This window comes from Streptomyces anulatus (assembly GCF_014650675.1).
GTDB classification, from domain to species: Bacteria; Actinomycetota; Actinomycetes; order Streptomycetales; family Streptomycetaceae; genus Streptomyces; species Streptomyces anulatus.
Genome location: NZ_BMVK01000007.1, coordinates 401,360 through 456,834, shown reverse-complemented (window position 1 = coordinate 456,834; position 55,475 = coordinate 401,360). Strand labels below are relative to the sequence as shown.

The following is a 55,475-nucleotide window of genomic DNA, read 5'->3' as shown; positions in this document are numbered from 1 at the left end:
ATGTCGGGGGAGGCCACCACGGACAGACGCACGGCCGATTCCTCGCAGGACCGGGAGAACGACAGCAGACCGACCTTGGCCGCCACGGCCGTTCCCGTCGCCACGGTGAGGACGAGCAGGGTCGCGATGGCGACGGTACGGCGCCGGCGCCGCGGGCTCGGGTGGTCCCGGCGTCCTTCCGCCGCGTGGCTGTCGGGCAAGCTATGACGTCCCATGTCGGTGGTGCCCCTCGTTGAGGATGAAACAAGGAAAAGGGGGACCGCACCATCAGCGATGGTGGTCGTCCCCCGGCCTGTCGCGCATGATCTTCGTACCTTTATTCGAGACCCTAGTGCGGCGGTCGGTGGGATGAGACGTGATTGCAGAACAAAAGGCAGGTGTACAGGTGGAGGCCGGGCGCGTGGCTGATTCTTTTCCTCAAGAGGCCGTGTCACGAAGGATCTTACGGTCCGAGGTGGTGCTGGTCCTGGCGCTCTCGCTGGGCGCCAGCGCGGTGTCCTCCCTGATTAGTTTTGTCGGATCACTGACGAAACCAGGGGGTTTGAAGGACCAGGCGGCGACGCTCAACGGCTCGTACGCTCCGGGCCGTCCATGGCTTGATCTGTCATGGCAAATGTTCGGAATCGCAACGGCTCTGGTGCCGGTCGCGCTGGTCGCGCACCTGCTGATCCGGGAAGGAGCGGGGCTGCGGGCCATCGGGTTCGACCGCACGAAACCCTGGTTCGACCTCGGCCGGGGAACCCTGGTCGCGGCCGGCATCGGAAGCGCCGGCCTCGCCTTCTACCTGGTGGCCCGCGCCTCCGGATTCAACCTGACGGTCGTACCCGAGTCCCTGCCCGAGGTCTGGTGGAAGTTCCCCGTACTGATCCTCTCGGCGATCCAGAACTCCGTGGTGGAGGAGGTCATCGTCGTCGGGTATCTGCTGCGCAGACTCGGGCAGTTGGGCTGGACGCCGATGGCCGCGCTGGTGGCGAGCTCCGTGCTGCGCGGGTCGTACCACCTGTATCAGGGGATCGGCGGTTTCATCGGCAACGTGGTGATGGGCGTCGTCTTCGTGCTGCTCTACCGGCGCTGGGGCCGGGTGGGCCCGCTGGTCGTCGCGCACGCGCTCCTGGACATCGGGGCGTTCGTCGGATACGCCCTGCTCGCGGGCCGGGTCGACTGGCTGCCGACGCCCTGAGCGCGGTGCCGTCACGGCCGTGAAAGGGGTGCGCCGGAGGTTCGGCGCACCCCGAAGGGCCGTCAGAGAGCGGTGAGCAGTTCGCCGTCGATCACCGTGACCGCCGTGCCGGTCAGCAGGGTGCGCTCGCCGCGCAGTGCGGTGCGGATCAGTCCCGAGCGGGCGGACGCCTGCAGCCCGGTGAGGTCGTCGCGGCCGAGGCGGGCCGACCAGAAGGGGGCCAGCGCGGTGTGGGCGCTGCCGGTGACCGGGTCCTCGTCGATGCCGACGCCCGGGAAGAAGCCGCGCGAGACGTAGTCGTAGCCCCGGGCGGGGTCCTCTGCGACGGCGGTGGCGATCACCCCGCGCCGGGAGTGGGCCACCAGCGCGGCGAAGTCCGGGGCGAGCGCCCGTACGGCCGCCTCGTCGCGCAGCTCGACGAGCAGGTCGCCGATGTGCTCACCGGTGTCGTGCACGGAGACGGGGTCCGCCCCGAGGGCGTCGGCGAGGCCGTACGGCACCGGCTCCTCGGTGAGCGGGGAGGTGGGGAAGTCGAGGGTGAGCGTGCCGTCCCGCCCGGCGGTCGCGCTCAGGATCCCGCAGCGCGCGGCGAAGCGCACCCGTCCCGTGGCCAGGCCCGTGGTGTGCAGGACATGGGCGGTGGCGAGCGTCGCGTGCCCGCACATGTCCACCTCGGTGGCCGGGGTGAACCAGCGCAGCGCCCAGTCGGCCGTGCCGCCCGGCGGCAGCGGGTGGGCGAAGGCCGTCTCGGAGAGGTTGACCTCGGCGGCGATCTCCTGAAGCCGTTCGGCGGCCGGGAACGTACCGCTGTCCAGCAGGAGCACGCCGGCGGGGTTTCCGGAGAAGGGGCGGTCGGTGAACGCGTCGACGATGCGAATCCTCATGGGGCGACCGTAGATCGCCGGGACGGCGACGGGACAAGGCCAATTCCGGATGTCTGGCCCCTGCGCGGCGCTCCGGAGCGGCCGTGTCCGGCGGGGGCTCACCGCCCACCGATGACTTCCCGGGCCCGACGGAGTCACCAGGGGGTGAACGTACGCGTCCAGCCGGGAGCGTACGCACCCAGTCACGGGAGAGTGGCATGCGCACCCTTGCGATCACCCAGAACATCACCGTGGACGGCTCGATCGAAATGATCACGGACTGGTTCGATCCACAGGGTCACGCGGGCGCGGACATGAGCGACGTCCTGGAGGAGAGCCACCGGCAGGACGAACGTTCCGACGCGCTGCTCCTCGGGCGGCGGACGTTCGAGGACTTCCGGGGCTACTGGCCGCTGCGGACCGATGACACCACGGGCATCACCGCCTACCTCGACCGCGTGGCCAAGTACGTCGTCTCCGGCACGCTCACCGACCCCGGCTGGCAGAACTCGACGGTACTGAAGGGCGATCCCGTCGAGGAGGTCCGCCGGCTCAAGGCCGAGGAGAGCGGCAAGGACATCGTCCTCACCGGCAGCATCACCCTGGCCCACGCACTGATCGCGGCCGGACTGGTCGACGAGTACCGCCTCTTCGTCTACCCGGCCGTCCAGGGCCGCGGCCGACGCCTCTTCCCCGAGGGTTACGAGGTGCCCCGGCTGCGGCTCCTGGAATCGAGGGCGTTCCGCAGCGGGATCACCCTGCAGCGGTACGCCCCGGCCTGACCCCGCCGGGGTTGTGCGTCACGCCTGCGTGGGTCGGGCCTGCGCAGGTCGGGCGTACGTCATTCCGATCCATGTCGTTCCGTGGGCCGCGGCTCCTCCCTCGGGACCGGAAGCAGCCGTCCCAGCCGCGCGAGCGGGGACGCGGCCATCAGGACCGGCGACAGCATCATGCCCGCGGCCGTCACCAGGAGGCCGGTGCGCAGACCCCACTCCTGCGCGAGGAGGCCGCCGAGCAGCGAGCCGAGCGGGGTGAACCCCATGCCCACGAAGGTGATCGTCGCGGCGGCACGCCCCTGCATCCCGTCCGGTGTGACGGCCTGCCGCACCGACATGACCGTGACGTTCACCAGCTGGCTGAAGGTCCCGAACACGAAGTTGACGGCAAGGAGCGCGAGGATCGTCGCGGTCGTGGAGCCGTGCAGGGCCGGTACGCACAACAGCGCCCCGTTGCCGAGCACGGCCGCGGACACGAGCACCACGCCGTGGCCCAACCGGCCCGGCAGCCGTGCCGCCAGGACCGAGCCCAGGAGCGCGCCCGGACCGGTCGCCGCGAGGGCGAGGCCGACGGTGGCGCCCGTCAGCTGCAGTTCGCGCGGGAGGAAGAGCAGATAGACGGTCATCGTGGCCGCGAAGGAGAGCTGGAAGGCGGCGGAGGCGAGGCACACGGCCCGCAGCCAGGCGTTTCCGGCGACGAAGCGAAGGCCTTCCCGGATCCGGCCCCGGACCGGGGCGGCGAGCTCCCGGCGCTCCGGAACCGGTGCGACGCGCTCGGGTACGGGTTCGGGGCGGCCGGGTACGGATTCGGGGCGGCGGATCCGCCTCAGGGACACGAACGACACCGCGAAGAACAACGCCCCGGCGGCCGCGGCGACCGGCGCCGACAGGAGCGACACCAACGCGCCGCCGAGCGCGGGGCCGCCGATCTGCGCCGCGGACCGGCTGCCCTCCAGCGCGCTGTTGCCCCGCACGAGTTGATCGCGCCGGACCATCCGTACGAGGGACGCCTGGTACGCCACGTCGAAGAGGACCGACAGGGCTCCGACGGTGAACGCGACCACGAACAGCGCGGGCAGGCCGAGCAGTCCGAGGAGTCCGGCCACGGCCGCCGCGCCCAGGGCCACGGCGCGGGCGGCGTCGGTGAGCACCATCACCGTGCGGGCCCGCCACCGGTCCACCCACGCACCCGCGAGGAGCGAGAGCAGCAGGATCGGCGCCTGCCCCACGGCGCGGAGGGCGCCCAACGGGCCCGCGCCCGCGTCGAGCGTCAGGACGGCGAAGAGCGGCAGCACGACGAGCGTCGTGTGTTCGCCGAGCTGGGAGGCCGTCTGACCCGCCCAGAGCCTGCGGAAGTCGGCGTCCCGCCACAGCGAGGGGGACGGGGAGGGGGGAGAGGAGGAAGGGGGCCGCACAGGAGCCTCTGGGGTCGCCGGGCACGAGACCCGCGGCCCGGCGCACGAAGGCGCACCCGGGCATCGGGTGGGAGAAGGGCTCGCTGTGCCGCGACCTCTGGGGCAGCACGCGATGACGGGCCGGTATGGCTACGACGTCAGCGCGCGCTCGGACGACCGGGCATGTCTCTCTCCGCTCCTGGTGGATCCTTCGTCGTCCGGAACGCTAGCGCCCGGCGTGCGGGGGCGAAAGACCATTAGCGGGAGGGGAGGCCGAAGGCGATGACGTGAGGGGGAGGGTGCGACCGGCTGTACCCGGCTGCGACCGGGCGCTACGTCTCGGCGGCCATGACGCGATGCACCGGAAATCGGCTCACCGCCCGTACCGTTCCCGCCGGTCCGGGCGACGGGAAACGGTACGGGCGGTGGAGTCGCATCACGCGACGGCGGTGCCCTCCAGCTCGACCAGCAGGCCGGGGACCGCCAGTCGCGTCACCCCGAGCAGGGTGCTGGCCGGCGCCACCCCGGCCGCGCCCAACCGGCCCGCCAGCGCGCCGTAGTGCTGGAAGAGCAGATCGACGTCGGTCGTGTAGACGTTGAGGCGGACGAGGTTCGCGAGTGACATGCCCGCCCCGCTCAGCACGGCCTCCAGGTTGTCGATGCTCAGGGTCAACTGCGCCGCCATGTCCCCGTCGTGCCGGGGCTTGCCGTCGTCGCTCGTCGCGGTCTGGCCCGAGACGTACAGCGTCCGGGTCTGCCCGGAAACGAGTTCACCCTGGTTGAACCCCAAGTCCACCGACCACGTCACCGGGTTGACGGCCGTTCGTTCCAGTGCCACTTCAGCTCCATTCGATTCATGGGAGTACGGAGGTCCGTCGGCTCGGCGCTCGCCGGTCTCGACGTCGTACGGGGAGCCTGCCAACGAATGACGACACCCTTGGTCATGTATTTCGCTACCGTTCCCGTATGCGCGCCGACCGATTGGTCTCGTTGGTACTGCTGTTGCGTCAACGCGGCCGGCTGACCGCCGACACGCTGGCCCGCGAGCTGGAGGTGTCCACCCGCACCGTGCTGCGCGACATCGAGGCACTGTCCGCGGCCGGAGTCCCGGTCTACGCCGAACGCGGCCGGCACGGCGGGTTCGCCCTGCTGCCCGGTTTCCGGACCGAGCTGACCGGGCTGAACCACGACGAGACCCTCGCCCTGCTCGCCGCCGGATCAGGGCGCGGGGAGCAGGTGTTCGGCCTCGGACCGGCGCTCGCCTCGGCCATGCGGAAGGTGGTCGACGCGCTGCCCGAAAGCCATCAGGCCGCCGCGAGCGACGCGGCCCAGCGGTTTCTCGTCGACCCGGAGACCGACCTGCTCTCACGCCGGCCGGTCGTCGATCAGGTACCGGGCACCACCATGATCGAGGTCCGCCGGGCCGTGCTCTCCGGCCGCAAGCTGCGCATCCACTACGCCGCCACGGACCAGGCGCCGCAGTGGCGCACGGTGGACCCGATCGGCCTGGTGACCGTACGGGACCGGGGCTACCTGCTGGCCACGAGATCCGGGGCGGACCGCACCTACCGGCTGTCGCGGGTGCTGGCAGCCGAGGAGCTGCCCGAACCGGCCCAGCGGCCGAACCGGGTCGACCTGGACCGGATCTGGCGGGACCGTTCCGCTCGATTCCTCTCCGGCGGCGACCATGTCACCGCGCTGGTGCGGGTGGACCCGGTGCGGCGGGAGGAACTGCTGGGCACCGTGCTGGCCGTCCGCGCGGAAGATCCCGACACGGACGGCTGGCCACGGCTGGAGGTCACCTTCCAGGACGCACGGCACGCCGAATGGGCGCTGTGGCGGCTCGGCACGGACGCGGAGGCCCTGGCCCCGCAGTCCTTGCGCAGTGCCCTGCGCGAGCGCGCCGCCACGCTCGCGGCCCGCTACGGGGCCTAGGTCGTGTCCGCAAAGTCTCGTCTGGCCCGCGACGCCTGGCACGCACTCTCGCGGCGTTGCCGAAATGCCCGAGTAGCTCCGCTACTAGGACACTCCGGCGCCTTGCGAGAGCACGCACCAGACGCCGCGGGCCCCGCCCGGCGGGCGGACGACGATACTTTGCGGACACTCCCTAGGACCTCTCGTTCGGTTCATGTCCGGCCCGCGGACCCCGGCCCCGGTGCGGTTCGCCGACCGAACGAACGAAGTCGACCGTGCGCGAGCGCAGGCCTTCTCGGCGCGACCGGAGGATCTCCTCGACCGGACGGTCGAAGGCTTCGCGGGCCGGCTTGCTGTGCACCTTCACCGCGCAGTCGAGATCGGTGCACAGGAGAAGACCGACCGCGTTCAGGCGTTCGCGTTTGTCACGTGACGGGCGTTGAGCGGTGAACAGCGAGACCTCGTTGAAGCGGCGGGCGAACCGGCACAGGTCGCACATCATCGCGCGCGAACCGTGCGCCGAGTCGTTCGGGGCCTGCCGCAGCAGCACCCCCCGTGCCCGGCCGTCAGCCTCGGTGACGAGATAGGCGCGCTTCGGGGAGCTCGGGTCTCTCCATCCGAGGTAGTCGATCCGGTGCCATCGGACCTCGTCGAACCGGGCCGGCAGGCGAACCCTCTTCGCGGCCGGGTCCAGGTTCACGATCGCGCCGCGCACCTCTTCCCTGGTCATGGGGCGCATGGCTGCTCCTTGCGAGTCGCGCACGGGTGCGATCTGTTGGGGGACGGGGGGTGTGGGAGGGCTGGGCGTCGAGGCGTGGGCGTCCTGTGGCACGGCATCGCGCGTGACGGCCGGGTCACGGCGCGAGCCGCGTGCGTTGGGCGATGCCGGGGTCCCGCAGGGGTTTGAGCGCCAGGCGAACCAGGGCCAGTGGGTTGTCGTCACCGGCGATGCGATTGGCGCTGAGCTCACCGCAGGACACGCACCGGTGGATGATCATCCACTCGCCGTCGGGCCTGACCGACATGCACAGCGCTTCCATCCGGGCGCGGCAGTCCGCAGCCCGGTCGCCCGGCACCCGTCGGTCGACGTGCAGGCTGACCAGGCAGGTGGGGCAGTGATTGCGGTGCGTGGTGCCGGGCGCGTCCACGGACACCTCCAGCCGGCAGCCCGCGCACCGGAAAGCGTGTCCCCGGTGCCCTCCCTGGCTGTGCAGGACGTCCTTGTACCGCTGCGGCCGCCGTGCGCCCCGGGCACGGCGACGGGTGTTCTTCGCTCGTCTCGGCATGGCCGGTCCTCTTCCTTCCTGATCAGAGGTCGCCGAACGCTTCGAGCGGAAAGGGGGGTTGGGCCAGTGGCCGTACGGCCAACCGCATCAGGACGAGCTGGTTGTCGTCCGCGCGGGTGGGGCTGGAGGTCAGCCCGTCGCAGCGCGCACAACGGTGAATGACCATCCAGTCGCCCGTACGCGGAACGGCGACCGCGATCGGCGACATCCGGCCCCGGCAGTCACCGGAGCCGCCGTCGGCGGGGTCGGGAACGTGCGGGGACTGCAGACACGAGGGGCAGTGGTGGCGCTGTGTGCCGTCGTCGGCGACGGCGGACGCGGTCCGGCCGCACCACGCGCAGGAGAAGGCGCTGTGCAGGGCGGTGCTCGGAGTGCTGGAGAGAGTTCTGCTGGTGGTGGACACCCGGGGTGCTCCTTGCTGGGAAGTCTGTGATGACAGCAAGAGCAGGCCGAGCGGCCTCGACGAAGACGCCCACCCCGTACGACGCGACATACGCGCGAGGGCGGAGGAATGGGCTGATTCAGTGCACCGGAGAGTCACGTCCGGACGCCGTCCGAGAAGGAGGCAGGAGGAAGACGGACTACTGGCTAGACGGTGCAGCGAGGCGCGCGCGGCGCGGGCCGGAACATAAAAATCTCTCTTTTCCGGGGCACGGAAGCCCAGAGCAGACCGAGGAACGCCGTCAGCGTAACCACGGCCCGACCGAGGGGGCCAGTGGTTTTCTCGGGCGCCGCTCCACCCCTCGTGAACAGCGCAGTCGTGTCTCCGGCGCTCGAGTGTCGCCGACGATCGCCTTGTCGCTCGATAGGTTCCGATATATCGTTGACGCATCGCGACAGATCAACGATGGAAGAGGGAAGGGGCGTAGAGATGCGTTCACACGGACATGGATACGAGCACGGGCCGGGGCACTGCGGTCCCGGTCAGCACGGTCGAGGCGAGGGTGACGGTCGTCGGGCTGCTTTCGGGCCCTTCGGGCCGCCTTTCGGCGGCGGCCCGTTCGGCGGCGGACGCGGCCGGGGCGGCGGCGGTCGGGGGCGGGCGCGCCGCGGTGACGTGCGGGCGTCGATCCTGGCGCTGCTGAAGGACCGCCCGATGCACGGTTACGAGATGATCCAGGAGATCGGCGAGCGCAGCGGCGGGGCCTGGCGGCCCAGCCCGGGCTCCGTCTATCCGACGCTCCAGCTGCTGGAGGACGAGGGCCTGATCGTCAGTGCCAGCGAGGGCGGCAAGAAGCTGTTCACGCTCACCGACTCCGGGCGGAGTGAGGCCGAGACCGGCCCCGAGGCTCCGTGGGAAGAGGCCGGGCGCGGTGTGGACTGGGAGGGCGTCAATGAGATCCGGCAGGCCGGATTCGGTCTGATGGAGGCGTTCGGGCAGGTCTGGAAGACCGGCTCCGCCGAACAGCGGAAGAAGGCGCTGACGGTCATCAACGACGCGCGCAAGAAGCTCTACCTGATCCTCGCCGACGAGCACTGAGCGTGCCCGGCAAGGTCGCGCCCGAAGCGGCCCTGCGTGAACGCGGGCCGTGCTCGCGGGGCCCCGCGGGACGATTCCGCGGGGTCCCGCGCGTGCCGCGCGGGCATCGTCAGGAGGTGACGAGCCCGCCGAGCTTGCGCAGCGACTCCTGGAGCGCCGCCGTCGCGGAGTCCTTGAGCTTGCCGCCCATCAGCGAGACCGCCGCGCCGGTGAACTCCCCGTCGATGCGCATCGTCGTGGCGTCGCCCTCCGGGGTCAGGGAGTACCGCATGGCCAGGTTGACCCCCATCGGGCCCTTGCCCCTGGTCGCCAGCAGGCGGCCCTCCTCCAGTCCGTCGACCGTCCAGGTCACCTCGGCCGGGAAGCCCATGAGCTTCATGTTCTCCTCGTAGGTGGCCGCGAGTTCCAGTTCGGCCGGGCCACCCTTGGGGAAGCTGGTGTGGGTGGCGTTCCACTCCCCGTACGACGAGAAGTCCGTCAGGCGGCCCCAGACCTTCTCGGCGGGCGCCTCGATGCGTGCCTCGGCGCTGACTTCAGCCATGCGACCACCCCTGGTTCGTCCGGTTTCGGTGTCGCGGAAGGTAGCGGTGGGCGCGGCAACATTCAATACTGATGAACCGTCAGATCTGTTGGGGCTGTCTGTTCCGCCAGATCACCGCGGCGTCGAACCTGTCCGACGCGCGGGGGTGGGGGCCCTCGTCGTGGCAGTGGAAAGCCGTCCAGAAGAGATCGGCGGGCAGGGCGTCGTCGGGTGCGTACACGCGGTAGACGTACTGCAGCCCGTCCTGGGCGAGCAGCGCGACCATCCAGAACACCCGTTCCTCTCCTCCCGCCCCCCCGCCGCGTGTGTATGGCGTGAGAGACGTGCGCTCGGGGCCCGCGGTTGCCGTGGGGGCGTGAAAAGCAAGGCGGCGCGCGCTCCCGGCCGTCATGGTTGTGCCGTGCGGTGCGATCTCATCCGCAAGGATGATGGATCGCTCCGGTGTCCCCAACTTCGGTGGGATGCTCAATGGGTCGTTCCGGGGATGTCTTTCGGTCGCGGGACTGATGAGGTAGAGGTGTGCAAAACCGGACGCCGCGCATGCCTGACCAGCCCGCACCGAACCACGCCGGGAACGATGCCCGCTTCACCGTGGAACTGGCATCGGTGCTGACGGGTGCGCGCAGGCGCGCGCTGCGCGACGGGGACCGGCAGATCGACACCGCCCACCTCCTGCACTCGCTGATCGAGACGGACCCCGAAGTCCGCGAGGCCTTCGACGGCGGGCCCCAACTGGCCAAGGTGCTCGGCTATCTCGTCCAGCGCAGCATCGGCTACGGGCTCCGCTGGCAGGGTTCGGTCGAGGACACCGGCGCCGTCCCGGTGGTGCGCGCCCCGGCGGTCGACGGCTGGTCGCCCTCGGCCCTCGCCGCGATGGAGGACGCGCTGTACCGCGCGGCGTCGCGCGGCGAAGTGCGCGCCGCCGGCCTCGATCTGCTCGCCGCGCTGGCCGCCGACACCGAGTGCCGTGCGGTGGAGGTGCTCTCCCGTGGGGGCGTGGACGCGCGGTGGCTGGCGGACCGGGTGGTCGTGCTCACGGCCGATGCCGCGCGACACGGGTGAGCCGCTCCGTGACGGGTGATGCGTAGGTTCCCTCACCCGGTCGCGGCCGGAGCGCCGTCTCGACAGGCGTCACGGGGATGACGGTGCTGTCGACTGCTGCCATGATGTGCCGATGCAAGCGTCTTCGGGATTTCAGGGCAGAAGTGCCGGACTGGGCCTCGCACTGGTCTCGGCCTTTGCGTTCGGCGGTTCGGGAGTGGCGGCCAAGCCGCTGATCGAGGCGGGTCTCGACCCGCTGCACGTGGTCTGGCTGCGCGTCGCGGGCGCCGCCGTCATCATGCTCCCGGTTGCCTGGCGCCATCGGAATCTCGTTCGGGAACGCCCCGCGCTGCTGGCCGGGTTCGGCCTGTTCGCGGTGGCCGGCGTCCAGGCCTTCTACTTCGCCTCCATCTCCCGAATCCCCGTCGGCGTGGCGCTCCTGGTGGAATACCTGGCGCCCGCGCTGGTCCTCGGCTGGGTCCGCTTCGTGCAGCGCAGGCCCGTCACCCGGGCCGCCGCGGTCGGCGTGGTGCTGGCGGTGGGCGGTCTGGCGTGTGTCGTCGAGGTCTGGTCCGGGCTCAAGTTCGACCTGCTCGGCCTGCTGCTCGCCCTCGGGGCGGCCTGCTGCCAGGTCGGCTACTTCGTCCTCTCCGACCACGGCGGGCAGGACGGCCGGGACGGCGGGGGCAAGCACGCCGAGCCCCCGCACCCCGTCGGTGTCATCGCGTACGGACTGATCGTCGGCGCGGCCGTCCTCACCGTCGTCGCCCGCCCCTGGGGCATGGACTGGTCGCTGCTCGGCGGCAGTGCGGGCATGAACGGCAACGAGGTCCCCGCCTGGCTGCTGCTCGGCTGGATCGTGCTGCTCGCCACCGTGCTCGCGTACGTCACCGGGGTCGTCTCGGTCCGGCTGCTCTCGCCGCAGGTGGCCGGAGTCGTCGCCTGCCTCGAAGCGGTCATCGCGACCGGTCTGGCCTGGGTGCTGCTCGGCGAGCACCTCTCCGCACCGCAGCTCATCGGTGGATTCGTGGTCCTGACCGGTGCGTTCATCGCCCAGTCCGCCGCGCCGAAGCCCCCGTCGGGTCCCGTCGCCTCCGGCGTCGGCACCGGCGCGGCGGCCGGGGTCGTCGAGGGCGAGTTGTCCGGCGACCGGGCCCCGCATTAGTGTGCCGACCATGCATCTGACTGTGCTGCCGCCCCCTGCCGCCTAGCGCGGGCGGCCACTCCTGACGAAGACCGGGCTCGGGCAGTCCCCGAGCGGTTCGTCGCTGCCCGCATGCGGATCCGAGCGGCCCACCACCCTGTCCTCCTCCGGAGAAGTCATATGTCCATCCCTGTTGCTTCCGTGCTGCCCGTCGGGCGGAGCATGCTGTATCTCGTCGTCGCCGGAATCGCCTGGGGCACCGCCGGCGCGGCCGCGTCCCTGATCTTCCGGGTCAGCGATCTTGGCCCCCTCGCCCTGTCCTTCTGGCGCTGCGTGGGCGGTCTCCTGCTGCTCGCCGGGGCGCTCGCGCTGCGCCCCCGCCGGGCTCCCCGGGAGCCCGAACCCCGGCGTCGCCGACTGCTCCGGATCCTCGGAACCGGCATCGGTCTCACGGTGTTCCAGAGTGCCTACTTCGCGGCGGTCGAGGTCACCGGCCTCGCCGTCGGCACCGTCGTCACCCTCGGCGCCGGTCCCGTCCTGATCGCCGTCGGGGCCCGCCTGCTGCTGGGCGAACGCCTCGGCCGGGGCGGCCTGGCCGCCGTGACCGGCGCGCTGACCGGGCTCGCCGTGCTGGTACTCGGCGGTGAGGGCGGCGACGTCGTGCCGGCCGGGGTGCTGCTCGCGCTGCTCTCCGCCGCCGGGTACGCGGCCATCACGCTGCTCACCCGCCTGCTCGGGCGGGACGGTGGCGGCGGTGACGCGCTGACCACCAGCGCCTGGGCCTTCGGCATCGGAGCGGTGGGCCTGCTGCCCATGGCCATGGCCGAGGGGCTGGTGCCGCACACCGCCGAGACCGGGCAGGTGCTGTGGCTGCTGGTCTATGTCGCGGCGGTCCCCACGGCGCTCGCCTACGCGCTGTACTTCGCCGGGGCGGCCGCCGTCCGATCGGCCACCGTCTCCGTGATCATGCTCCTGGAGCCGGTGAGCGCGGCCGTCATCGCGGTGACCGTCCTGCGGGAGCGGCTGACGGCGGCCACGGTCCTCGGCACGCTGCTCCTGCTGACCGCCGTGGCCGGACTGGCCCTGGCGGAGGCGCGCGGTGCGGCGGCGGCCCGCCGGAGGGAGGCCCTGGCGGTGTGACCGCCGCTGCCCGGCGGGGCGGTGCCGGTCGCGGCGGCCATGGCCGCCGCGACCTCCGTCAGAGCGCGGACAGATAGTCCGGTACGCCGATGGCCGGGTCCATGTCGTCCGCGGGGACCGGCGCCGCGTAACCCCGGGTGAGCGGCACGATGCCGGTCCAGTGGGGGAGGGTGCTGTCCTCGGGCTCGTCGTTGGGACCGCCGGTGCGGACCTTCGCGGACACTTCGTTCAGGTCCAGCCGGATCACCGCCGTCGCGGCGAGCTCCTTGGCGTCGGCCGGCCGGGAGTCGTGGGAGCGGCCGGGCACGACCTGTTCCACGATCGCGTCCAGGGCGAGCCGTCGCTCCTCGGGGTCGGTCACTGTCACGGCCGTGCCGTGCACCACCACCGAGCGGTAGTTCATCGAGTGGTGGAAGGCGGACCTGGCCAGCACGAGGGCGTCGACATGGGTGACCGTCAGGCAGACCGGCATCCCCGGGTCGGCGCTCCTCGCCGAGCGCAGCGGTCGCGAGCCCGTCGAACCGTGGACGTACAGCCGCTCTCCTATCCGGCCGAAGAGGGTCGGCAGGACGACCGGTGCGCCGTCGCGCACGAAGCCCAGGTGGCAGAGGTAGGCCTCGTCGAGGATGGAGTGGACCAGCTCGCGGTCGTAGGAGGCGCGCTCCTTGGACCGGGTGGGCACCGTGCGGTCGGTAGGAAGGTAGGGGGCGGCGACGCCGGAGCCCGTGTCGTCGGGCGGTGCGGTGTGCTGCATTGCTTACTCCATTGCACTAGTGCATACTATCGTTTGTGCTAGGAGAGTATCGGATCAGTGGGCGGCGCGCATCGGAGATTGCCGCCAGTGTGGAGCGCGGGGTCAGCTCCGGAGACCTCTCGCCGGGTCATGTGCTGCCCCCCATGCGGGAGTTGGCGGCGCGCCTGGAGGTCAATCCCAATACCGTGGCCGCCGCCTACCGGACACTGCGCGAGCGCGGTGTGATCGAGACGGCCGGACGCCGGGGCAGTCGGGTGCGTCCGGCCCCGGTCGGCGCGTCGCGCGGTTCGCTGCGGATCGAAGCGCCCCCGGGCGTACGGGACCTCGGCGAGGGCAATCCCGATCCGGAACTGCTGCCCGACCTCGGGCCCGCGCTCGCCGCGGCCGCCGCCGCCGACGCGGAGAGCCGCGGTCTGTACGGGCAGGACGCGGTGGTCGCGGAGTTCACCGCGTACGCCCGCGCCGCGCTGGACGCCGACGGGGTGCCCGCCGGGCCGGTCGCCGTGACGTCCGGAGCCCTGGACGCGATCGAGCGGGTTCTCGCCGCGCACCTCCGGCCGGGCGACGCGGTGGCGGTGGAGGACCCCGGCTGGGGCAGCGTGCTCGACCTCGTCACGGCGCTCGGGCTGCGCGCCGTACCGGTCGGCGTGGACGACTCCGGTCCGGTGGCCGCCGATGTGGAGCGGGCGCTGCGGGCCGGGGCGCGGGCCCTCGTCGTCACCGACCGGGCGCAGAACCCGACCGGCGCGTCCCTGGACGCGCCGCGCGCCCGGGAGCTGCGCGCGGTCCTCGGGCGCCACCCGGACGTACTGCTGATCGAGGACGACCACGGGCACGCCATCGTCGACCTGCCGCTGCATCCGCTGGCCGGGGTGACGGCCCACTGGGCGTTCATCCGCTCGGCGGCCAAGGCGTACGGCCCTGATCTGCGGGTCGCCACGCTCACCGGGGACGCCGTCACCGTCGACCGGGTGGCGGGACGGCAGCGGCTCGGGCCCGGCTGGGTCAGCCGGCTGCTCCAGCGCGCCCTGCTCCACCTGTGGACCTCCGACGCCATCGACACCCGTGCGGTGTCCCGCTCCTACGGCGACCGCAGGGACGCGCTCATCCACGCCCTCGCGGAGCGCGGCGTGGTGGCCCGAGGTCGCAGCGGGATGAATGTGTGGGTGCCCGTGAGTGACGAGACCGGAGCGGTCGCCCGGCTGCTCCACGCGGGGTGGGCCGCGGCCCCGGGAGCCCGCTTCCGGCTGGACACGCCCCAGGGGGTGCGGCTCACCGTCTCCCCGCTGACCTCGGCGGACATCGGGCCCCTGGCGGACGCGGTGGCCGCCGCCGCGGGGCCCGCACGGCCGGTCAGCTACGGCTGAGGCCGGCCGCGTCCGCGCCCGGCCGGGCGGCTCGGTCCGCCGAGGGCTCCGGCGCGGCGGCGGCCGGACGTCCCGAGGGCTCCGATGGCGCGGCAGGGCGCGCCCGGCTCTGGGTGAGGGCCGCCCCGACGAGGACGATCAGAGCCCCGACCGGGGTGTTCCAGCTCAGCTGCTCGCCGAGCAGCGCGACGCCCGCCGCTGTCGCGATCACCGGGATGAAGTAAGTGACCATCTGGGCCGTTGTCGGACCGACCTCCTGGACCAGGCCGTACTGGAGCAGCAGCGCGAGGCCCGTGCCCAGCGTTCCGAGGGCGAGCACCGAGAGGGTCGGGAGCAGCGGGAAGGATGTGGGGGCCGAGGTGAACAGCGGTGTCACCACGGCCAGTTGCACCGTACCGAGGAAGAGCTGGCTGCCCGTCAGCGCCAGCGTCGACGATCCGGTTCCGGCCAGGGTGCGGCGGACGTAGATCCAGCCGACCGGGTAGCAGAACGAGGCGAGCAGCGCCATGCCCGTACCCGGCAGGTCCAGGCCGGAGAAGCCCTGCCAGGCGCCCAGCACCGTGAGGACGCCGAGGAAGCCGACGCCGAGACCGGCCACCCGGCGGCGGGTCGGGCGGTCCTCCGACAGGGCGACCACCGAGAGGGCCATGCCCCACAGCGGCGAGGTCGCGTTGCAGATCCCGGCGAGCGTCGAGGGGATCGTCAGCTCCGCGTAGGAGAAGAGCGAGAACGGCAGCGCGTTGAGAAGGAACGCCGCCACCGCCAGGTGCCCCCAGGTCCGGGCGGAGCGCGGCAGCCGCTCCCGGCGCATCGCCATGGCGGCGGCCAGCACCGCCGTACCGGCCAGCAGCCGGCCGAAGGTGACCTGGAACGGGGCGTAGCCCTCGGTCCCGACCTTGATCAGCAGAAAGCTGAACCCCCAGATGAGCGAGAGCCCCGCGAACCGGATCCGCCAGTCGAGGGCGGGGCGCCGGGCGACAGGCGCGGTCGGGGCGGGCGGGGGAGGTGCTGATGCCGGGGCCGTGGCCCTCGGCTCGCAGGGAGCGCTCATGAGGTCCACCCTGACGAAGACGACGTCTTAGAACAAGTGAATCTTTCTGTACTCGATCGCGTAGCATCGCTTACATGTTGAACCTGGAGCGGCTGCGCACGCTGGATGCCCTCGCCCGGCACGGCTCGGTGAGCGGGGCGGCCGACGGGCTGCACGTCACGACGTCGGCGGTCTCGCAGCAGATGGCGAAGCTGGAGCGAGAGGTGGGGCAGCGGCTGCTCGCCAGATACGGCCGCGGCGTCCGCCTCACCGATGCCGGCCGGCTGCTCGCGGACCACGCCGCGCGCATCCTGTCACAGGTGGAGCTGGCCCAGTCCGACATCGAGGCGCAGCGGGGCGAGGTCGTCGGCGAGGTGCGGATCTGCGCCTTCCCGACCGCGGCCCGCGGGCTGTTTCCCACGATGCTCACCTCCCTGCGCGCGGACCACCCCGAACTCACCGTCCGTACGCAGGAGCTGGAGCCCGAGCAGGGGCTGCGCTCGGTGCTCCGCGGCGACGTCGACCTGGCCGTCGTGCTCGACTGGAGCAACAAGCGCCTGCCCGTGCCCGGCGGGCTGGCCAAGGCCGAACTCCTCGACGACGCACCGGACATCGCCATGCCGGCCGGACATCCGCTGGCGGACCGTGACGAGGTGGAGCTGGAGGACTTCGCGGACGACGAGTGGGTGTCCTGGCCCGAGGGCGAATTCTGTTACGAGTGGCTGATGTTCACCCTGCGCTCCCGGGGCATCGAGCCGCGCATCGCCCATCTGGCCGGCGAGCACCATACGCAACTCGCGCTGATCGCAGCCGGTTTCGGCGTCTGCGTGGCACCGCGACTGGGACGTGGCCCGGTCCCCGAAGGGGTGCGACTGGTGCCGGTGCGGCAGACCGTGCGGCGGCACGTCCACGCGGTCTGGCGCACGGACGCGGACCGCCGCCCGTCGGTCCGCGCCGCGGTGAAGGCGTTGCGGGCGGCGGCCGCGGGTGCGGGCGTGGCGGCGGGCGGCGCATAGGACTGGAGGCCGGGGGCGGGGCCGGTTCCGGCGTCGGGGGCCGAGGCGGGGGATCAGGCGAGTTCGGCGAGCTTGCGGAAGTCCCAGGAGGTGATCGTCTCCGGGGTGAGCCGCAGCCAGGCGTGCCGTCCGTCGTGCGGCATCTCCGTCATGCCGAAGTACTTCACGGGGAACAGCTCCTCCGCCTCCACGAGTTCGGGGCAGGGCTCGCCCGTGCGGGGCGCCTCGCCGACGAACTCCGCCCGGCCGGTGAGCTCCACGCCGCGCAGCTCCCCGTACCCCTCGCCGTCGTCCACCACCACGGCGATCCTGGCGTCCCGGCGCAGTTGGGACCAGCGCAGACTGCGCGTGATGGAGTACAGCCAGAGGGAGTCGCCGTCCCAGACGAACCACAGAGCGCCGATGTGCGGAGCGCCGTCGGCGCCGAGCGTCGCCACCCGGCAGGTGCGCTGTTCGCCGAGATAGGCGTCCCGCTCCCCGGGCGTCATCATGATCCGGCGGCCTCGTCGCTGGGTATCGGTCATGGCCGCCCTCTCCTGGGTTCTGACTGGGTGTCAGAAATCATGGACGCTCTTCCTTCATGACGCAATGGCCGCTACTCTCGCGCGCCCGGCCCGACCGAGGAGGTCCGCCCGCCACCGGACGGCGGACACCACCGGACGGCGGACACCAGGAGAGGGAGGAGCGCCCGTGCCGTCGAGGAGATCACAGGAGCAGCTCACCGAACTGCTCGACCCCGCCACCACCGTCCTGCTGACCGTCGAGTGCCAGCAGGGCGTCGTGGGACCGGACAGCGCGCTGCCCGAACTCGCCGCCGCCGCCCGCTCGTCGGGCGCGCTCGCCAACGTCGCCCGCCTCGTCGCCGCCGCCCACGAGCGTGGCGTCCAGGTGATGCACGCCGTCGCCGAGAGCCGGCCCGACGGGCGCGGCGGCAACCGCAACGCCCGGCTCTTCCGCGCCGCCGCCCGGCTGCCCGTCCAGCAGCACACCGGCAGCACCGCCGTCCGGATCGCGCCCCCCATCGAGGTGGCCGACGAGGACCTCGTCGTCCGTCGTCTGCACGGCCTCTCGCCCCTGGCCGGCACCGACGTCGATCCGCTGCTGCGCAACCTCGGCTGCCGGGTGCTCGTCGTCACCGGCGTATCGGCCAACATCGCCGTCCCCAACGCCGTCTTCGACGCCGTCAACCTCGGCTACACGGCCGTCGTGCCGGCCGACGCCATCGCGGGGGTGCCCGCCGATTACACCCCCGCCATGGTCCGCAACACGCTCGCCCTGGTCGCCACCGTCACCACCACGGACGCCGTTCTCGGCAGCTGGAAGCGACCGCGCGGTCGGGCGGCGGGGCAGGGAGCGGCTACGCCAGCCTGATCGAGTCGCCCTCGACGGTGATCTCCCGGGCGGGCAGCGGCCGGGTGGCGGGCCCACCGGTCGGGCTGCCCGTGGCGGCGTCGAACGTGGAGTTGTGGCAGGGACACGTGATCGTGCCGCCCGAGACGTCCTTGACCGCGCAGCCCTGATGGGTGCACGTGGACGAGAACGCCTTGAACTCGCCCGGCTGCGGCTGGGTCACCACGACCTTCTGCGCGGCGAAGACCACCCCGCCGCCCTCCGGGATGTCCGAGGTCGCGGCGATCACCTCTCCGCCCTTGCCTCCGCTGCCGGGCTGCTCGACCGTGTCCGAGCCTCCCGAACCGTCCGATCCTCCGCCGCACGCGGTGAGGGCGGCAGCCGCTCCGGCCGCTCCCACCGCGGCGACGACCGTGCGGCGTCCGAGCAGGCTCCGGTGCTCCTGCGTTGCGCTCATCGCGGCATTCCCTTCGTCGGCGTTCCCGTCCCGGTCACTTCGGTCAGAGGTACGTGCCCCGGGGCCGGTGTGTTCACGCCGCGATACGGGACGTGACGCACGCCGCCGCATGTCCGCCGCCGACCGGTTCAGTGCGCCGGACCCTCCAGACCGTTCACCCGGTACTGCATGACCCGGTAGTTCTGGGCGTCGTACCACTGGCTGACCGCGATATGGAGGTCGTCGACGCCGGAGCCCGGGATGATGAAGCCGCCGTACGGACTCGCCACGGCGTTACCGGTCTCCCGGCCGGGCACCGTGGGGACGATCATGGTCTGCTCCGCCGTCGTGAACAGGTTCGAGGTCGGCGTCGCGAAGATCTGGGCGCGGATGTCGAGCGGGCTCATGTTGAGCCAGGTGAGCGCGTATCCGCCGCCCATGGCCCGGAAGCAGATCTCGCCCCAGCGCCGCGGCGACGTCACGGTCGTCGGGGGATTGCCCCAGGCCCACGCCCCGCCCGCGTACCCCCATGGCTCGTAGGCGGCCGGATCCCCAGGAGCGTCCTGGCGAACCCGGTGGAGCAGCAGACCGGAGGTCACGTCCCGGTCGAAGGCGGTGGACAGCACATACAGGTAGCCGTCGTCCGCGACCGCGTACGTCTTCTGCTGGAACTGGCCGCCGTGCAGACCGCCCGGCCACTGACACAGGTACTGCCAGGTCTCGCCGTTGTCGTCGGAGCGCCAGAAGTCGGTGTGATGGGTCTCGTAGATCACCCCGCGCATCAGGTGCATGTACATCGTCGGCCCCACCGTGAACACGTCGGAGGGGATGGCGGTGGTGCCGCCCGTATGCCCCTCCGGGACGAGGCCGACGGCGCGTGATCCCCCTACCGCGCCGTCGACCACGAGCGACCCGGGCGAGGCGTTCGACGAGCGCAGTCCGACGGGAGACCGCCAGTCGGGCCCGCCGTCGCCGCCCCCGTCGAAGGTGTCACCGCACACGAACAGCATCGAACCGTCGGGGCACCGCACCGGGATGCCGAGGTCCGTCCAGGGCGCCGCGAACCGCCCGGTCAGGGCGGGGCCGCTGAGGTCGCGCACCTTCGATTCGGTGACGCGGGACGTCGCCGCCGCCCCGGGAGCGCCTGCGAGGATTCCCGCCGCGGCGAGGCCCCCGGCCGCCGCGGAGCGCAACAGCGACCGACGGCTCGGTGGATTCGGACGGCCGGAGCCGGCGGTCCGCCCGTCGGGCCGGACGGACCGGAACCGGTGGGGTTCGTGCATGACGGTCTCCCGGGGTCGGTGGAAGGCGATGCCTCCAGGTGTCAGGCCTTACGGAGACGGGCGACGATCCCGTCCAGGTCCCGCTGGAACAGATCGGGGCGGACGAAGTGACCGCCGGGCACCTCGTGCCACTCGTGACCGATGCCCGCCGCACCGAGGCGTTCGCGGAACTCCCGCTGACCCGCCAGGACTTGCGTCTCGTTGACCGTGTCGAACCAGTTGACCGGGTCGGGGCTGGTGCCGGCGGCCAGGAACACGCGCTTGTTCCGGTAGCTCTCGACGCGCTGCACCGGGTTGTCGGCGCTGACCCGGGCCTCGTCCCACAGCGGCGCGCCGTAGACGGTGGCCCCGCCCAACTCCACAGCGGCCGACGAGAGGTTGGCCCAGTGGGTGACGAGCCCGGCGTCGCGGCGCAGGCTGGCCGGCCCCGAGTGGGAGCTGACCGAGGCGAAGTGCCCGTAGTACTTGGCCGCGTACTTCAACGCGCCGAAGCCCCCCATCGAGAACCCGGAGACCGCCCGGCCGTCGTACTCGGCGTACGTACGGAAGTTGGCGTCGACCCAGGGGAGCAACTGGGCGATGTGGAAGGTCTCCCAGTTGCGGGGGCCGACGTTGGAGCCGACCGGGTTGGAGTACCACCCCGCCGCGCCGCCGTCGGGCATCACGACGATGAGCGGCTTCCCGGCGGTCCAGGCGCGGATGCCCATCCGGTCGAACGTGATGAAGTCCTGGCCGGTGCCGCCTCCGTGGAACAGGTACAGGACCGGGTACCTGCGCCCACTGGTGTGGTAGCCGTCCGGCAGCAGGACGTTGACGCCGGGGTCCCAGCCGATCGCGTCGGTCGCGAAGCGGAAGTAGCGCATCCGGGGATCGCGCTCGTCGCGGTCCACGATGCGCAGACCGAAGCCGTCGCCCACGGCATGGGCCGCGGATGCCGACGCCAGCACGCCTGCCGCGCCGAGTGCCGTCGTCGCGGTCAGTCCGGCGGCGGCTTTCATGACGCCTCTGCGGGTGGGCCGTTGCGTGCTCAACGTGACCTCCTGGTAAGGGGGAACGGGGTCGGGGTCGCGGGGCGGTCGTGCCCGCCCCGCGACATCGGGCGGAGTCAGGCGGAGTAGCCCTTCGGCGGGATCAGGGTGGCCAGCTGGTCGAAGGAGATCCAGTAGATCTGGTTGCCGCCGAAGGACGCGGGGTCCGCGATGAGGACGGTCCGGTCGACCGCGTCGTAGCCGAAGACGGTGAAGTAGTGGTAGATCGTCTGGTCCGGCGGGTAGCCGGGCGGCTGGTTGCCCGGCGGGGCGACGATGTTGGCGACCAGCGGATAGTTGCGGTCGATGTCGTACACGATGTCGTGCCACAGGAGGTCCCGCTGCCCCTGGGTGGGCGGGTCGTTCGGCATCTCCTTTGTCTCGTACCAGCCGCCGCCCAGACGCGCGTTGAGCACGCCGGTGACCTGTCCGATGTGATCGGTGCCCGCCTCGGTCGTGCCGAGCTGCGCGGCCAGCTCGCCCTGGCTCGGCGCGGCGGTCCGGGCGGAGAGCGCGATGCGCGTCGCGGCGGGACCGCACCAGTAGCCGGTCTCCTGGACCTGGTAGGCGATCTCCAGCCAGCGGGCGTCGCCCGAGCGCCCGGCGGGGACCCGCAGCCGGGTCCCCGGCTCGTCGTAACCGGAGGCGAGGGCCGTTCCGGCCGTCGAGTCGTGGGCCCGCACGTCGACGACCGGGACGGCGGGGGCGGGCGACGCCTGAGCGGTGCCGGGGAGGAGGAGTGCTCCGAGGACGAGTGCTGCGACCGTGCTGGGGACAAGTCTCGCGCGCATGGGGGCTCCTGTGGGGGACGGGGCCGTACGGGAACATCGGCGCGGGGACGGTGTGGGGCCGTCCGGCCGGGTGCGGTGCGGTGACAGGAGTCAGAGTGGAGTCCCGGCCGAGCCGGGCACAAGCGGTGTAAGTCCAGGCTTACGGGTGCGGTTCGCCGTCCGGCCCGAGCCCGGCACGGCGGTCCTCCGCGGCCAGCAGCGCACGTCCCTCGGCGGTGGCGACGTGAAAGGCGCGGCCGGCCGTGCGGACGGTGGTGGTCAGGCCCGCCGCGCGCAGGACGTTCATGTGCTGGCTGACGGCCGGGTGGGTCACCTGGAGCATCCGGGCCGCCTCCACGGTGGAGCAGCCGGCGCGGGTGGCCCGCAGCAGGTCCGCACGGGTCTGCCCGAGAAGGCGGCCGAGGGGACCCCGGCCCGTCTCCGGTCCCGCCGCCCCGGTGGGCCCGGCCCAGTCGGCCGTGTGGTGGATGGGATGGACCAGGACGGGCGGCAGCTCGCCGTCCGCCAGGGTGGTCGGGGTGGGCCAGCAGAAGAACGACGGCTGGAGCACCAGCCCCCGCCCGTCCAGCCGCAGGTGCTGGTCGACCGGATAGGTGACCTCCAGTACGGGCGGCCGCCAGCGGACGTCGGGCCCGAGCCCGGCCAGCAGCGCCTCGGTGCCGCCGTCCATCAGGTGCCGTGTCCGCAGCGCCCGGTCCGCCTCCAGGTCCGCGCGGACGTGCCGCCAGTGCGGTACGAGCGCTTCCGCCTGGTAGGCGTGGAGCGCCTCGCCCAGCCGGGCGAGCGCGTCCGCGTCGCCCTCGGCCAGCGATGCCGCCCAGCCGGGCAGCCGCGTCGACCCGGCCAGCCGGGTCAGCTCCGCACGCAGCCTCGGCCGCGGTGTTCCGAGCAGGGTGTCGACGGCGGCCCGGAGCGTGGTGCGGTCACCGGAGGTGGGGGTGAGGAAGTCGGGGGAGTATCCGTGCGGCGGCAGCAGCGGGGAGAGCAGGCGGCGGCTCTCCGGGAGCCGGGGCCGCACCCAGCGGCGCCAGGCCCCGAAAACCCTTTGCCCGTCGGTCCGTTGAAGAGTCTGCACACTGTTGGTGATCTCCCACAGGAAGTCCGGCCCCGGGGCCACCCTGACCCGCGTCAGGTCCTCGGGCGTGAAGTGGATCCGCAGCATGGACGCTCCATCGGAAGGCGGGGCCGGCCACCGCACCCGCGGGCCGCCGTGCGAACACCGGCGGGGAACAGGCCACTACCCGCCACCGCGACGGGATATGCCGCGCCGACGGTTCGGCCGTGGCCGCCGCGCGCGACGCGGTTCGGCGCCGCCGGGGCCGGGAGCGCCCCGGTCCGCGGATCCACAGGATCACCCGCGTCACGATGGGTGCCGTTCCTCCGGGGAGAGGCTCAGCTGTCGCCGGGCGCGCCGATGAAGTAGGCGCCGGTCTCCGCCATCCGCTCGACCGCATAGGCCGGGTCGAGCAGTGTCTCGGGCATGTGGATGCCCGGTGCGACGGCTTCGCCGCGCAGCCCGAGCAATCGCTCGACACCGAGGGCGATGCCGGTCGCGGTCATGGGACGCTGCCCGGCCGGGTGGACCAGATAGCGGCTCCTCCTGATCGGCGCACCCCCTGGGCCCGCTCCTTCGAGGTCGATCCGGACCTCGAGACTCGCGGGTCCGCCGCGACGCCGGCCCGCGGATTCGCCGACGGCGAAGTCGAAGCGGACGTCGGGCGCGTCCGTCGCGAGGGCGAGGCTCGTCACGTCGAGGACGGCGATGCTCCGGCCGGGCAGACCGGTGCCGTCGGTACGGCGCACATCCGCCTGTGCGTCGGGGTCGGTGACCCAGGTGAAGACGCCGTCCCGGCGTACGAGCCCCGCCGAGGTGGCGGTGGACCACCGCTGCAGATCCGCTACTCCCGCAGGCCCGCCGGTGTCCTGTTCGTCCAGTACGGCACTGATCCGGATGGCGTCGATCCGGTCGAACCGCCGCGCCGAGTGCAGTGCCGCGAGGACGACGGCACCGGCGCAGTAGTGGCTGGCCACCAGGATCGGCGCGGCGTTCGCCCGCTGGGCGCCCGCGACGACCTCCGGCGCGATGTCCACCAGGCCGCTGGAGATGCTGAGGTACGGCAGCCCGCGACGCTGCGCGAAGCGCAGCCCGTGCAGCCGGTCGTCCCAGAGCGCGGCGACCACTGCGGAGTAGCGGCGGTCGGCCGGGAGGCCGAGATCGCCGCGCCGCAGATCGATGGTCGCGGCCGTCGCGGCGCCGAGCCCGTCGGCCACCCGCCGCGCGCGGTCGATGTCACGGCCCGCGATCGTCAGCGGCAGTGCCGGGTGCCATCGGCGCAGGAGGGCGGCGGCCCCCGCGCCCGCCTGGCCCGTACCACCCAGGATCAGTACCGATTCCGTCTGTCCCACTGCGCGTTCCCCTCACGTCAACGAAGCTACATTTTGTAGCCTACGTTTTGTAGCTTAGGTTGGAGGGGGAACGCAAGGGAGGACCATGGCCACCACACCGACCCGCCTGTCCAAGCCGGCCAGGCGGGAGCAGTTGCTCGACACCGCCGTGGCGATCGTGCGCGCTCAGGGCGCCGATGGTCTGACGCTGGTCACCCTCGCGGAGCGGGCCGGGGTGAGCAGGCCGATCGCGTACGACCATTTCGGCACGCGCCCCGGCCTGCTGCTCGCGCTCCACCGGCGACTCGACGAACGCCACCGGGACGCGATCACGCGGGCGTTGCGGGACGCGGCACCCGGCGCCGGTGAGGTCGCCCGCGTCATCAGCGCCGCCTACTTCGCCTGCGCCACCGACATGCCGGAGCTCAACGCCGTCTCCGCCGCGCTGAAGGGGAACCCGGAAATGGAGGCGATCCAGCACGAGTTGACCGACAGCTACGCGGAGCTGATGGCCACCGCGCTGCTGCCGTACTCCGGCCTCGCGCCCCGAGCCCTCCGGCTGCGGTGCGTCGGCGTGCTGGGCGCGGCCGAGGCGATCGCCGCCGAGCTGAACCGGGGGCGGGCAACCGACGGCGAAGCGGTCACCGCGTTGACCGGCCTGATCGTGGGCGGACTCGATGCCGGGTCGGAACGTGACGAAGGGCCTGCCTCCTCGCCCGGGGGCGGCGGTGCATAGTCGCGGAACAGGACCTTGGCACGGTGGCTCGGACACTCGGCGCCGACGATCACCCGGTTACTATGCTCACTTCATGCCGGAGGCCGGGAGCAAGGGGCGCGCCGCCGTCGACGGACTGCTCGGGGGGCGGGGAGCGGGGAGATCGGGAGGTCGACCGGAACTCCCCGGACACCACCGGGTCCGCCGGTGGATGATTCCCGTTGCCGCACCCCTCCAGCGTTGACCGTGCATCGCAAGGATGAAGAGATGGGTGGCCTGGGAAAATGCTGAATGAGGTCACCGCGACCCGCTATGTCACGCCCCTGCGCGAGGGCGGCTCGCTCCCCGGGATCGTCGAGGCCGACGACCTGGGCACGTACGTCATGAAGTTCACCGGGGCGGGGCAGGGCCGCAAGACGCTCGTCGCGGAGATCATCTGCGGGGAACTCGGCCGTCGGCTGGGGCTGCGGGTGCCCGAGCTGGTGACCATCGAGCTCGACCCCGTCATCGGGCTCGCCGAGCCCGACGAGGAGGTGCAGGAGCTGCTCCGCGCGAGCGGCGGACTGAACCTCGGGATGGACTATCTGCCGGGTTCGTTCGGGTTCGATCCGCTCGCCTACGAGGTCGGGGCGGCCGAGGCCGGGCGGATCGTCTGGTTCGACGCGCTGATCAACAACGTCGACCGCTCCTGGCGCAACCCCAACCTGCTCGTCTGGCACGGCGACCTCTGGCTCATCGACCACGGCGCGACCATGATCTGGCACCACAACTGGCCCGGCGCCCAGGCCTCCGCCGCCAAGCCGTACAACGCCTCGGACCATGTCCTGGCGCCCTTCGGGCCGGACGTCGCGGCCGCGGCCGCCGAGCTCGCCCCGCTGGTCACCGAGGAACTGCTCACCGAGGTGGCCGCCGACGTGCCGGACGTCTGGCTGGCCGACGAGCCCGGCTTCTCCTCCACCGACGAGGTGCGCCGGGCCTACATCGCACCGCTGCTCGCGCGGGCCGCCGACATCCACGAGCGGATCACGCTGGACGCGCCGGCCTCGACCCGGCCCTCCCAGGCCCCGGGCTGGCTCACCGGGCGCCTGCCACCCCGGCCGAAGCCCGGCGACGACCGCGCCGCGGCGGCCGCCCGTACCGGTGAGGAGGCCGGCCGATGACGCGGCGCGACGTCTTCGAGTACGCGCTCCTGCGCATCGTGCCCCGGGTCGAGCGTGGGGAGTGCTTCAATGCCGGGGTGCTGGTCTACTGCCGGGCCCACTCGTTCGTCGCCGCCCGTACGCACCTCGACGAGGCGAAGCTGCTCGCGCTGGACCCGCGGGCCGACGTCGTCGGGGTGCGGGCCGCCCTGCGCGCCGTCGAGGGGGTCTGCGGCGGGGGCGAGGGCGCCGGTCAGGCGGCGGGCGACGACGCCGGGCGGCGGTTCCGCTGGCTGATCGCCCCGCGCTCCACGGTCGTCCAGCCCGGCGCCGTGCACAGCGGCCTGACCACCGACCCGGCCGGCGAGGTGGAACGGCTGCTCGACCTCCTCGTGCGCTGATCCACGCCCCGGCGGGACCACGACGGCACAGCGGCGGGCGCTCCCGCCGGTGTGACGTGCGGCCCGCCGGGGCGTGCGCCGTTGACACCGGGTGCCAGGGCTTCTAGCGTCTCGTCTGCTGAAGGTACTAAGCGGTTGCTCAGCGATCGGGAGTCTTTCTGTCAGGGAAACGCCCCGACGTCCGCTGAGCCGCGATCCAAGGGCGAGGAGAACCAAGCATGTCCACCACCGAGCAGCGTGTCGCCATCGTGACGGGAGCGGCGCGGGGCATCGGCGCCGCCACCGCCGTACGTCTCGCGGCCGAGGGCCGTTCCGTCGCCGTACTCGATCTCGACGAGGCGGCCTGCAAGGACACGGTCGAGAAGATCACCGCCGCCGGGGGCACCGCGCTCGCCGTCGGCTGCGACGTGTCGGACGCCGGCCAGGTGGAAGCCGCCGTCGCGCGGGTCGCCGCCGAGCTGGGCGCGCCGACGATCCTCGTGAACAACGCGGGCGTGCTCCGCGACAACCTGCTGTTCAAGATGAGCGAGTCCGACTGGGACCTCGTGATGAACGTGCACCTCAAGGGCGCTTTCCTGATGGCGAAGGCCGTCCAGGCCCACATGGTCGAGGCCAAGTTCGGCCGGATCGTCTCGCTCTCCTCCTCCTCGGCCCTCGGCAACCGGGGCCAGGCCAACTACTCCGCGGTCAAGGCGGGGCTCCAGGGCCTCACGAAGACGCTCGCCAAGGAGCTGGGCAAGTTCGGCGTCACCGCCAACGCCGTCGCGCCCGGCTTCATCGTCACGGAGATGACCGCGCAGACGGCCGCCCGCGTCGGCATGGGCTTCGAGGAGTTCCAGGCGGCGGCCGCCACCCAGATCCCGGTCCAGCGCGTCGGCCGTCCCGAGGACGTCGCGAACGCCATCGCCTTCTTCGCGGGCGACGACGCGGGCTTCGTCTCCGGCCAGGTCATGTACGTGGCCGGCGGACCCCTCAACTGATCCGAAGGGCAGCGGAACATCATGACGGTGCAGGACAGCGGAAAGGTCGCCCTCATCACGGGCGCGAGCCGGGGCATCGGCTACGGGATCGCCGAGGCGCTCGTCGCCCGCGGTGACCGGGTGGCCATCACCGGACGGGGCGAGGACGCCCTGAAGGAAGCCGTCGAGCGGCTCGGCTCCGACCGGGTGATCGGCATTGCGGGCAAGGCGCACGACGAGGCGCACCAGGCCGTGGCGGTCGAGCGCACGATGGAGGCCTTCGGCCGCGTCGACTACCTGGTGAACAACGCCGGGACGAACCCGGTCTTCGGCCCCATGGCGGAGCTCGACCTGAACGTCGCCCGCAAGGTCTACGAGACCAATGTGATCTCGGCCCTGGGCTTCGCCCAGCAGACCTGGAAAGCGTGGCAGAAGGAGAACGGCGGGGCGATCGTGAACATCGCCTCGGTCGCCGGGGTCTCCGCCTCGCCGTTCATCGGCGCGTACGGCATGAGCAAGGCGGCGATGGTCAATCTGACCCTCCAGCTGGCGCACGAGTTCGCCCCGGTCGTCCGGGTCAACGCCATCGCCCCGGCCGTGGTCAAGACCAGGTTCGCCGAGGCCCTCTACGAAGGCCGCGAAGCGGAGGCTGCCGCCGCCTACCCGCTGGGCAGGCTCGGCGTGCCCGAGGACATCGGGGGCGCGGCGGCCTTCCTCACCTCCGCGCAGTCCGACTGGATCACCGGACAGACCCTCGTGGTCGACGGAGGAATTTTCCTCAACGCCGGCGTGGGCTGAGGCGGCCTGGGCCGGTTTGGCCCTGATTGAGTCAAGTGCCCCGCCGGGCCAGCGGATTGACCCGGTGGGGCGCTGCGGTATGGTCTGCCGACCCATGGCTGATCGAGGAGCGTGCACGTGTTCTACCGGGCCAGTCTGCAGGCTGCTGCAGCCCTAGCTTCCCTTTCTCTGCTGGCCGGCTGCGGTCTCTTCTCCGACAGCGGATCGGAAGCGGAGCGGAAGATAGTCGTCGGGACGACCAGCTCCCCGTCCACACTCGATCCGGCGGCGGCCTGGGACAACTCCTGGGAGCTGATGCGGAACGTCTACCAGACCCTGGTGAGCTTCCCCACCGGCACCACGACCCCGGAGCCGGACGCGGCGGACTCCTGCAAGTTCACCGACGCCACGAGCATGGCGTACCGGTGCACGCTCAAGAAGAACCTCACGTTCTCCAACGGCGAGAAGCTCGACGCCGAGGCCGTGAAGTACTCCATCGACCGCATCGTGGACATTCACTTCAAGGGCGGCCCGGCCGGGATGCTCGGCTCCCTGGACCGGATCGAGACCAAGGGCGACGACACGGTCGTCTTCCACCTGAACAAGTCCGACGCCACGTTCCCGTTCATCCTGGCCACGCCCGCCATGTCGCTCGTCGCCCCCGGCGACTACCCCAAGGACAGGATCCGCGACGACGGCAAGGTCACCGGCTCCGGTCCCTACCTCCTGGAGTCCTACGACGACCGGGTCACCGCCGAGCTGAAGAAGAACCCGGACTACAAGGGCTTCGCCAACCGGAAGAACGACGCGGTCACCATCCGCTACTTCGAGAAGTCCGCCGACATGGTGACGGCGCTGAAGGCCAAGGAGATCGACGCCACCTACCGGGGTCTGACCGCCGAGGAGGTCGTCAGCCTGGAGGACAACAAGGACGACAACGCCGGTCTCCAGATCGTCGAGAGCACCGGCGCGGACATCCGCTTCCTGGTCTTCAACCCGAAGGACCCGGCCGCCGCGAACCCCGCCGTCCGCAAGGCCATCGCCCACGTCGTCGACCGCGACGCCCTGGTCGCCAAGGTCTACCGGGGGACCGCCGAGCCGCTCTACTCCATGGTCCCCAAGGGCATCGCCGGACACACCACGAGCTTCTTCGACACCTTCGGCGACCCGGATGTGAAGAAGGCGAAGAACATCCTCACCCGGGCCGGTATCACCAAGCCGGTGAAGATGAAGTTCTGGTACACCACCGACCGGTACGGCTCCTCCACGGAGCCCGAGTTCGAGGAGCTCAAGCGGCAGCTCGAGGACTCCGGACTGTTCGAGATCACGCTGCAGGGCGAGCCCTGGAAGACCTTCCAGGAAGGCTTCAACAAGGGCGAGTACCCGGTCTTCGGCCGCGGCTGGTTCCCGGACTTCCCGGACCCCGACAACTTCATCGCCCCCTTCGTGGGCAAGGAGAGCGTCACCGGCACCCCGTACCTCAACGAGGAGATCACCCAGCAGCTGATCCCGGCCTCGCGGCAGGAGAGCGACCGGGGCGCGGTCAGCAAGCAGTTCGAGCGGGCCCAGGAGATCCTCGTCGAGGACGTCCGGCTGCTGCCGCTGTGGCAGGGCAAGCTGTACGTCGCGGCGGGCGAGGACATCGGCGGCGGCGAGCGCGCACTCGACCCGCAGACCGTGATGCAGCTGTGGGAGCTGTACCGCAAGGCCAGCTGGTAGACGCTGTACGGAAGGGCTCCCGGGGTCGGTTGTCAGTGGCGCCGGGTAGGTTCTGGGATCAAGAACCTGTTGCTCACCGGAGGTTGTGGACGTGACCGATATCGACCTGCTGCCCGAGTCCTGGCGCGCTGTCCTCGGCGAAGAACTCCAGAAGCCGTACGTCAAGGAACTGGCGGACTTCGTCGAGGAGGAGCGGGCCAAGGGCCCGGTGTACCCGCCGCGCGAGCAGGTCTTCGCCGCCCTGGACGCCACACCGTACGAGAAGGTGAAGGTCCTCGTCCTCGGCCAGGACCCGTATCACGGCGAGGGCCAGGGACACGGGCTCTGCTTCTCGGTGCGGCCCGGCGTCAAAACGCCCCCGTCCCTGCGCAACATCTACAAGGAGATGGAGCAGGAGCTCGGCCTGCCGATCCCGGACAACGGCTATCTGATGCCGTGGGCCGAACAGGGCGTCCTCCTGCTCAACGCCGTGCTCACCGTCCGGGGCGGCGAGGCCAACTCCCACAAGAACAAGGGCTGGGAGAAGATCACCGACGCGGTGATCCGCGCCGTCGCCGACCGGCCCGACCCGGCGGTCTTCGTGCTCTGGGGCAACTACGCGCAGAAGAAGCTGCCCCTGATCGACGAGGAGCGCCACACGGTCGTGAAGGGCGCGCACCCCTCGCCGCTCTCCGCCAAGAAGTTCTTCGGCTCCCACCCCTTCACCCAGATCAACGAGGCCGTGGCCGCCCAGGGGCACCAGCCGATCGACTGGCGGATCCCCACCCTCGGCTGACGGGCCCCGACGCCCGTGTCTGACCGGTTATGGGGAAGCCCGGCGTTAGCGTCGGACCGACGGCAACCGGCTGGACGGGCGACGAGGAGACCGCAGTGGTGGAGCAGCAGGAGGCGTCCGACGACGCCGTCATGACCAGGATCGGCCAGGCGATCATGCTGCTCCACGGAGGTGACCGGGAGGAGGCCCGCAACCGCTTCGGCGCGCTCTGGTCGGAGCTCGGGGCGGACGGCGACGCCCTGCACCGCTGCACCCTCGCGCACTACATGGCCGACACCCAGGACGACCCCGGCGACGAGCTGGCCTGGGACCTGCGCGCCCTGACGGCCGCCGAAGGGCTGAGAGCAGCCGAGGGGTCGGGCGGTGGCGAGGGGTCCGGCGGCGCCCGGGCGGCGGAACACCGGGACACCCCGGCCGTCCGGGCGTTCTACCCCTCGCTGCACCTCAACCTCGCGGCGGACTATCTCAAGCTCCAGCGCCCCGAATCCGCCCGTATCCACCTCCAGCGGGCCCGCGCCGCGGCCGTATCGCTCGCGGACGACGGGTACGGCGGTGGAGTCCGCGCCGCCATCGACCGCCTGGAGCTCCGCATGCGGGAGGAGTGACCCCGCGGGGCGGGCCGGCGCAGGAGCGTCAGCGGCCGTACGTCCCCGAGCAGATGCGGGACTCCGGACTGCCCGCGGGCCAGCCGCCGTACCCCCGGCCGAGCGCGCAGACGTCCGTCCCGCCGACGCCGACGCCGACACGCGGCAGTGCGGGCACGGTGACGGAGGGGACGCCCGTGACCCGGCGAGGCGTCCGGGGCCCCGGAGGGTCCGCACGCTCCCGCGGACGGGAGGCCCCCGCCGGTCCGGTGCGGGGAGCCTCCGGAGGGGAGGCGACGGCCGGGGGTGCGGGGGAGGACGGCAGGGCCGCCGACGGGCTCGGATCCGGCACGGCCTCCAACACCTCACGGGCGGGTGACTGCACGATCTGCGGGGCCACGTCCTGGGCCGGCCCCGTGGCGCCCGGACGAGGGGAGGGCAGGGCTCGGGGCTCCACCGATACGCAGCCGGAGATGGCCGTGACCGTCAGCCCGACCAGGAGGTTCGCGGTGATTCTGGTTCTCTGCACCCGGACAACTCTGCGGTGCGGCCCGGTCTTCGGGGACCCGGTGGGCGGGGAATGGCCCGCACGAGTGACCCGGTCAGCACGGCGCCCGGCCCGTGCACGCCAGGGGCGTGACCGTCAGTCGCCGGTGGCGCCGTCCACGCGCTCGCGCACCAGGTCGGCGTGGCCGTTGTGCCGTGCGTACTCCTCGATCATGTGCAGGTAGATCCAGCGCAGACTGAACGCCTCGCCCGCCGATCCGACGCCCTGGGAGAAGTCGTCCAGACGATACGCGGCGGCGTTCTTCCGGGCCGCCGCTATCTCCGCCCGCCAGACGGCATCCGCCTCGGCCCAGGTGTCCGACTCCGTCACACGGAAGTCGCCGTCGGGGTCCTCGTCGGTGCTGTAGAGCTCCGGCAGCTCCTCGCCCGCCAGCACCTCACGGAACCAGCCGCGCTCCACCTCGGCCATGTGCCGCAGGAGCCCGAGCAACGTGAAAGCGGACGGCGGCACCGAGGCCTCGCGCAGCTGGGCGTCCGTCAGCCCCGCGCACTTCATGGCCAAGGTCTCGCGGTGGTAGTCGAGCCAGCCCTCCAGCATGGGGCGTTCGGCGGCGTCGAAAGCGGGTTCGGAGCGTTCCGGAAAAGTCATGCGGGCCATAGTGGCCGATGATCATGGCCCTGGCCAGGGGGTTCGCGGACGGACCGGCAGGAGGGCGCAGGACGGCGGCGACGTATGCTGCCGGGGCGCGCACAGCCGCGCACAGCGGCGCGGCACGGCGACAGGGAGACCTCGTGAAGATCGGTTGCATCGGGCTCGGCGATATCGCGCAGAAGGCGTACCTGCCGGTGCTCACCGCCGTACCGGGGGTCGAACTGCATCTGCAGACCCGGACCCCCGCCACGCTCCACGCGGTCGGCGACACCCACCGCGTTCCGGCCGACGGCCGCCACACCACCCTCGACTCCCTCCTCGCGGCGGGGCTGGACGCGGCGTTCGTGCACGCCCCGACCGCCGTCCACCCGCAGATCGTGGAACGCCTCCTCGAAGCAGGCGTCGCCACCTATGTCGACAAGCCGATCGCGTACGAGTACGCCGACTCCGAGCGGCTGGTGAACCTCGCCGAGGAACGCGGCGTCAGCCTCGCCGTCGGCTTCAACCGCCGCTTCGCCCCGGGCTACTCGCAGTGCGCGGAGCACCCGCGCGAGCTGATCCTCATGCAGAAGAACCGGGTCGGGCTGCCCGAGGACCCCCGGACGATGGTCCTCGACGACTTCATCCACGTCGTCGACACCCTGCGTTTCCTGGTCCCGGGCACCGTCGACCACACCACCGTGCGGGCCCGGATCGTGGACGGTCTGATGCACCACGTGGTGCTCCAGCTTTCCGGCGACGGGTTCACCGCGATCGGCATGATGAACCGGCTGAACGGGTCGACCGAGGAGATCCTGGAAGTCTCCGGCCAGGACACCAAGCGACAGGTCCTCAACCTCGCGGACGTCATCGACCACAAGGGCCAGCCCAGTGTCCGACGGCGCGGCGACTGGGTCCCCGTGGCCCGGCAGCGCGGTATCGAGAGCTGTGTGCACGCCTTCCTCGACGCCGTACGCCGGGGCGAGACGCTCAGCGCCCGGGACGCCCTGGCGACCCATGAGCTGTGCGAGCGGGTGGTCCGGGAGGCCCTGGAGCAGGCCTCCTGAGCGCCCGCAGCCCCTCGACGGCGCACAGCACGGCCAGGGCCGCCAGCGCCCCGTACACCGGCCAGTCGCCGAGCCGGCCGTAGAGCGTGCTCCCGCGCGCCAGCGGCAGGTCGAACACCTCCGCCGCGCTCGCGTCCGTACCGAGCGGGCTGCCCACCCGCTCCCCCCGGGGCCCGTACGCCGCACTGATCCCGGTGAGCGTCGCATGGACCATCGGGCGGCCGTTCTCGGCGGCCCGCAGCGCCCCCAGCGAGGCGTGCTGGGCCGGGGCCCAGCTGTCCTGGAACGTCGAGGTGGCGGACTGCGCGACGATCACCTGCGCGCCGTCGCGCACCAGCCTGCGGCTCATGTCGGGGAACGCCGACTCGAAGCAGACCAGCGGACCGATCCGCAGTCCCCGCGCCCCGTCCGGCAGGGTCATCACCACCTGGCGGTCGCCGCGCAGCCGGTCCTCGCCCGCCGCCTTGCCCACGGACGTCGCCCACCCCAGCAGGGAGCGGGCCGGTACGTACTCGCCGAACGGGACCAGGCGCATCTTGTCGTAGCGGTCCCCGGTCGGCCCGTCGGGGCCCACCAGCACCGCCGACTTGAAGATCCCCGACCGGCCCGAGCCGTCCGTCTGCCGGGCGTCCACATTGACCAGCAGATCCGCGCCGACCCGGCGGGACAGCTCCGCCAGCCGCCGCGCGGTCTCCGGGCGCTCCCACGCACCCGCACCGATACTGCTCTCGCCCCACACCACCAGGTCCACGCCCCGGCCCTCCAGCGAACGGGTCAGCTCCTCGCCCCGGTCGAAGCGGCGCGCGACACTTCCCGGTCCCTCCACGACGCCCGGCTGCACGACGGCGATCCTGACCGTGCCGGTGTCCGTGGGCCGGGGCGCCCAGGCCCACATCGCCGCGACGGACAGGGCGCACACCACCAGCAGGACGCCGGCGGTCGTACGGGCCGCGCGGTCGGCGACCAGCAACGCCGCACCGGTGTTCACCGCGAGCACCAGCAGACTCACCAGCCACACCCCGCCCACCGAGGCGACCCGCAGGGCGGGGGCGACCTCCCACTGACTCGCGCCGAGCAGCCCCCAGGGTCCGCCCAGCCCTTCCCAGGACCGGACCAGCTCGATCATCAGCCACCCGGAGGGCACGACGACCACGGCGGCGACGGCACGCGACGCGGAAGGAGACCCGCCGAGCAGCCGGGACACCAGCAGCCCCCAGGGAGCCCAGAGCAGCCCCAGCAGGGCGGCCAGCAGCACGATGAAGACGTGGAGGCTCGGCACCAGCCAGTGGTGCACCGCGATGATGAACCCGATGCCGCCGATCCAGCCGTCCAGCGCGGCCCTGCGGGGCGAGTGCGCCGTGCGGATCAGCAACAGCCAGGGGACCAGTGCCACATAGGCGAACCACCAGAGTCCGGGCGCGGGAAAGGCGAGCGCGGGCAGCGCCCCGGCGAGCAGGGCCGCCGCGCCCCGGGCCCAGGGGGACGAGAGCGTGCCCGTGCCGGCCGAGCCCCGGCCGCCGGCCGCCTGCCCGTCACCGGAGCCGCTTTCCCCGCTGCCGCCTTCGCCGGACGTGCCTTCACCGGCGGCGCCTTCAGCAGATGTGCCCTCGCCCGATGCGGCTTCATCCGAAGCGCCTTCGTCGGACGCACCGGCCGGGTTCCGGCCGATCGGGAGACGCCCGCCCCGGATTCGCATGCCGTGCCCTCCTCGGTCGTGCGCGGGCGGGCGGTCGCCGTCACCGCGTCAACCCCTGGATACCCAGTGTGGAGGAGGTGATCCCCGCCGGACACAGGACGCGGGCCGAGCGGGGCACGGCGGACGGACCCGGCGCCCTTCGGGCGGCGGCGACGCCAGGGCGGCGACGGGCCCTACGCGCCCGGCGTCCGGCGCCACTTCTCGTGGACGGTGACCGTGCGGATCAGCCAGCCCGAATCGGCGCGGCGCAGCTCGAAGGCGTAACGGCCGCCGGTCACGAAGTCGGGCGTGGGGCCCCCTGCCTGCCCGGACTCCGCCCGGCCCGGCACGTCCGAGCCGTTCCCCGCCTTCCGGGCCAGGCACATCGGATTGAGGTAGTCGGCCAGCACCTCGGCCCGGTCGCCCGTATAGCCGCCCAGGTCCTCCAGGTCGATCCGGCGGTTGACGATCAGGTGCTGGCGCACCGGGAAGAGGCGCATCGTCTCCTCGAGCCACCGGGCGATCTCGTCGGCCGGGCCCTCCACGCCTCCCGCGTCCCGGTAGTCCGCGCGGCCGTCCGGGGTGAACAGGGCGCCGTAGTCCGACCAGGCCCCGTCGTCGACGGCCACCGCGTACCCGGTGATCACCGCATCGATGGCAAGCCGGTCCATCACGGTCGCGAGCGCCACACGCTGTGTCATCGGTCAAGTCTCGGTCAAGCCGCCCGCCAGGCCAAGGGGCCCGCACCGACGGAAGCCCGGGGCGACCCGGCAGAGCACGGGAGAACCGCTGGGCAGGACGGGGAGAACCGGCTCACCGGGAAACGGGGAACCGGCCCACCGAGGAGCGGAGAACCGGCCCACCGGGAGACGGGAAAGCGGCTCAGCAGGGCACGACGGCGACCGGACCCAGTGCGTGCGTGACCGCCGTCTGCGCCACCGGGGACAGCCCGAGCCCGAGCGACTCGCCGCCCTTGCGACGGCCGACCACCGTGAGGGCCGCCGTCGCCGACGCGGTCACCAGGGTGCGCGAGGCCGAACCGTTGACCGGTTCCCGGACGATCTCCACCTGCGGGTACTTCTCGTGCCACCCCGAGGTCAGCTCGGCCAGCGTCCGCGCGGCCGAGCCCGCCGCCTCCTGCCGGTCCAGGACGGGGCCGCCCGCGAGCATCGAGGAGAACATCGTCCAGCCGTGCACGATCCGCAGCCGGGCGCCCGGCCGGGAAGCCGCCGTGGCGAAGGCGAACTCCAGGACCGCCTCGCTGCTCTCGTCGGCGGCCACCCCCGCCACGATGTCGGTGAAGGCCCCCGCGTCCCCCGCCCGGTCGTCGTCCCCCTCCGGGCGGTCCTCCTGCACGACGACGACGGGACAGCTCGCCATCGACGCGGTGGCGAGGCTGTTGGAGCCGACCATCAGCGAGCGGAAGCCGCCGAGCCCGCGCGATCCGACCACGATCATCGACGCGTCCCGGCCGAGCGAGACCAGGGCCGCAGACGGGAAGTCCAGCGGGGCCAGCGTCGAGGGCCGCAGCTCCGGAGCGATGGCCGCGCTCCGGCGTACGGACTCGGCCAGGAGGGCCTCCGCCTCGCGCCGTCCGGTCTCCTCGTCGACCTGCCGGGTGAGCGGGCGGACGTGGACGATCAGCAGGGGCAGCCCCCGCCGCACGGCTTCGTGGGTGGCCCAGTCGAGCGCCTGCCGACTGTGCGTGGAGCCGTCGACGGCGGCGATCACGGGAAGATCGTTGGTGGTCATGCCTCCGAGCGTACGTCGCCGGGCGGACGGCTCTCACCTGCGGTGGCGGATGGCGCTCGCGCGCGGTGGCGGACGGCCTCTCAGTCGTGGTTGTGGGTGGAGGAGGTGTCCTCCGGGGGCGTGCTGCGCCCGCCGTCGCTGCCACTGGCCACGACGGCGATCAGAGCCGCCAGGACCGCCACCGCGGCGAGCCGGCCGCCCACCCGAAGAGCCCACCCGGTGCGGGCCCCGGCGGTCGCTCCGGGCCGGGCGGGCAGCTTCTCGGAGCGGCGGGCCGGCCGCATCAGACGCAGGAGCAGCAGCGCGGCGATCGGGAGCTGGAGCAGCCAGACACTCGTGCGGAACCAGCCGTCGTACCAGACGTTGGTCCCGTACAGCAGGGTGTGCCAGACGCTGAGGACGTAGACGACGATCACGCAGCGGTGCAGTACCCGCCAGGTCTTGGGGCCGATGCGGTGGCGTACGTAGAAGAGCAGGCCGAGGGGGATCGCGAGGTACAGGGCCGCCTGGCCGATGGGCATGGCGATCCGGCCGGTTCCCGAGTCGTAGCCGCCCGGGACGAGGGCCTCCACGAAGGCGGTGGCGACCGCGGAGTTCCAGGACGCGGTGTCGTGCCGGACCAGCTCGGCCCCGAACAGCAGGGCGTGGGCCACGATCAGGGCGATGGTGTTGAGGCTCGTGGTGCGGTGCAGCCGTTCCAGCCGGGGGCCCGACAGCGGCAGGCGGCCGGGCCGGGGGCCGGACAGCATCAGTCCGAGGATGACGGTTCCCCAGGCCCAGAGCAGAGCGGACCAGCCGAACGCCTGGCTGAGGAAGTACATCCAGAAGCCGCCCGCGTCGGCCATGAACGGCATCACGGTGACCGTGGACGAGGTCTTGTTGCGGATGCGTATGTAGAGCAGGACGAAGATCGCCGCGGTGATGACGAGCGCCACCAGGCCGTCGGGCCACGAGGCCCGCAGGTCGGAGCGGAGCGTCGGCCGTTTCGGCTCTCCCGGCTGCCGGGGGGCGGGGACCTGACCGTCGTCCGGTGCGGCGCCGCCGACGGCCGTGGTCACGGACGCCGGTCCGGGTTCGGTGGCCGGCGCGGCGCTTCCGGGCGTCTCGGCGGCCGCTGCCGGTTCGGGGGTGGGGAGTGGGTTCGTCATGCGGCCTCTTCGGGGCGGGGGCATCGGCTGGCGGGGGCGGATGCGGCGGCCCCGGGCCACGAGGCTTACGCAGACGCGTTGTTGGAGCAGTCGGACGCGGGGAGGGGAAAGTTCCCGACAGTTGCCTGTGACATGGATCACATCGCCCTTTCGGTGGGGCAAACGAGGTGAACTCCCGTTGTTTCGGCATCTGGTGCTCTTCTCCCCACCGTGGGTACGACTGGCACGATGGCTGCCATGGGGGCCGGAACCGCACTCCGACTCGGACGCACCGCGCTGTTCGCGGTGGTGTGCGTCGCCGTGTCCGGACTCGGCCACGCGCTGATGTCCGGCGCTGCCCTGCCCCTGCTCGTCCAGGCCGCCGCGTTGCTGCCCGTGTGCGGTGCGGGGTGGTGGCTCGCCGCGCGGGAGCGGAGCGCCCCGGTGACCGTGACGGCCCATGTCCTGGGCCAGTTGGGGCTGCACGCCTTCTTCGCCCTCGCCGGATCCTGGCTGCCGTCCGGCTTCGGCGCGCACCACTCGGGCGGCGGGCGAGAGGCGTCGGGCGCGATGAACCACTCCGCGCACGAGGTCCCCATCGGTGGCCCGTCGGACCTGATGGGGCTTCTGGCCGCTTTCGACGGGACGGTGTTCACCCTCGGCATGGCCGCCGCCCACGCGGTGGCCGGGCTGATCTGCGGGTGGTGGCTGTGGCGCGGCGAGGTCGCCCTCGCCCGGCTGGGCCGCTGCCTGGTGCTGTTCGTCCGCGCCCCGCTGCGGACGGCCTGGAGTCTGTGGTCCGCGACGCCGCCCGCACCCGCGCCGCCCGTCCGGCGGCGCGTCCGCAGCCGTCCCCGTCGCCGCCCCCGGGACCTCCTCGCCCTGCACGCCATCTCCCGGCGCGGGCCACCGCTCTCCCTCCGCTTCCTCTGACCTCCATCCGCCCTCCGGCCTCTGTGCGCCGGAGGCGGTACGGGTGTGCGCCCCGCGCACACCCGTGACAGGCATGCCGGTGCTCCGGGCCGCCCCGAACGGGGCCCGGGACCGGTCACCGGAGCCGGGCGACCGCTGCCGAGGCTCCGCAAGGACGCGAAGGACTGTTGTGACACTTCCTGCTCCCGCGCTACCCACCGCCGGGCCACCCACCACCGCACCACCCGCCGCCGCGCCGCTCGTCCGGGCGCCCGCCCCCCGGCCACCGGCCATCCGGGTCTCCGCCACCCGTCCGGCCCACCCCCGCCTCCCGGCCGCCCGGCAGAACGACGGGCAGATCACCGACTGGGCGCTGGCCGCGGGCGGCGGGGACCGGGAGGCCGCCGACCGCTTCGTCCGGGCGACCTACGAGGACGTCCGCAGATTCGTCGCCTATCTCAGCTCCGACGCCCCGGGGGCCGACGACCTGGCTCAGGAGACCTACCTCCGGGCGATGAGCGGGCTGGCCCGGTTCGCGGGGCGTTCCTGCGCCCGGACCTGGCTGATGTCGATCGCGCGACGCGTCGTCATCGACCGGCACCGGGCCGCCGCCGTACGCCCCAGGACCGCCGACACCGCGGACTGGCAGACCGCCGCGGAACGCGCCCAGCCCCGTCAACTGCCCGGATTCGAGGAGTCCGTCGCGGTGCTGGACGCCCTGAGCCGACTGGACCCGGCGCGCCGCCAGGCCTTCGTCCTCACCCAACTGCTGGGCGCGTCCTACGAGGAGGCGGCGGCCGCCGCAGGCTGCCCGATCGGCACCGTGCGCTCCCGCGTGGCCCGCGCCCGCCGCGAACTGGCCGGGCAGTGGCGCGCGGAACCGGCCGAAGCGCACCGGGGACCGCTCCCCGCGTCGGCCTGATCCATCGGCCTGGTCCACTCGAAAGGTTCTAGCCGGCGCCCGCCCGGGATCCCTCGCGGTCCCGGGCCGGGCGCCGGCGGAGCAGGAACACCGGCAGCAGCAGGCACTGGAGGCAGACCGCCGCCCAGAACGCCCGCGCCGAGCCCGCCGACTCCGCCGCCCCGTACAACTGCCCGCCCACCACCCCGCTGGCGAACGCCCCGATGCCCGCCGCCAGCCGCTGACGCCCGAACACACTCGCCGGGGCGGCCGACGAACGGGCCAGCGCCTCCAGGTCGTTCTTGAGGAAGAGCACGATCTCCCCGAGACACAGCAACGCCCCGCCCACCGCGATCCCCACGTGCCCCCCGGCCCCGATCGCCGCCATGCCCGCAGCCATCGCGCCGAACCCCCACCGCAGCGCGGCCGGGTAGCTCAGTGCGGCGACGCGTTCCGCCAGCAGCGGCTGCGCGACGACGAGGAGGGCCGCGTACCCCGTCAGGACGGCCCCGTAGAAGGCCGCCGACGTACGGGGGACCGCGTACAGCGCCAGATAGTGCTGGAAGAACATGAACGCGTACACGCTCAGCACGGTCACCACGAACGGTGAGGGCCCGGGGCGCGGTGCGCCGGCCTCCGGGGCCCGGCCGGCGGCGGGCGCGGCGGAGGACCCGTCGGAGGGCCGGTCCGCCGCGCCCGCCGGCAGCAGCGCGTGCCCGGCCCCCACGAGCGCGAACAGCACGGTGACACAGGAGAACAGCACCCCGGGGGAGCCCATGACCAGCGGCGCGGCGGCCGGAGGGCCCAGCGCCATCCCCGCGTTGAACGCCGAACCGCTCGCCGACAGCAGCCGGGGTCGCCGCGCCTCGGACGCCCCCTCCACCAAGTACGCCTTGTTCGCCGGGAGATACAGCGCCGCACCCGCCGACACCAGCAGCAGCGCCCCGACCGCGAGGACCGGACTGGTCAGTCCCGGGACGAACGCGGCGAAGCCCGCCGTACGCAGCCCCAGCGCCAGCAGCATCGCGCGCCGCAGCCCGATCCGCCCGGTCACCGGCCCCGCGACCACGCCTCCGGCGAACTGGATCAGCGAGGCGACGGCCAGCACGAAGCCGACCGTGCCGAGACCGAGGCCGAGCCGCTGGTGCAGCAGCACCGACATGTAGGGCAGCACGGCGAAGCTGCCCAGCGTGATCAGGAACGAGCCCCCCAGCAGGAACCGCTGCGGGCCGGTGAGCGGCGTGCGCTCCCTCCGCCCGGGGGCCCGGCCCGTCCGCCCGGGGTCCGCGCCGGCCCCCGGAGCCCCGTCCGTCCGGCGGAGGCTCACCTCCCCGGGCTCACGCCGGGCCGGCGACGACGACCGGGCGGACCCGGACGGCCGCGCTCCACGCCCGGTGCTGGGCCAGCTCCGCCGTTCGCGCCTCGGCCAGCACCATGCCCGTACAGCCCCGCTGATCGCCGACGTGGATCACGCTCTCGCCGGGCTCGCGGACCGGGAACCACTCCACCGCCCCGGGGAACGACCCGAGTTCGTCGAGGCCCTGCCAGCCCTTCAGCACCCCGGGCCGCTCCGCGTACACCAGGACGAAGCCGTACGCGGGCCCTCCTGCGTCGAGCGGGGTGTCCAGCAGCGCCGGGCGGCGGCCGAGCGCCTCGTCCATCATGGCCGTGTAGACATTGGTCCGCAGCGTCCGGCACAGCACCTCGCCGACCAGCGCGCCGCCGATCCTGCGGTTGATCTCCACCAGTTCCGGCCCGTCGGCCGTCAGGACGAACTCCACATGGGCGAAGCCGCGCACGTGCCCCGCCGCCGCGAGGACCCGGCCCACCCACGCCTCGATCCCGGCCCGCTCCTCCTCCGGCAGCGCCACCGGGAACGCCGCCGCCTCCTCCCGTACCACCGCCGTCCGGGAGGTCTGGCGGCTCAGCACCCCGAGCAGCCGGGTGGTCCCGTCCCAGCCGATGGTCTCCGCGCTGTACAGCGGACCGGCGAGGAACGCCTCGGCGAACAGCTCGCCGGTCAGGCGCTGTTCGCCCGCCTCCGCCAGCGCCCGGTGCAGGGCCTCCTCGTCGTGCACGATCCACACGGAGCGCGATGAGGTGCCCGCCGAGTCCTTCAGGACCGCGGGCAGCCCCACGGCCCGCAGCACCTCCCCGGCGCCTTCGGGACCCGGCGGGACGCGTACGGCCGTACTCCGGCTCAGCCCGTGCGCGTGCAGCGTCTCCCGGACCCGGCGCTTGTCCCGCAGCAGCCGTACGGCCGCGGGATCCGCGCCCGGGAGCCCCAGTGCGGCGGCCAGCTCGGCGGCCGGCAGGCTCCAGGTGTCCGTCGTGTTGATCAGCCCGGCCAGGCCGGGCACGGCGGCCAGGGCCCGACGGGTCGCCTCCGGATCCGTCGTGTCGACGTCCACGATGTCCAGCGCGTCCGGCGGCAGCACCGCCAGTTCGTGCCGGTAGACGGCACGGTCGCCGGTCAGCAGGCACAGCCGGTGCCCCGCTCCGGCGGCGGCCTCCACCATCCGGCCCAGGCCGAAGGACAGGGACTCCAGTGCGGCGATCGTCATGGCAGCAGCTCCACGGTCGGTACGGGGGAGGGGGCGTCGCCCTCGACGGTCCTGGCGGCTTCCGGGGCGGCGCGCCCGGCCCATTCCATCACCGACCACGGCGGCCGCAGATCGGCCGGCGACGCGATGGTCCGGGGCCGCAGCCCGGCCGGGTCCAGGGCCTCGGCATGCCGGGTGAACACCCGCTCCGCGTAACGGTGTCCGGTGTCGGCGCCCAGCACCAGATGCAGCCGGCCGGGGTCGCGGGCCGCCTCCCAGGACGCCGTCAGATGGGCCGCCCCGGTGGACAGGCCCGCGAACACCGCGTGCTCCCGCAACAGGCCGACCGCCCCCGCCATCGCATGGCGGAAGTCCAGCCAGTGGACGGTGTCGTACAGCTCGTGGCGGACGTTCCCGAACGGTATCGAGCTGCCGATGCCCGCGATGATCGCCTCCGGGTCCTCGAACCGCTCGCTCCCGAACGTCACGCTGCCGAACGGCTGGATGCCCACCAGCCGCACCGACCGCCCCGACTCCCGAAGCGCGCGGGCCAGTCCACCGGTGGAGGCGCCCGTGCCCACCGCGCCGACCACCGTCAGCGGGCCCCGGGGCAGCGCCGCGGTGAGCAGCTCGGCGAACTCCCGGTAGCCCTCGTGGTGGACCTGGTCGTGGTACTGCCGCATCCAGTGGAAGTCCGGCCGCTCCGCCAGCAGCCGGCGCACATGGCGCACCCGCAGCTCCTGGTCCAGGCGCAGGCTCTGCGAGGGCGGCATCGCGTCGACCGTCGCACCGAGGATCTCCAACTGCGCCCGCATGGTGGCGTCCACGGTGGTGGAGGCGACGATGTGGCAGCGCAGCCCGTAGCGGTGGCAGGCCATGGCGAGCGCCAGCGCGTAGATGCCGCTGGAGCTGTCGACCAGGGTCTGCCCGGGGACCACCCGGCCCCGGCGCAGCAGCGAGCGGACCGCGCCGAGCGCCGCGTACACCTTCATCGTCTCGAAGCGGGCGAGGACGATGTCGCCGGTCAGCCGGATCAGGTCGGGGGTCTTCACCGCGTCGGTGATGTGCTCGTGGACCGTCGCGACGGCCGGGCGCGCGGAAGCGTCCGGCCCCGCGGTGCGCGGACGGGCGTCCGCCCCGGCCCTCACTTGCGCCGCCCGCGCACGATCAGCCGGTCCGAGCGCTGGTCGTAGCCGGACGCGTCGAACCCGCCGAAGCACTCCACGTCGGTGAAGCCCGCGCTCTCGAAGAGGGCGTGCAGCTCGGCCGCCGAGTAGAGCCAGGAGGTGATGGACGCCGTCCGCGCGGTCGTGCCGCGCACCAGCGTCCAGTCCGTGCGCAGCCGCCGCCAGCTGTCGAGGACGGTGTCGCGCTGGACGACATAGGCGCCGTCGGGCAGGTCGACCGCCTTCGGCCGTCCGATCCAGCCCGCCAGCACCTCCTTGCCCATTACGTCCACCAGGAGCTGTCCGCCCGGCGCGAGGCTCTCGTGGGCGTTGCGCAGTACCTGGAGGTTGTCCTCCGCCTCGTCGAAGTAGCCGAAGGACGTGAAGACGTTCAGCACCACGTCGAAGGCGCCCGGCTCCCGGTACGCGAGCATGTCGGCGCGCTCCAGCCGGACCTCGGCGCCCGCCGCGTCGCAGGCGGCCCGGGCGCTCGCCAGCATGGAGGGCGACAGATCGACCCCCGTCACCTCGTACCCGCGCTCCGCCAGCGGCACCACGAAGAGACCCGGCCCGCAGCACAGGTCCAGGACTCTCGTGCCCGGTGGGAAGTCCAGCAGGGGAGAGGACGCGACCAGGGCGGCCGCGGACTCGGCCCGCGCCGCCGGGAACATCGTCGGGGCGAAATCGGACCAGAGCGCGTCGTCCTCGTACCAGTGCATGCCTCGCGGCCTCCTCCCGGGCCCGCGGGCCCGTGGGTGTCCTGCTGCCGTCGCCCGGCAGCCGTGTCGTGTCACGGGCCGCCGCTTCCGTCACCGGACGGGTCTTCCGCACCCGGCGTCTCTCCAGTAGTCGGCCGCCCCGGCGGAGAAGTTCCCGCGCGATCTCCGGGCGGGGCCGGAGACCGCCGCCCTGCGCCGCCCGGAGATCGCGCGGGCCTCACCGGCGGCCCGCGGGCGGTGTGCAGGCGACGTAACCGTCGTTGTTCAACTGGTGACATCCCCGGGTAACGGGCCCTTCCTAGTGTTGGGGGTGACCGCCGACCGCCCGCGTCCCTCCGGGAACGCCCGCCCCCGAAGGGCCCCCATGACCGTGCCGCCCCCGTCGCCGGAAGCTCCCGTCACCGACCGGGTGCGCACGGTCTGCTCGTACTGCGGTGTCGGCTGCGGGATCGTCCTCGACATCGCCGCCGGCCCCGACGGCCGCCGCACCGTCGTGAAGGCCTCGGGGGACAAGGAGCACCCGTCGAACGCCGGCCGGCTGTGCACCAAGGGCGCGACCGGCGCGGACCTCCTCGCCGCCCCCGGACGGCTGACCACCGCCCTGGCCCGCCCCGACCGCAGCGAGGAGCCCGCCCCGCTCGGCCGGGACGCCGCCATCGCGGAGACGGCGCGCCGGCTGCGGTCCGTGCTGGACGCCCACGGCCCGGACGCGGTGGCCCTCTACGTCTCCGGCCAGATGACGCTGGAGGCGCAGTACCTCGCCAACAAACTGGCCAAGGGCTTCATCGGGACGAACACCATCGAGTCCAACTCCCGGCTCTGCATGGCGAGCGCGGGCAGCGGCTACAAGCTGTCCCTCGGCGCGGACGGGCCGCCCGGGTCCTACGAGGACTTCGCCCACGCCGACGTCTTCCTCGTCACCGGCGCCAACATGGCCGACTGCCACCCGATCCTCTTCCTGCGGATGATGGAGCGCGTCAAGGCGGGCGCGAAGCTGATCGTCGTCGATCCCCGGCGCAACGCCACCGCCGCCAAGGCCGACCTGTACCTCCGGATCAGGCCCGGCACCGACCTGGCCCTCCTCAACGGGCTGCTGCACCTCCTCGTCGAGAACGGGCACACCGACCCCGGGTTCATCGCCGAGCACACCGAGGGCTGGGAGACGATGCCCGCCTTCCTCCGCGACTACCCGCCCGCCGCCGTGGCCGCGATCACCGGCATCCCCGAGGACGACATCCGGCAGGCGGCCCGCTGGATCGGCGAGGCGGGCGCCTGGATGAGCTGCTGGACGATGGGCCTCAACCAGTCCACCCACGGCACCTGGAACACCAACGCGATCGTCAACCTGCACCTGGCGACCGGAGCGATCTGCCGCCCCGGCAGCGGACCGTTCTCGCTCACCGGCCAGCCCAACGCCATGGGCGGACGCGAGATGGGCTACATGGGCCCCGGACTGCCCGGCCAGCGATCGGTCCTGGTCGACGAGGAACGCGCCTTCACCGAGGAGCTGTGGGGCATCGCGCCCGGCACCCTGCGCGCGGACGGCTCGGGCAGCGGCACCGTCGACATGTTCCGGCGCATGGCCGAGGGGGAGATCAAGGCCTGCTGGATCATCTGCACCAACCCGGTCGCCTCGGTAGGCAACCGCCGGACCGTCATCGAGGGCCTGGAGGCCGCCGAATTCGTCGTCACCCAGGACGTGTTCGCCGACACCGAGACCAACGCGTACGCCGATATCGTCCTGCCCGCCGCCCTCTGGGCCGAGTCCGAGGGCGTGATGATCAACTCGGAGCGCACGCTCACCCTCTCCCGCCGCGCCACCGACCCGCCGGGAGAGGCCTGGCCGGACTGGCGCGTCATCGCGGCGGTGGCCTGCGCCATGGGGTACGAGGACGCCTTCGGCTACACGAGCGCCGAGGAGATCTTCGCCGAGATCACGCGCGCCTCGAACCCGCGCACCGGCTACGACCTGCGCGGAGTGACGTACGAGCGGCTGCGCGACACCCCCGTGCAGTGGCCCAGCGCCGCCGTCGACGGCCCCGCCCGCAACCCCGTGCGCTACGTCAACGACGGCGTCAGCCAGGAGCTGACCGTACGGCCCGACGGGAGCGTGCCGAGGCTCGCCTTCCCCACGCCGAGCGGCCGGGCCGTCTTCCACGCCCGCCCGCACCTGCCGCCGGCCGAGATGCCCGACGAGGACTTCCCGCACCTCCTGAACACCGGGCGGCTCCAGCACCAGTGGCACACCCTCACCAAGACCGCGAAGATCGCCAGGCTGAACCGGCTCGACCCGGGCCCCTTCGTCGAGATCCACCCCGACGACGCCGCCGCCCTGGGCATCGGCGAGGACGACTGCGTCGAGGTCGCCTCGCGGCGCGGGCGCGCGGTGCTCCCGGCCCGGATCACCGACCGGGTCCGGGCGGGGGAGTGCTTCGCCCCGTTCCACTGGAACGACCTGTTCGGCGAGTACCTCGGCGTGAACGCCGTGACCAACGACGCGGTCGACCCGATCTCGTTCCAGCCCGAGCTGAAGCTGTGCGCGGTCCGGCTGGCGAAGGTCGCCGCACCCGCGCCGCGCCACGAACCCGCCGGGACGGAAGGCGCCGCGCTCCCCGGTGGCCCCGGTCCCACGGTCGCCCCGGGCCCGGTGGGCACGTCGGGACCGGTGGGAATACCGGGACCGGTGGACACGTCGGGACGCGGGGGAGTGCCGGACCCGGTGGACACCTCGGGTCTGGTGGGCGTGCTGGGCCCGGTGGACACCGCCCCGCCCGTCCTCACGGGGACGGAACGCCGCTATCTGGCCGGATTCCTCGCGGGTCTCGGCGCCCGGCCGGGGGGCACCCCGGTGCTTCCGGCGGGCGCCCCGTTCGCCCCGGACCACGCGCTGTGGGTCAACGGACTGCTGGCCGGCATGTACTCCCGGCTCGCGGGGACTCCGGAGCCCGGGCTCGCGGCACCGGCCGGCGCGCCTGAGGAACAGGGCCGGCCGGTCGTCGTGCTGTGGGCCTCGCAGACCGGCAACGCCGAGGAGGTCGCCGCGACGGCCGCCCGGACGCTGGCCGCCGAGGGGTACCGCACCACGCTCCTCGGCATGGACGACGGGACGCCCGACGCCCTGCCGAGCCCGGCCGACCTCCTCGTCGTCACCAGCACCTTCGGCGACGGCGACGCCCCCGACAACGGCTCCGGCTTCTGGGAGTCGCTGAACGCCCCCGGGACCCCGCGCCTGGAGGGAGTCCGCTACGCCGTGCTCGCGCTCGGCGACTCCAGCTACGACGACTTCTGCGGCCACGGCCGCCGTCTGGACGAACGCCTCGGCGAACTGGGCGCGGAACGGCTGGTCCCGCGCACCGACTGCGAACCGGAGTACGAACAGCCCTTCGGCCAGTGGCTCAAGGAGGTCCGGGCGGCACTGGAGACGACGACACCGGAAGGGACGGCGACGCGGGCAGCGGCCACACCGCGGGCCCCGGCGGCGTCCGCCCGCCCCTCCCGGGCCACGCCCGTCACCGCCCTCCTCACCGGGAACCGCCTCCTGAGCCTGCCCGGCGCGACGAAGGAGGTCCGCGCCTTCACGATCGACACCGGGGACGCCGACACCCCCCTGACGTACACGGCCGGGGACGCCCTCGGCGTACAGCCCCTCAACCCACCGGACCTGGTGGCCGAATGGCTCGCCGTCACCGGGCTCGACCCCACCGCCGAGGTGGACGTCCCCGGGCACGGCCCGGTCGCCCTCGACGAGGCCCTGCACCGCCACCTCGACATCGCCCGCATCACCCCGGACCTGCTGCGCCTGGTCGCCGACCACACGGGGGACCGGTCGCTGAAGAAGCTGCTGCGGCCCGACAACAAGGGCGAGAGGGACCGGTGGATATGGGGGAGGCAGGCCGTCGACGTGCTCGCCGAACACCCGGTACGGGCCACCGCCGCCGCCTGGGCCGAGGTGCTCGGACCGCTCCGGCCCCGGCTGTACTCCATCGCCTCCAGCCCGCTCGTGGATCCCCACCGGATGCGGCTGACCGTGTCCGTGATCCGCTACGAGAGCCACCGCGGCCGGATGCGCAAGGGCGTCGCCTCCACGTTCCTCGCCGACGCCGAACCGGACAGCCCCCTGTCGGTGTTCGTCCAGCGCAACGACCGTTTCCGCCCGCCCGCCGACCCGGCCACCCCGATGATCATGGTCGGGCCCGGCACGGGAGTCGCCCCCTTCCTGGGCTTCCTGGAGGAACGCCGGGCGCTCGGCCACCCCGGCCCCAACTGGCTGTTCTTCGGCGAGCAGCACCGTGCCACGGACTTCTACTACCGCGACGAACTCGACGCGCTGAGCCGCTCGGGCACCCTCACCCGGCTGGACACCGCCTTCTCCCGCGACCAGCGGGCCAAGGTCTACGTCCAGGACCGGATGCGCGAGCACGGAGCCCAGCTCTGGTCCTGGCTCCGCGACGGCGCCCACCTCTACGTCTGCGGCGACGCCTCCCGGATGGCCAAGGACGTCGACCGGGCCCTGCGCGACATCGCCGTCGCCCATGGGGGACTCGATCCCGATGCCGCGGCCGCCCAGGTGAAACAGCTAGCCTCGGACCGCAGATACGTGCGTGACGTGTACTGAACGAAGGAGTACGGCCATGGGGTGGACAGAGGTTCCGGTGGACACCGAACCGGCGGCGGGCGCCGTCCTGTTGATCGGCATCCCCGGCAGCGGCAAGAGCACGGTGGCCTCGGCTCTCGCCGCCCGCTTCGCCGCCTCCGCCCACATCGAGGTGGACGCCCTCCAGGAACTCATCGTCTCCGGCGGCCGGTGGCCCTCGCCCGACGGGGACGAGGAGGCGGACCGGCAGATCTTCCTCCGGGCCCGCAACGCCTGCCTGCTGGCGGGCAGTTTCGCCGCCGCGGGCTTCCTCCCGGTCATCGACGACGTCGTCGTACGCCGCGCCCACCTCGACTTCTACCGCGCCACGCTCACCGGCGTACCGCTGCACTGCGTGGTCCTGGCTCCGGGCGCCGCGAAGGCCATGGAGCGCAACCTCTCCCGGGACAAGACGCTGACGACGGACTGGTCCCCGCTGGACGACGCCATGCGCACCGAACTGGCCGACGAGAAGATCTGGATCGACAGCGCGGAACTGACCGTGGACGAGACGGTCGACGCGGTCCTGTCCGCCACCGGCCTGACGCCTCCACCGGCCTGACGCCTCCGCGGGTCCGAAGCCTCCGCAGGTCCGAGGCGCGGTAGGCCTCGGGCCGGTGGAGTTGTCAGACCCCCGCCGTACGGTGGGGACATCTATCCGCGCTGCTGGCTGCTGCGCTGCTGGATCGTCCCGCCCGGCTGCTCCCGGGCGGGACGCACACCGATGAGATCAGCCCGCCGACTCACCCGCGTGCGGGCTGAGCACCCCGGCCCAGATCAGAATGAAGAGGACGATGCCGAGCAGGATGCGGTAGATGACGAACGGCATGAAGCTCTTGGTCGTGATGAACTTCATGAACCAAGCGATGACGGCGTATCCGACGACGAACGCCACCAGGGTCGCGAAGATCGTCGGGCCCCAGGAGATATGCCCCTCGCCCACGTCCTTGAGTTCGTAGGCGCCCGAGGCGAGCACCGCGGGGATCGCCAGCAGGAACGAGTAGCGGGCGGCCGACTCGCGGGTGTAGCCCATCAGCAGACCACCGCTGATCGTCGCGCCCGACCGGGAGACCCCGGGGATCAGCGCCATCGCCTGGCAGAACCCGAAGATCAGACCGTCCCTGACCCCCAGCTCCTTGAGCGTCTTGCGTTCCTTCACCACACGGTGCTTGCCACCGGACTCGTCGCGCGCGGCCAGCCGGTCGGCGATGCCCAGCACGATGCCCATGCCGATCAGCGTCGTCGCGATCAGCCGCAGATCGCGGAACGGTCCCTCGATCTGGTCCTTGAGCGTGATGCCCAGCACACCGATGGGGATCGAGCCGACGATGACCAGCCAGCCCATCTGGGCGTCGTGGTCACCGCGCATCGAACGGTCCGTCAGCGACCGGAACCAGGCCGACAGGATCCGGGCGATGTCCTTGCGGAAGTAGATGAGCACCGCCGCCTCCGTGCCGATCTGACTGATGGCGGTGAAGGCGGCCCCCGGGTCGTGCCAGCCGGCGAACGCGGCGGTCAGCCGCAGATGGGCGCTGGAGGAGATCGGCAGGAACTCGGTCAGTCCCTGAACGAGTCCCAGGACGAATGATTCGAACCAGCTCATGGGGCTTTGGCCATCCCGGAGGTGATCGTGCATCGGCCACGGGCGACTGGGCCCGTCGGCTGCGTGCGGAGTGCGGAGTGCGGTCAACGACTTCGAGGTCGCGGGCAGCGTATCGCCTGAAAGTAAACGTCAGGCCTACTGCGCCGGTCGTCCACGTGCCGCCGTACGCTCAGTCCTTCGGCGTGTCCCGGCCGAGCCGGTGGCGCTTGCGCCAGGCGACCAGCGCCCCGCCGAGGGCGGACAGCACGATGAAGCCCATGGCGGCCAGGAACACCGGCGAGGTCGGCGACGCGGCCTCGCTGCCGGCTATCACGTACGCCGCCGTGTTCGGGATCGACCCGAGCCCGGTGGCCAGGAGGAACGGCGGAGCGCTCATCCGGGAGGTCGCCGCGCAGTAGTTGGCGGCGGCGAACGGGATCCCGGGGAAGAGCCGCAGCGCCAGGACGGACCGGAAGCCGTGCCGGCTCAGCACCCCGTCCGCGGCGGTGAGGAGCCTCCCGCGCAGCAGCGTCCGCAGCGCGTCCTGGCCCAGCACCCGGCCCAGCATGAACGACACGCCCGCGCCCAGCACCGTGCCCGCCAGCGCCGCCGCCAGACCCGTCTGCGCGCCGAACAGGGCACCCGCGGCGATGTTGAGCAGCGGGCGCGGCACGAACGCCACCGTCAGCGCCCCGTACGCCAGCCCGAAGAGCATCGCGGCCGTGCCCCCGGTCAGCTGGGGCGGCCAGCCCGAGGCCAGCAGCCGGTGTGGCTCGAACAGCAGCATCGTCGACGCGGCCGCCAGCAGGACGACCACGAGCAGCGAGAACCGGGACCACGGGGACAGCAGCGCCCTGGAGAGGCGCAGGGCGGGACCGGTGGCGGGCCGGGCGGCGGGGACGGGGTCGAACATTCGGGGAGAGTAACCGAAAACGCTGTGTGATCGCCGTAATGTGCCTCGCGTGAACCCCGCCGCCGACGCCCCCGTCCCGCCGGACAGCGCCCTCGCCGACACCGTCCTGGAGCGGCTCGTCGCCGTCTACGCCCCGGCCGCCGACCCCGTACGGGCGGAGGGAGCCGCCGCGTACATGAAACACGTCGCCCCCTTCCTCGGGATCCCCACCCCCGAGCGCCGGGCCCTGTCGCGGACCGTGCTGGCGGGCGCCGGGCGGCCGGACGAGACGGACTGCACGGCGATCGCGCTGCGCTGCTGGCTGCTGCCGGAGCGGGAGTACCAGTACTTCGCCGCCGACTACCTGCGCCGGAACGTGGGCCGTTGCACCTCGGGCTTCCTGCCCGTCCTGCACCACCTCGTGACCACCGTCCCCTGGTGGGACACGGTGGACGTGCTCGCCGCGCATGTCGCGGGCCCCCTGGTCGCCGCCGACCCGGCGCTCGCCCGGGAGATGGACCGGTGGATCGACGACCCGAGCCTCTGGGCCGCCCGGACCGCTCTGCTGCACCAGTTGCGCTACCGGGAGGACACCGACGCCGACCGGCTCTTCGGCTACTGCCTGCGCCGCGCGGACCACCCCGACTTCTTCATCCGCAAGGCGATCGGCTGGGCCCTGCGGGAGTACGCCAAGACCGACCCCGTCGCCGTACGCGACTTCGTCGGGGGAGCCGGGACCCGGCTGTCGCCGCTCTCCGTGCGCGAGGCGCTCAAGAACCTCTGAGGCCGGGCCGGGAGCGACGCGTCCCCCCCTCCGAAAACCATTCGACTCCTCGACCCCGCCCGGCCATGATCAGGGGCATGTTCCGGTACGTCTTCCTCGCAGCACGGTCCGCAGTCGCGGACGCGCCGAAGGCTGCCGTGAACGGCCCGGTCGCCGAGGCAGTCGCCCCGGTCGCCGCAGCAGCAGTCCTCGCGGCAGCGTTCACCGCTGCCGCAGCGCCCATCGGCGGCGCCCGAAGCTGACCCTCCCCCGACAGTCCGGCGGACCCCGTAAGGGGAGGGTCGGCGGGGCCCTGGGGTCTTCTCTTCTCAGCTTCGAGTTCTCAAAGGAACGAGCCATGTCCAAGACGGCTTACGTACGCACCAAGCCGCACCTCAACATCGGCACCATGGGCCACGTCGACCACGGCAAGACCACTCTCACCGCCGCCATCACCAAGGTCCTCAGCGAGCGCGGCGGCAGCAGTACCTCCTACGTGTCCTTCGACCGGATCGACCGGGCCCCCGAGGAGGCCCAGCGCGGCATCACCATCAACATCGCGCATGTCGAGTACGAGACCGACACCCGCCACTACGCGCACGTCGACATGCCCGGTCACGCCGACTACATCAAGAACATGGTGACCGGGGCGGCGCAGCTCGACGGGGCGATCCTCGTCGTCTCCGCGCTCGACGGGATCATGCCGCAGACCGCCGAGCACGTCCTGCTGGCCCGTCAAGTGGGGGTCGACCACATCGTCGTCGCCCTCAACAAGGCCGACGCGGGCGACCCCGAGCTGACCGACCTGGTCGAGCTGGAGGTCCGCGAGCTGCTCTCCGCGCACGGGTACGGCGGCGACACCGTCCCCGTGGTCCGGGTCTCCGGGCTCAAGGCGCTGGAGGGCGACCCCCGCTGGACGGCGGCGATCGAAGGGCTGCTGGACGCCGTCGACACGTACGTACCGATTCCGGTGCGCTACACCGACGCGCCGTTCCTGCTGTCCGTCGAGAACGTCCTGACCATCACCGGCCGGGGCACGGTCGTCACCGGCGCGGTCGAGCGCGGCACCGTCCGCGTCGGCGACCGGGTCGCGGTGCTGGGCGCGGACGTCGAGACGGTCGTCACCGGTCTGGAGACCTTCGGCAAGCCGATGGAGTCCGCCGAGGCCGGGGACAACGTCGCGCTGCTGCTGCGCGGGGTCGAGCGCGACCGGGTCCGCCGCGGCCATGTCGTGGCCGCGCCCGGCAGCGTGGTGCCGAGCCGCCGGTTCACCGCCCAGGTGTACGTCCTGTCGACGAGGGAGGGCGGCCGGTCGACCCCGGTGGCCACCGGCTACCGGCCGCAGTTCTACATCCGTACGGCGGACGTCGTCGGCGACGTCGACCTCGGCGAGGCGGCGGTCGCGCGCCCCGGTGACACGGTCACGATGACCGTGGAGCTGGGCCGTGACGTGCCACTGGAGTCCGGTCTCGGCTTCGCGATCCGCGAGGGCGGCCGCACGGTCGGCGCGGGCACGGTCACCGCGCTGCTCTGAGCACCACCGCTGCCCGCCGCCCTGCGTCCCAGGGGTGGCGGGCAGCGGGGCGCGGGAGGCGACAATGGAGAGGTGAACGAGCCGATACCCGTCATCCGCGAGGTCGACTGCGGCACCGCGCGGCTGCTGCCCGATGTGGACCGCGACCGGGCCTGGCTGCTCACGGTCGACGACGCGCCCCAGTCCTACGTCGACCTCGACGACCCGTCCTACCTGGAGTTCGAGTACGTACGCCGGCTCGCCCACGTCGTGGACGGCGCGGCCGGACCGGGCACGCCGCTGGACGTCCTGCACCTCGGCGGCGGGGCGCTGACCCTGCCCCGCTACGTCGCCGCGACCCGGCCGGGCTCGCGGCAGGACGTCGTCGACGCGGACCGGGGGCTGCTGCGGCTGGTCCGGGACCATCTGCCGCTGCCCGACGGGAGCGGCGTCCGGCTGCACGCGGCCGATGCCCGGGAGCGGCTGGAGGCGGCGGCCCCCGCCTCCGCCGACCTCCTGATCGCGGACGTCTTCGGCGGCTCCCGCGTTCCGGCGCACCTGACCTCCGTCGAGTACGCGCGGGCCGCCGGCCGGGCGCTGCGCGGGGACGGGATCTACGCCGCCAACCTGGCCGACAGCGCGCCGTTCGCCTTCCTCCGCTCCCAGCTGGCGAACTTCGCCGCGGTCTTCCCGGAGCTCGCGCTGATCGGGGAGCCGGCCGTGCTGCGCGGGCGGCGCTTCGGCAACGTCGTGCTGCTCGCCTCGTACGCGCCCCTCGACGTGGCCCCGCTGGTCCGCGCCTGCGCCGCCGACGCGTTTCCGGCACGGGTCACCCACGGCCCCGCGCTGACCCGGTTCATCGGCGGGGCCCGCCCGGTGGCGGACGTGGACGCGGTCGCCTCGCCCGAACCGCCCGCCGGAGCCTTCAGCGTCGGCTGAGGCTCCGGCGGGCGGTTCGTCGGCGGGAACGGCGGGGAGAGCGGTCAGCCGGTGGGCTGACCGGAGAGGCGGACCGTGCTCAGGATCTTCTGGATGGTGGTGTCCGGAAGCTCGTCCTTGACGCCGGCGGCGGCGTAGAGAACCCAGGTCGAGTAGTCGCCCTTGGAGTTCTTGAACGAGAAGGCGATCGACTTTCCGTCGCTGTCGCACTTCTCCTTGTTGGCCAGCTCCAGTGCGGTGGCCTGGACGACGCTGCCGGAGAGACCCGACTCGGTGGTGTACGGCTTGGGCTTGCCGATCTTGACCTTGGTCTTGGGATCCAGCTGGGCGTAGGCGGCCCACACCCAGTTGGCGGCCTCGTTGGTCGCGGCCTCGTCGGTGTTCTTGGCGCCCTGGGCGCCCTTCGTCCCGACGCCGGCGAGCCCGGTGTCCTCCTCGCTGCCGTCCCCGTCGGAGTCGTCGATGCACCACTTGCTCTTGTAGTAGGCGGGTGCGGAGAAGCCCGCGACGGGCGGGCCGTCGGGCTTCTTGGCGTCCTCGAAGCCGGAGAACATGCCCGAGCTCGCGACCTCCCAGTCGCCGGGAACGTCGAACTGCGTGCCCCACTTGGGGTTGGTGACGACCTTCCACCCCGGAACGACCGGCTTGGGGTCGCTGTCGGAGCCTCGCGGGTTCTCCGCCGGCGGCGCGGAGCCGGTGTCCGTCGCGCTGGGCTTGGCGCTCGGCGACGCGGACTTCTTGTCGTCGGCGACGGTCTTGCCGTCGTCGTCCTTGCCGAGGACGAGGAAACCGGTGACGCCCGCCGCGACCACGACGGCGGTGGCCGCGACGATCGCCACGATCGTCGTCTTCTTCTTGTCGTCGCCGGGCTTCGGCCCGCCGGGC

The 55,475-nt window shown here is 72.7% G+C and carries 58 protein-coding genes (2 of these 58 running past the window's edge); 27 read left to right on the top strand and 31 right to left on the bottom strand.

Features of this window, described 5'->3' with window-relative positions; genetic code table 11:
* Positions 1-215, bottom strand: the 5' portion of a protein-coding gene (locus IE272_RS20595; protein ID WP_190007438.1) for a substrate-binding and VWA domain-containing protein. Its footprint begins 1,576 nt before the window's first position; only the first 215 of its 1,791 coding nucleotides appear in the window; the start codon lies at positions 213-215; the stop codon falls past the left edge of the window.
* Between the two features lie 185 nt (positions 216-400).
* Between IE272_RS20595 and IE272_RS20590 the strand changes: the two genes are divergently transcribed.
* Positions 401-1,180 (top strand): CPBP family intramembrane glutamic endopeptidase, encoded by a 780-nt coding sequence (locus IE272_RS20590; protein WP_050357833.1) that lies wholly within the window; start codon positions 401-403, stop codon positions 1,178-1,180.
* 62 nt (positions 1,181-1,242) lie between these two features.
* On the opposite strand, the gene IE272_RS20585 is transcribed toward IE272_RS20590, so the two are convergent.
* Positions 1,243-2,064 carry a PhzF family phenazine biosynthesis protein gene (locus IE272_RS20585; RefSeq protein ID WP_190007437.1) on the bottom strand — a complete coding sequence of 274 codons (822 nt, stop codon included), beginning with the start codon at positions 2,062-2,064 and terminating at the stop codon, positions 1,243-1,245.
* Positions 2,065-2,261: 197 nt separating this feature from the next.
* Here IE272_RS20585 and IE272_RS20580 point away from each other — a divergent pair, with 197 nt between their 5' ends.
* Positions 2,262-2,825 carry a dihydrofolate reductase family protein gene (locus IE272_RS20580; protein WP_190007436.1) on the top strand — a complete coding sequence of 188 codons (564 nt, stop codon included), beginning with the start codon at positions 2,262-2,264 and terminating at the stop codon, positions 2,823-2,825.
* A gap of 59 nt (positions 2,826-2,884) precedes the next feature.
* On the opposite strand, the gene IE272_RS20575 is transcribed toward IE272_RS20580, so the two are convergent.
* Together IE272_RS20575 and IE272_RS20570 are read right to left on the bottom strand one after the other, a co-directional pair.
* On the bottom strand, positions 2,885-4,234 hold the full coding sequence (locus IE272_RS20575) for an MFS transporter (protein ID WP_190007435.1): 1,350 nt from the start codon (positions 4,232-4,234) through the stop codon (positions 2,885-2,887).
* 415 nt (positions 4,235-4,649) lie between these two features.
* Entirely contained in the window at positions 4,650-5,045 is a 396-nt protein-coding gene (locus IE272_RS20570; protein ID WP_056699796.1) for a RidA family protein, read from the bottom strand.
* A 134-nt stretch (positions 5,046-5,179) separates the two neighbouring features.
* On the opposite strand from IE272_RS20570, the gene IE272_RS20565 reads away from it, so the two are divergent.
* Positions 5,180-6,148: a helix-turn-helix transcriptional regulator gene (locus IE272_RS20565; protein WP_056699716.1), complete on the top strand. Its 969-nt coding sequence runs from the start codon at positions 5,180-5,182 to the stop codon at positions 6,146-6,148.
* Between the two features lie 172 nt (positions 6,149-6,320).
* Here the strand turns inward: IE272_RS20565 and IE272_RS20560 are convergent, their stop codons facing one another.
* The 3 genes from IE272_RS20560 to IE272_RS20550 all read right to left on the bottom strand — a co-directional run bounded on the left by IE272_RS20560 (position 6,321) and on the right by IE272_RS20550 (position 7,816).
* The gene (locus IE272_RS20560; RefSeq protein WP_056699713.1) at positions 6,321-6,866 is read right to left on the bottom strand and encodes an FBP domain-containing protein; all 546 of its coding nucleotides are present in this window, start codon (positions 6,864-6,866) and stop codon (positions 6,321-6,323) included.
* A 115-nt stretch (positions 6,867-6,981) separates the two neighbouring features.
* Entirely contained in the window at positions 6,982-7,413 is a 432-nt protein-coding gene (locus tag IE272_RS20555; RefSeq protein ID WP_050357758.1) for an RNHCP domain-containing protein, read from the bottom strand.
* Between the two features lie 22 nt (positions 7,414-7,435).
* Complete coding sequence (locus tag IE272_RS20550) at positions 7,436-7,816, bottom strand: RNHCP domain-containing protein (protein WP_190007434.1); 381 nt, start codon at positions 7,814-7,816, stop codon at positions 7,436-7,438.
* A 468-nt stretch (positions 7,817-8,284) separates the two neighbouring features.
* Between IE272_RS20550 and IE272_RS20545 the strand changes: the two genes are divergently transcribed.
* On the top strand, positions 8,285-8,893 hold the full coding sequence (locus IE272_RS20545) for a PadR family transcriptional regulator (protein WP_190007433.1): 609 nt from the start codon (positions 8,285-8,287) through the stop codon (positions 8,891-8,893).
* A gap of 109 nt (positions 8,894-9,002) precedes the next feature.
* Here IE272_RS20545 and IE272_RS20540 read toward each other — a convergent pair whose 3' ends face one another.
* Together IE272_RS20540 and IE272_RS20535 are read right to left on the bottom strand one after the other, a co-directional pair.
* Entirely contained in the window at positions 9,003-9,434 is a 432-nt protein-coding gene (locus IE272_RS20540; RefSeq protein WP_050357756.1) for a type II toxin-antitoxin system Rv0910 family toxin, read from the bottom strand.
* Between the two features lie 79 nt (positions 9,435-9,513).
* Complete coding sequence (locus IE272_RS20535; RefSeq protein WP_007455626.1) at positions 9,514-9,708, bottom strand: hypothetical protein; 195 nt, start codon at positions 9,706-9,708, stop codon at positions 9,514-9,516.
* Between the two features lie 245 nt (positions 9,709-9,953).
* Between IE272_RS20535 and IE272_RS20530 the strand changes: the two genes are divergently transcribed.
* The 3 genes from IE272_RS20530 (at position 9,954) to IE272_RS20520 (ending at position 12,759) form a co-directional block, all read left to right on the top strand.
* Positions 9,954-10,496 carry a Clp protease N-terminal domain-containing protein gene (locus IE272_RS20530; RefSeq protein WP_179890853.1) on the top strand — a complete coding sequence of 181 codons (543 nt, stop codon included), beginning with the start codon at positions 9,954-9,956 and terminating at the stop codon, positions 10,494-10,496.
* Between the two features lie 112 nt (positions 10,497-10,608).
* Complete coding sequence (locus tag IE272_RS20525; protein WP_050357753.1) at positions 10,609-11,640, top strand: EamA family transporter; 1,032 nt, start codon at positions 10,609-10,611, stop codon at positions 11,638-11,640.
* A 159-nt stretch (positions 11,641-11,799) separates the two neighbouring features.
* A complete protein-coding gene (locus IE272_RS20520) occupies positions 11,800-12,759 on the top strand; it encodes a DMT family transporter (protein ID WP_050357752.1) in 960 nt (319 codons plus the stop codon).
* A gap of 58 nt (positions 12,760-12,817) precedes the next feature.
* Here IE272_RS20520 and IE272_RS20515 read toward each other — a convergent pair whose 3' ends face one another.
* Complete coding sequence (locus IE272_RS20515; protein ID WP_057661578.1) at positions 12,818-13,513, bottom strand: pyridoxamine 5'-phosphate oxidase family protein; 696 nt, start codon at positions 13,511-13,513, stop codon at positions 12,818-12,820.
* Positions 13,514-13,548: 35 nt separating this feature from the next.
* Here IE272_RS20515 and IE272_RS20510 point away from each other — a divergent pair, with 35 nt between their 5' ends.
* A complete protein-coding gene (locus IE272_RS20510; protein ID WP_073959994.1) occupies positions 13,549-14,880 on the top strand; it encodes an aminotransferase class I/II-fold pyridoxal phosphate-dependent enzyme in 1,332 nt (443 codons plus the stop codon).
* Here the strand turns inward: IE272_RS20510 and IE272_RS20505 are convergent.
* Positions 14,867-15,931: a DMT family transporter gene (locus tag IE272_RS20505; RefSeq protein WP_190007432.1), complete on the bottom strand. Its 1,065-nt coding sequence runs from the start codon at positions 15,929-15,931 to the stop codon at positions 14,867-14,869. The two genes, IE272_RS20510 and IE272_RS20505, sit on opposite strands and share 14 nt — an antisense overlap.
* A 74-nt stretch (positions 15,932-16,005) precedes the next feature.
* Here IE272_RS20505 and IE272_RS20500 point away from each other — a divergent pair, with 74 nt between their 5' ends.
* Entirely contained in the window at positions 16,006-16,926 is a 921-nt protein-coding gene (locus IE272_RS20500; RefSeq protein ID WP_050357748.1) for a LysR family transcriptional regulator, read from the top strand.
* A 53-nt stretch (positions 16,927-16,979) separates the two neighbouring features.
* Here IE272_RS20500 and IE272_RS20495 read toward each other — a convergent pair whose 3' ends face one another.
* The gene (locus IE272_RS20495; RefSeq protein WP_056699699.1) at positions 16,980-17,450 is read right to left on the bottom strand and encodes a pyridoxamine 5'-phosphate oxidase family protein; all 471 of its coding nucleotides are present in this window, start codon (positions 17,448-17,450) and stop codon (positions 16,980-16,982) included.
* Between the two features lie 166 nt (positions 17,451-17,616).
* Here IE272_RS20495 and IE272_RS20490 point away from each other — a divergent pair, with 166 nt between their 5' ends.
* Positions 17,617-18,297 carry a cysteine hydrolase family protein gene (locus IE272_RS20490; RefSeq protein WP_050357746.1) on the top strand — a complete coding sequence of 227 codons (681 nt, stop codon included), beginning with the start codon at positions 17,617-17,619 and terminating at the stop codon, positions 18,295-18,297.
* Here IE272_RS20490 and IE272_RS20485 read toward each other — a convergent pair.
* The 6 genes from IE272_RS20485 to IE272_RS20460 all read right to left on the bottom strand — a co-directional run bounded on the left by IE272_RS20485 (position 18,284) and on the right by IE272_RS20460 (position 24,220).
* Positions 18,284-18,733 (bottom strand): Rieske (2Fe-2S) protein, encoded by a 450-nt coding sequence (locus IE272_RS20485; protein ID WP_050357745.1) that lies wholly within the window; start codon positions 18,731-18,733, stop codon positions 18,284-18,286. The genes IE272_RS20490 and IE272_RS20485 overlap by 14 nt on opposite strands.
* Positions 18,734-18,861: 128 nt before the next feature.
* Entirely contained in the window at positions 18,862-19,995 is a 1,134-nt protein-coding gene (locus tag IE272_RS20480; protein ID WP_229897354.1) for a DUF4185 domain-containing protein, read from the bottom strand.
* 41 nt (positions 19,996-20,036) lie between these two features.
* Positions 20,037-21,026, bottom strand: a complete 990-nt coding sequence (locus IE272_RS20475) for an alpha/beta hydrolase (protein ID WP_179889854.1) — start codon at positions 21,024-21,026, stop codon at positions 20,037-20,039.
* Positions 21,027-21,100: 74 nt separating this feature from the next.
* The gene (locus IE272_RS20470) at positions 21,101-21,814 is read right to left on the bottom strand and encodes a C39 family peptidase (protein ID WP_050357743.1); all 714 of its coding nucleotides are present in this window, start codon (positions 21,812-21,814) and stop codon (positions 21,101-21,103) included.
* 139 nt (positions 21,815-21,953) lie between these two features.
* Positions 21,954-22,976 (bottom strand): winged helix-turn-helix domain-containing protein, encoded by a 1,023-nt coding sequence (locus tag IE272_RS20465; protein ID WP_050357742.1) that lies wholly within the window; start codon positions 22,974-22,976, stop codon positions 21,954-21,956.
* 230 nt (positions 22,977-23,206) lie between these two features.
* Positions 23,207-24,220, bottom strand: a complete 1,014-nt coding sequence (locus IE272_RS20460; protein WP_190007431.1) for a saccharopine dehydrogenase family protein — start codon at positions 24,218-24,220, stop codon at positions 23,207-23,209.
* An 85-nt stretch (positions 24,221-24,305) separates the two neighbouring features.
* Here IE272_RS20460 and IE272_RS20455 point away from each other — a divergent pair, with 85 nt between their 5' ends.
* From IE272_RS20455 to IE272_RS20420, 8 genes are all read left to right on the top strand, one after another.
* Positions 24,306-24,935 carry a TetR/AcrR family transcriptional regulator gene (locus IE272_RS20455; RefSeq protein ID WP_057661569.1) on the top strand — a complete coding sequence of 210 codons (630 nt, stop codon included), beginning with the start codon at positions 24,306-24,308 and terminating at the stop codon, positions 24,933-24,935.
* A gap of 263 nt (positions 24,936-25,198) precedes the next feature.
* Positions 25,199-26,074: a HipA family kinase gene (locus tag IE272_RS20450; protein WP_190007430.1), complete on the top strand. Its 876-nt coding sequence runs from the start codon at positions 25,199-25,201 to the stop codon at positions 26,072-26,074.
* Positions 26,071-26,454, top strand: a complete 384-nt coding sequence (locus tag IE272_RS20445; protein ID WP_190007429.1) for a DUF3037 domain-containing protein — start codon at positions 26,071-26,073, stop codon at positions 26,452-26,454. Before IE272_RS20450 ends, IE272_RS20445 begins: the two co-directional genes overlap by 4 nt.
* Positions 26,455-26,672: 218 nt before the next feature.
* Positions 26,673-27,434 (top strand): 3-oxoacyl-ACP reductase FabG, encoded by a 762-nt coding sequence (gene fabG / locus IE272_RS20440; protein ID WP_030582031.1) that lies wholly within the window; start codon positions 26,673-26,675, stop codon positions 27,432-27,434.
* Positions 27,435-27,455: 21 nt separating this feature from the next.
* Positions 27,456-28,211: an SDR family oxidoreductase gene (locus IE272_RS20435; protein ID WP_050357737.1), complete on the top strand. Its 756-nt coding sequence runs from the start codon at positions 27,456-27,458 to the stop codon at positions 28,209-28,211.
* 117 nt (positions 28,212-28,328) lie between these two features.
* A complete protein-coding gene (locus IE272_RS20430; RefSeq protein ID WP_050357736.1) occupies positions 28,329-29,909 on the top strand; it encodes an ABC transporter substrate-binding protein in 1,581 nt (526 codons plus the stop codon).
* Positions 29,910-30,000: 91 nt separating this feature from the next.
* Complete coding sequence (locus tag IE272_RS20425; protein ID WP_050357830.1) at positions 30,001-30,684, top strand: uracil-DNA glycosylase; 684 nt, start codon at positions 30,001-30,003, stop codon at positions 30,682-30,684.
* A gap of 95 nt (positions 30,685-30,779) precedes the next feature.
* Positions 30,780-31,289, top strand: a complete 510-nt coding sequence (locus IE272_RS20420; protein ID WP_057661564.1) for a hypothetical protein — start codon at positions 30,780-30,782, stop codon at positions 31,287-31,289.
* A gap of 28 nt (positions 31,290-31,317) precedes the next feature.
* On the opposite strand, the gene IE272_RS20415 is transcribed toward IE272_RS20420, so the two are convergent.
* On the bottom strand, positions 31,318-31,797 hold the full coding sequence (locus IE272_RS20415) for a hypothetical protein (protein WP_190007428.1): 480 nt from the start codon (positions 31,795-31,797) through the stop codon (positions 31,318-31,320).
* A 114-nt stretch (positions 31,798-31,911) separates the two neighbouring features.
* Positions 31,912-32,424: a DinB family protein gene (locus IE272_RS20410; protein WP_050357829.1), complete on the bottom strand. Its 513-nt coding sequence runs from the start codon at positions 32,422-32,424 to the stop codon at positions 31,912-31,914.
* A 143-nt stretch (positions 32,425-32,567) separates the two neighbouring features.
* Here IE272_RS20410 and IE272_RS20405 point away from each other — a divergent pair, with 143 nt between their 5' ends.
* Complete coding sequence (locus tag IE272_RS20405) at positions 32,568-33,473, top strand: Gfo/Idh/MocA family protein (protein WP_057661560.1); 906 nt, start codon at positions 32,568-32,570, stop codon at positions 33,471-33,473.
* On the opposite strand, the gene lnt is transcribed toward IE272_RS20405, so the two are convergent.
* From lnt to IE272_RS20385, 4 genes are all read right to left on the bottom strand, one after another.
* Positions 33,397-35,169: an apolipoprotein N-acyltransferase gene (gene lnt / locus IE272_RS20400; RefSeq protein WP_190007427.1), complete on the bottom strand. Its 1,773-nt coding sequence runs from the start codon at positions 35,167-35,169 to the stop codon at positions 33,397-33,399. The genes IE272_RS20405 and lnt overlap by 77 nt on opposite strands.
* Before the next feature lie 173 nt (positions 35,170-35,342).
* Positions 35,343-35,849, bottom strand: a complete 507-nt coding sequence (locus IE272_RS20395; protein ID WP_190007426.1) for a nuclear transport factor 2 family protein — start codon at positions 35,847-35,849, stop codon at positions 35,343-35,345.
* 181 nt (positions 35,850-36,030) lie between these two features.
* Complete coding sequence (locus IE272_RS20390) at positions 36,031-36,900, bottom strand: universal stress protein (RefSeq protein WP_050357730.1); 870 nt, start codon at positions 36,898-36,900, stop codon at positions 36,031-36,033.
* Positions 36,901-36,980: 80 nt separating this feature from the next.
* A complete protein-coding gene (locus tag IE272_RS20385; RefSeq protein ID WP_098891310.1) occupies positions 36,981-38,048 on the bottom strand; it encodes a ferric reductase-like transmembrane domain-containing protein in 1,068 nt (355 codons plus the stop codon).
* A 237-nt stretch (positions 38,049-38,285) separates the two neighbouring features.
* On the opposite strand from IE272_RS20385, the gene IE272_RS20380 reads away from it, so the two are divergent.
* Together IE272_RS20380 and IE272_RS20375 are read left to right on the top strand one after the other, a co-directional pair.
* A complete protein-coding gene (locus IE272_RS20380; protein WP_056699676.1) occupies positions 38,286-38,960 on the top strand; it encodes a hypothetical protein in 675 nt (224 codons plus the stop codon).
* 271 nt (positions 38,961-39,231) lie between these two features.
* Positions 39,232-39,861 carry a sigma-70 family RNA polymerase sigma factor gene (locus IE272_RS20375; protein ID WP_050357828.1) on the top strand — a complete coding sequence of 210 codons (630 nt, stop codon included), beginning with the start codon at positions 39,232-39,234 and terminating at the stop codon, positions 39,859-39,861.
* A gap of 28 nt (positions 39,862-39,889) precedes the next feature.
* Here IE272_RS20375 and IE272_RS20370 read toward each other — a convergent pair whose 3' ends face one another.
* From IE272_RS20370 to IE272_RS20355, 4 genes are read right to left on the bottom strand one after another with little or no spacing between them, the layout of a single operon-like run.
* Positions 39,890-41,167: an MFS transporter gene (locus tag IE272_RS20370; protein WP_190007425.1), complete on the bottom strand. Its 1,278-nt coding sequence runs from the start codon at positions 41,165-41,167 to the stop codon at positions 39,890-39,892.
* A 10-nt stretch (positions 41,168-41,177) separates the two neighbouring features.
* Positions 41,178-42,404, bottom strand: coding sequence for an ATP-grasp domain-containing protein (locus IE272_RS20365; RefSeq protein ID WP_190007424.1), 1,227 nt, complete (start codon positions 42,402-42,404; stop codon positions 41,178-41,180).
* Positions 42,401-43,531, bottom strand: a complete 1,131-nt coding sequence (locus tag IE272_RS20360; protein ID WP_050357725.1) for a pyridoxal-phosphate dependent enzyme — start codon at positions 43,529-43,531, stop codon at positions 42,401-42,403. Before IE272_RS20360 ends, IE272_RS20365 begins: the two co-directional genes overlap by 4 nt.
* Complete coding sequence (locus tag IE272_RS20355) at positions 43,528-44,268, bottom strand: class I SAM-dependent methyltransferase (RefSeq protein WP_050357724.1); 741 nt, start codon at positions 44,266-44,268, stop codon at positions 43,528-43,530. The genes IE272_RS20360 and IE272_RS20355 overlap by 4 nt, the downstream gene beginning before the upstream one ends.
* Before the next feature lie 364 nt (positions 44,269-44,632).
* Between IE272_RS20355 and IE272_RS20350 the strand changes: the two genes are divergently transcribed.
* Together IE272_RS20350 and IE272_RS20345 are read left to right on the top strand one after the other, a co-directional pair.
* Complete coding sequence (locus tag IE272_RS20350) at positions 44,633-48,883, top strand: bifunctional nitrate reductase/sulfite reductase flavoprotein subunit alpha (protein ID WP_190007423.1); 4,251 nt, start codon at positions 44,633-44,635, stop codon at positions 48,881-48,883.
* Between the two features lie 16 nt (positions 48,884-48,899).
* The gene (locus tag IE272_RS20345; RefSeq protein WP_056699662.1) at positions 48,900-49,463 is read left to right on the top strand and encodes an AAA family ATPase; all 564 of its coding nucleotides are present in this window, start codon (positions 48,900-48,902) and stop codon (positions 49,461-49,463) included.
* A gap of 168 nt (positions 49,464-49,631) precedes the next feature.
* On the opposite strand, the gene IE272_RS20340 is transcribed toward IE272_RS20345, so the two are convergent.
* Both IE272_RS20340 and IE272_RS20335 read right to left on the bottom strand, forming a co-directional pair.
* Positions 49,632-50,504, bottom strand: coding sequence for an undecaprenyl-diphosphate phosphatase (locus IE272_RS20340; protein ID WP_056699660.1), 873 nt, complete (start codon positions 50,502-50,504; stop codon positions 49,632-49,634).
* Positions 50,505-50,673: 169 nt separating this feature from the next.
* Positions 50,674-51,396 carry a TVP38/TMEM64 family protein gene (locus tag IE272_RS20335; RefSeq protein ID WP_050357721.1) on the bottom strand — a complete coding sequence of 241 codons (723 nt, stop codon included), beginning with the start codon at positions 51,394-51,396 and terminating at the stop codon, positions 50,674-50,676.
* A gap of 49 nt (positions 51,397-51,445) precedes the next feature.
* On the opposite strand from IE272_RS20335, the gene IE272_RS20330 reads away from it, so the two are divergent.
* The 4 genes from IE272_RS20330 (at position 51,446) to IE272_RS20315 (ending at position 54,590) form a co-directional block, all read left to right on the top strand.
* A complete protein-coding gene (locus tag IE272_RS20330) occupies positions 51,446-52,159 on the top strand; it encodes a DNA alkylation repair protein (RefSeq protein WP_057661549.1) in 714 nt (237 codons plus the stop codon).
* A 77-nt stretch (positions 52,160-52,236) separates the two neighbouring features.
* Complete coding sequence (locus IE272_RS20325; protein WP_176739410.1) at positions 52,237-52,401, top strand: hypothetical protein; 165 nt, start codon at positions 52,237-52,239, stop codon at positions 52,399-52,401.
* A 95-nt stretch (positions 52,402-52,496) separates the two neighbouring features.
* A complete protein-coding gene (gene tuf, locus IE272_RS20320; RefSeq protein WP_073960029.1) occupies positions 52,497-53,672 on the top strand; it encodes an elongation factor Tu in 1,176 nt (391 codons plus the stop codon).
* A gap of 72 nt (positions 53,673-53,744) precedes the next feature.
* On the top strand, positions 53,745-54,590 hold the full coding sequence (locus IE272_RS20315) for a spermidine synthase (RefSeq protein WP_007453776.1): 846 nt from the start codon (positions 53,745-53,747) through the stop codon (positions 54,588-54,590).
* Between the two features lie 44 nt (positions 54,591-54,634).
* Here the strand turns inward: IE272_RS20315 and IE272_RS20310 are convergent, their stop codons facing one another.
* Positions 54,635-55,475, bottom strand: the 3' portion of a protein-coding gene (locus tag IE272_RS20310) for a DUF8017 domain-containing protein (protein WP_190007422.1). 251 nt of this gene lie beyond the right edge of the window; the window shows 841 of its 1,092 coding nt (coding positions 252-1,092); its start codon lies beyond the right edge, outside the window — the gene reads right to left on this strand; the stop codon is at positions 54,635-54,637.

Coding starts and splice junctions, on each gene's coding strand:
- IE272_RS20585 (WP_190007437.1), bottom strand. CDS start 2,064: ATGAGGATTCGCATCGTCGACGCGTTCACCGACCGCCCCTTCTCCGGA.
- IE272_RS20580 (WP_190007436.1), top strand. CDS start 2,262: ATGCGCACCCTTGCGATCACCCAGAACATCACCGTGGACGGCTCGATC.
- IE272_RS20565 (WP_056699716.1), top strand. CDS start 5,180: ATGCGCGCCGACCGATTGGTCTCGTTGGTACTGCTGTTGCGTCAACGC.
- IE272_RS20560 (WP_056699713.1), bottom strand. CDS start 6,866: ATGCGCCCCATGACCAGGGAAGAGGTGCGCGGCGCGATCGTGAACCTG.
- IE272_RS20555 (WP_050357758.1), bottom strand. CDS start 7,413: ATGCCGAGACGAGCGAAGAACACCCGTCGCCGTGCCCGGGGCGCACGG.
- IE272_RS20545 (WP_190007433.1), top strand. CDS start 8,285: ATGCGTTCACACGGACATGGATACGAGCACGGGCCGGGGCACTGCGGT.
- IE272_RS20540 (WP_050357756.1), bottom strand. CDS start 9,434: ATGGCTGAAGTCAGCGCCGAGGCACGCATCGAGGCGCCCGCCGAGAAG.
- IE272_RS20525 (WP_050357753.1), top strand. CDS start 10,609: ATGCAAGCGTCTTCGGGATTTCAGGGCAGAAGTGCCGGACTGGGCCTC.
- IE272_RS20520 (WP_050357752.1), top strand. CDS start 11,800: ATGTCCATCCCTGTTGCTTCCGTGCTGCCCGTCGGGCGGAGCATGCTG.
- IE272_RS20515 (WP_057661578.1), bottom strand. CDS start 13,513: ATGCAGCACACCGCACCGCCCGACGACACGGGCTCCGGCGTCGCCGCC.
- IE272_RS20505 (WP_190007432.1), bottom strand. CDS start 15,931: ATGAGCGCTCCCTGCGAGCCGAGGGCCACGGCCCCGGCATCAGCACCT.
- IE272_RS20500 (WP_050357748.1), top strand. CDS start 16,006: ATGTTGAACCTGGAGCGGCTGCGCACGCTGGATGCCCTCGCCCGGCAC.
- IE272_RS20495 (WP_056699699.1), bottom strand. CDS start 17,450: ATGACCGATACCCAGCGACGAGGCCGCCGGATCATGATGACGCCCGGG.
- IE272_RS20485 (WP_050357745.1), bottom strand. CDS start 18,733: ATGAGCGCAACGCAGGAGCACCGGAGCCTGCTCGGACGCCGCACGGTC.
- IE272_RS20480 (WP_229897354.1), bottom strand. CDS start 19,995: ATGCACGAACCCCACCGGTTCCGGTCCGTCCGGCCCGACGGGCGGACC.
- IE272_RS20470 (WP_050357743.1), bottom strand. CDS start 21,814: ATGCGCGCGAGACTTGTCCCCAGCACGGTCGCAGCACTCGTCCTCGGA.
- IE272_RS20465 (WP_050357742.1), bottom strand. CDS start 22,976: ATGCTGCGGATCCACTTCACGCCCGAGGACCTGACGCGGGTCAGGGTG.
- IE272_RS20455 (WP_057661569.1), top strand. CDS start 24,306: ATGGCCACCACACCGACCCGCCTGTCCAAGCCGGCCAGGCGGGAGCAG.
- IE272_RS20450 (WP_190007430.1), top strand. CDS start 25,199: ATGCTGAATGAGGTCACCGCGACCCGCTATGTCACGCCCCTGCGCGAG.
- IE272_RS20445 (WP_190007429.1), top strand. CDS start 26,071: ATGACGCGGCGCGACGTCTTCGAGTACGCGCTCCTGCGCATCGTGCCC.
- fabG (WP_030582031.1), top strand. CDS start 26,673: ATGTCCACCACCGAGCAGCGTGTCGCCATCGTGACGGGAGCGGCGCGG.
- IE272_RS20435 (WP_050357737.1), top strand. CDS start 27,456: ATGACGGTGCAGGACAGCGGAAAGGTCGCCCTCATCACGGGCGCGAGC.
- IE272_RS20410 (WP_050357829.1), bottom strand. CDS start 32,424: ATGACTTTTCCGGAACGCTCCGAACCCGCTTTCGACGCCGCCGAACGC.
- lnt (WP_190007427.1), bottom strand. CDS start 35,169: ATGCGAATCCGGGGCGGGCGTCTCCCGATCGGCCGGAACCCGGCCGGT.
- IE272_RS20395 (WP_190007426.1), bottom strand. CDS start 35,849: ATGACACAGCGTGTGGCGCTCGCGACCGTGATGGACCGGCTTGCCATC.
- IE272_RS20390 (WP_050357730.1), bottom strand. CDS start 36,900: ATGACCACCAACGATCTTCCCGTGATCGCCGCCGTCGACGGCTCCACG.
- IE272_RS20385 (WP_098891310.1), bottom strand. CDS start 38,048: ATGACGAACCCACTCCCCACCCCCGAACCGGCAGCGGCCGCCGAGACG.
- IE272_RS20380 (WP_056699676.1), top strand. CDS start 38,286: ATGGGGGCCGGAACCGCACTCCGACTCGGACGCACCGCGCTGTTCGCG.
- IE272_RS20365 (WP_190007424.1), bottom strand. CDS start 42,404: ATGACGATCGCCGCACTGGAGTCCCTGTCCTTCGGCCTGGGCCGGATG.
- IE272_RS20355 (WP_050357724.1), bottom strand. CDS start 44,268: ATGCACTGGTACGAGGACGACGCGCTCTGGTCCGATTTCGCCCCGACG.
- IE272_RS20350 (WP_190007423.1), top strand. CDS start 44,633: ATGACCGTGCCGCCCCCGTCGCCGGAAGCTCCCGTCACCGACCGGGTG.
- IE272_RS20345 (WP_056699662.1), top strand. CDS start 48,900: ATGGGGTGGACAGAGGTTCCGGTGGACACCGAACCGGCGGCGGGCGCC.
- IE272_RS20340 (WP_056699660.1), bottom strand. CDS start 50,504: ATGAGCTGGTTCGAATCATTCGTCCTGGGACTCGTTCAGGGACTGACC.
- IE272_RS20335 (WP_050357721.1), bottom strand. CDS start 51,396: ATGTTCGACCCCGTCCCCGCCGCCCGGCCCGCCACCGGTCCCGCCCTG.
- IE272_RS20325 (WP_176739410.1), top strand. CDS start 52,237: ATGTTCCGGTACGTCTTCCTCGCAGCACGGTCCGCAGTCGCGGACGCG.
- tuf (WP_073960029.1), top strand. CDS start 52,497: ATGTCCAAGACGGCTTACGTACGCACCAAGCCGCACCTCAACATCGGC.